The 57,671-nt window shown below is 27.7% G+C and carries 56 protein-coding genes and 1 tRNA gene (2 of these 57 only partly in view); 54 read left to right on the top strand and 3 right to left on the bottom strand.

Translation table 11 applies throughout. The features are described 5' to 3' along the window. From ligA to VJI77_RS01225, 27 genes are all read left to right on the top strand, one after another. Positions 1-913 carry the final stretch of an NAD-dependent DNA ligase LigA gene (gene ligA, locus VJI77_RS01355; RefSeq protein WP_323987953.1) on the top strand. The gene continues 1,070 nt to the left of window position 1, outside the view, so 913 of the gene's 1,983 nt are visible here — the last part of the coding sequence; its start codon lies beyond the left edge, outside the window; its stop codon occupies positions 911-913. Between the two features lie 17 nt (positions 914-930). Further along, positions 931-1,989 carry a hypothetical protein gene (locus VJI77_RS01350; RefSeq protein WP_323987952.1) on the top strand — a complete coding sequence of 353 codons (1,059 nt, stop codon included), beginning with the start codon at positions 931-933 and terminating at the stop codon, positions 1,987-1,989. Between the two features lie 84 nt (positions 1,990-2,073). Beyond that, positions 2,074-2,280: a 50S ribosomal protein L28 gene (rpmB, locus tag VJI77_RS01345; protein ID WP_009372827.1), complete on the top strand. Its 207-nt coding sequence runs from the start codon at positions 2,074-2,076 to the stop codon at positions 2,278-2,280. A gap of 227 nt (positions 2,281-2,507) precedes the next feature. Then, the gene (locus tag VJI77_RS01340; RefSeq protein ID WP_323988144.1) at positions 2,508-3,728 is read left to right on the top strand and encodes an NAD(P)/FAD-dependent oxidoreductase; all 1,221 of its coding nucleotides are present in this window, start codon (positions 2,508-2,510) and stop codon (positions 3,726-3,728) included. A 2-nt stretch (positions 3,729-3,730) separates the two neighbouring features. Beyond that, entirely contained in the window at positions 3,731-4,387 is a 657-nt protein-coding gene (cmk, locus tag VJI77_RS01335; protein ID WP_323987951.1) for a (d)CMP kinase, read from the top strand. Next, entirely contained in the window at positions 4,380-4,970 is a 591-nt protein-coding gene (locus tag VJI77_RS01330; RefSeq protein ID WP_009732777.1) for a lysophospholipid acyltransferase family protein, read from the top strand. The genes cmk and VJI77_RS01330 overlap by 8 nt, the downstream gene beginning before the upstream one ends. Beyond that, the gene (locus tag VJI77_RS01325) at positions 4,948-6,966 is read left to right on the top strand and encodes a bifunctional 4-hydroxy-3-methylbut-2-enyl diphosphate reductase/30S ribosomal protein S1 (RefSeq protein ID WP_323987950.1); all 2,019 of its coding nucleotides are present in this window, start codon (positions 4,948-4,950) and stop codon (positions 6,964-6,966) included. Before VJI77_RS01330 ends, VJI77_RS01325 begins: the two co-directional genes overlap by 23 nt. Positions 6,967-7,069: 103 nt before the next feature. Further along, on the top strand, positions 7,070-8,434 hold the full coding sequence (locus tag VJI77_RS01320; protein WP_323987949.1) for an MATE family efflux transporter: 1,365 nt from the start codon (positions 7,070-7,072) through the stop codon (positions 8,432-8,434). 71 nt (positions 8,435-8,505) lie between these two features. Continuing rightward, on the top strand, positions 8,506-8,859 hold the full coding sequence (locus VJI77_RS01315) for an Asp23/Gls24 family envelope stress response protein (protein WP_293438878.1): 354 nt from the start codon (positions 8,506-8,508) through the stop codon (positions 8,857-8,859). Between the two features lie 9 nt (positions 8,860-8,868). Then, positions 8,869-10,491, top strand: coding sequence for a DAK2 domain-containing protein (locus VJI77_RS01310; RefSeq protein ID WP_323987948.1), 1,623 nt, complete (start codon positions 8,869-8,871; stop codon positions 10,489-10,491). Between the two features lie 36 nt (positions 10,492-10,527). Beyond that, positions 10,528-12,555: an ATP-dependent DNA helicase RecG gene (gene recG / locus VJI77_RS01305; RefSeq protein ID WP_323987947.1), complete on the top strand. Its 2,028-nt coding sequence runs from the start codon at positions 10,528-10,530 to the stop codon at positions 12,553-12,555. 77 nt (positions 12,556-12,632) lie between these two features. Next, positions 12,633-14,264 carry an ABC transporter ATP-binding protein gene (locus tag VJI77_RS01300; protein ID WP_323987946.1) on the top strand — a complete coding sequence of 544 codons (1,632 nt, stop codon included), beginning with the start codon at positions 12,633-12,635 and terminating at the stop codon, positions 14,262-14,264. Beyond that, positions 14,257-15,846, top strand: coding sequence for an ABC transporter ATP-binding protein (locus tag VJI77_RS01295; RefSeq protein ID WP_323987945.1), 1,590 nt, complete (start codon positions 14,257-14,259; stop codon positions 15,844-15,846). Before VJI77_RS01300 ends, VJI77_RS01295 begins: the two co-directional genes overlap by 8 nt. Before the next feature lie 242 nt (positions 15,847-16,088). Continuing rightward, positions 16,089-16,802, top strand: a complete 714-nt coding sequence (gene pyrH, locus VJI77_RS01290; protein WP_009372324.1) for a UMP kinase — start codon at positions 16,089-16,091, stop codon at positions 16,800-16,802. Position 16,803: 1 nt separating this feature from the next. Continuing rightward, positions 16,804-17,361 carry a ribosome recycling factor gene (gene frr, locus VJI77_RS01285; protein ID WP_009354305.1) on the top strand — a complete coding sequence of 186 codons (558 nt, stop codon included), beginning with the start codon at positions 16,804-16,806 and terminating at the stop codon, positions 17,359-17,361. Next, on the top strand, positions 17,361-18,077 hold the full coding sequence (locus VJI77_RS01280) for an isoprenyl transferase (protein ID WP_323987944.1): 717 nt from the start codon (positions 17,361-17,363) through the stop codon (positions 18,075-18,077). Before frr ends, VJI77_RS01280 begins: the two co-directional genes overlap by 1 nt. Next, positions 18,077-18,859 carry a phosphatidate cytidylyltransferase gene (locus VJI77_RS01275; RefSeq protein WP_323987943.1) on the top strand — a complete coding sequence of 261 codons (783 nt, stop codon included), beginning with the start codon at positions 18,077-18,079 and terminating at the stop codon, positions 18,857-18,859. The genes VJI77_RS01280 and VJI77_RS01275 overlap by 1 nt, the downstream gene beginning before the upstream one ends. Beyond that, entirely contained in the window at positions 18,859-19,890 is a 1,032-nt protein-coding gene (gene rseP / locus VJI77_RS01270) for an RIP metalloprotease RseP (protein ID WP_323987942.1), read from the top strand. The genes VJI77_RS01275 and rseP overlap by 1 nt, the downstream gene beginning before the upstream one ends. Then, on the top strand, positions 19,890-20,945 hold the full coding sequence (ispG, locus tag VJI77_RS01265) for a flavodoxin-dependent (E)-4-hydroxy-3-methylbut-2-enyl-diphosphate synthase (protein ID WP_323987941.1): 1,056 nt from the start codon (positions 19,890-19,892) through the stop codon (positions 20,943-20,945). The genes rseP and ispG overlap by 1 nt, the downstream gene beginning before the upstream one ends. Position 20,946: 1 nt before the next feature. Further along, positions 20,947-25,242, top strand: coding sequence for a PolC-type DNA polymerase III (locus VJI77_RS01260; RefSeq protein WP_323987940.1), 4,296 nt, complete (start codon positions 20,947-20,949; stop codon positions 25,240-25,242). Between the two features lie 136 nt (positions 25,243-25,378). Beyond that, positions 25,379-25,651, top strand: coding sequence for a 30S ribosomal protein S20 (gene rpsT, locus VJI77_RS01255; RefSeq protein ID WP_009372634.1), 273 nt, complete (start codon positions 25,379-25,381; stop codon positions 25,649-25,651). A 148-nt stretch (positions 25,652-25,799) separates the two neighbouring features. After that, on the top strand, positions 25,800-27,011 hold the full coding sequence (locus VJI77_RS01250) for a glycosyltransferase family 4 protein (protein WP_313960841.1): 1,212 nt from the start codon (positions 25,800-25,802) through the stop codon (positions 27,009-27,011). A gap of 100 nt (positions 27,012-27,111) precedes the next feature. Further along, entirely contained in the window at positions 27,112-27,549 is a 438-nt protein-coding gene (locus VJI77_RS01245) for a rhodanese-like domain-containing protein (protein ID WP_313960840.1), read from the top strand. Between the two features lie 151 nt (positions 27,550-27,700). Next, positions 27,701-28,387, top strand: coding sequence for a 2-C-methyl-D-erythritol 4-phosphate cytidylyltransferase (gene ispD, locus VJI77_RS01240; protein ID WP_009372356.1), 687 nt, complete (start codon positions 27,701-27,703; stop codon positions 28,385-28,387). Position 28,388: 1 nt separating this feature from the next. Then, positions 28,389-28,862 carry a 2-C-methyl-D-erythritol 2,4-cyclodiphosphate synthase gene (gene ispF / locus VJI77_RS01235; protein WP_009732805.1) on the top strand — a complete coding sequence of 158 codons (474 nt, stop codon included), beginning with the start codon at positions 28,389-28,391 and terminating at the stop codon, positions 28,860-28,862. Positions 28,863-28,872: 10 nt separating this feature from the next. Further along, complete coding sequence (gene metK, locus VJI77_RS01230) at positions 28,873-30,051, top strand: methionine adenosyltransferase (protein WP_009372581.1); 1,179 nt, start codon at positions 28,873-28,875, stop codon at positions 30,049-30,051. Between the two features lie 28 nt (positions 30,052-30,079). Continuing rightward, a complete protein-coding gene (locus VJI77_RS01225) occupies positions 30,080-31,270 on the top strand; it encodes a MalY/PatB family protein (protein WP_323987939.1) in 1,191 nt (396 codons plus the stop codon). A 164-nt stretch (positions 31,271-31,434) separates the two neighbouring features. Here the strand turns inward: VJI77_RS01225 and VJI77_RS01220 are convergent, their stop codons facing one another. Beyond that, positions 31,435-32,187, bottom strand: a complete 753-nt coding sequence (locus tag VJI77_RS01220) for an exodeoxyribonuclease III (protein ID WP_009372509.1) — start codon at positions 32,185-32,187, stop codon at positions 31,435-31,437. A gap of 158 nt (positions 32,188-32,345) precedes the next feature. Between VJI77_RS01220 and VJI77_RS01215 the strand changes: the two genes are divergently transcribed. Next, positions 32,346-34,040, top strand: a complete 1,695-nt coding sequence (locus VJI77_RS01215; protein WP_323988143.1) for a phospho-sugar mutase — start codon at positions 32,346-32,348, stop codon at positions 34,038-34,040. Between the two features lie 134 nt (positions 34,041-34,174). Here VJI77_RS01215 and VJI77_RS01210 read toward each other — a convergent pair. Beyond that, positions 34,175-34,261 (bottom strand) — tRNA-Leu (locus VJI77_RS01210). Positions 34,262-34,457: 196 nt separating this feature from the next. On the opposite strand from VJI77_RS01210, the gene upp reads away from it, so the two are divergent. From upp to VJI77_RS01155, 11 genes are all read left to right on the top strand, one after another. Next, positions 34,458-35,087 carry a uracil phosphoribosyltransferase gene (gene upp, locus VJI77_RS01205; protein ID WP_009354226.1) on the top strand — a complete coding sequence of 210 codons (630 nt, stop codon included), beginning with the start codon at positions 34,458-34,460 and terminating at the stop codon, positions 35,085-35,087. 236 nt (positions 35,088-35,323) lie between these two features. Next, complete coding sequence (locus tag VJI77_RS01200) at positions 35,324-36,049, top strand: DUF6612 family protein (RefSeq protein ID WP_293438927.1); 726 nt, start codon at positions 35,324-35,326, stop codon at positions 36,047-36,049. Between the two features lie 96 nt (positions 36,050-36,145). Further along, positions 36,146-36,874 (top strand): hypothetical protein, encoded by a 729-nt coding sequence (locus VJI77_RS01195; RefSeq protein ID WP_323987938.1) that lies wholly within the window; start codon positions 36,146-36,148, stop codon positions 36,872-36,874. Positions 36,875-37,047: 173 nt separating this feature from the next. After that, complete coding sequence (locus VJI77_RS01190) at positions 37,048-37,806, top strand: dioxygenase family protein (RefSeq protein ID WP_323987937.1); 759 nt, start codon at positions 37,048-37,050, stop codon at positions 37,804-37,806. 136 nt (positions 37,807-37,942) lie between these two features. Beyond that, positions 37,943-39,268 carry a trigger factor gene (tig, locus tag VJI77_RS01185; RefSeq protein WP_269754954.1) on the top strand — a complete coding sequence of 442 codons (1,326 nt, stop codon included), beginning with the start codon at positions 37,943-37,945 and terminating at the stop codon, positions 39,266-39,268. Positions 39,269-39,324: 56 nt separating this feature from the next. Then, on the top strand, positions 39,325-39,903 hold the full coding sequence (gene clpP / locus VJI77_RS01180; RefSeq protein ID WP_323987936.1) for an ATP-dependent Clp endopeptidase proteolytic subunit ClpP: 579 nt from the start codon (positions 39,325-39,327) through the stop codon (positions 39,901-39,903). A gap of 10 nt (positions 39,904-39,913) precedes the next feature. Next, positions 39,914-41,137, top strand: coding sequence for an ATP-dependent Clp protease ATP-binding subunit ClpX (gene clpX, locus VJI77_RS01175; RefSeq protein ID WP_323987935.1), 1,224 nt, complete (start codon positions 39,914-39,916; stop codon positions 41,135-41,137). A 13-nt stretch (positions 41,138-41,150) separates the two neighbouring features. Next, the gene (lon, locus tag VJI77_RS01170) at positions 41,151-43,499 is read left to right on the top strand and encodes an endopeptidase La (RefSeq protein ID WP_323987934.1); all 2,349 of its coding nucleotides are present in this window, start codon (positions 41,151-41,153) and stop codon (positions 43,497-43,499) included. Between the two features lies 1 nt (position 43,500). After that, complete coding sequence (yihA, locus tag VJI77_RS01165; protein WP_009448310.1) at positions 43,501-44,091, top strand: ribosome biogenesis GTP-binding protein YihA/YsxC; 591 nt, start codon at positions 43,501-43,503, stop codon at positions 44,089-44,091. Positions 44,092-44,465: 374 nt separating this feature from the next. Then, complete coding sequence (locus VJI77_RS01160) at positions 44,466-45,797, top strand: aminopeptidase C (protein WP_323987933.1); 1,332 nt, start codon at positions 44,466-44,468, stop codon at positions 45,795-45,797. A 113-nt stretch (positions 45,798-45,910) separates the two neighbouring features. Then, the gene (locus VJI77_RS01155; protein WP_323987932.1) at positions 45,911-47,623 is read left to right on the top strand and encodes a M3 family oligoendopeptidase; all 1,713 of its coding nucleotides are present in this window, start codon (positions 45,911-45,913) and stop codon (positions 47,621-47,623) included. A 108-nt stretch (positions 47,624-47,731) separates the two neighbouring features. Here the strand turns inward: VJI77_RS01155 and purB are convergent, their stop codons facing one another. Next, a complete protein-coding gene (gene purB / locus VJI77_RS01150; protein ID WP_323987931.1) occupies positions 47,732-49,162 on the bottom strand; it encodes an adenylosuccinate lyase in 1,431 nt (476 codons plus the stop codon). Between the two features lie 344 nt (positions 49,163-49,506). Here purB and VJI77_RS01145 point away from each other — a divergent pair, with 344 nt between their 5' ends. The 15 genes from VJI77_RS01145 to rplX all read left to right on the top strand — a co-directional run. Further along, the gene (locus VJI77_RS01145) at positions 49,507-50,508 is read left to right on the top strand and encodes a polysaccharide deacetylase family protein (RefSeq protein ID WP_293440736.1); all 1,002 of its coding nucleotides are present in this window, start codon (positions 49,507-49,509) and stop codon (positions 50,506-50,508) included. 7 nt (positions 50,509-50,515) lie between these two features. Continuing rightward, positions 50,516-51,727 (top strand): DNA recombination protein RmuC, encoded by a 1,212-nt coding sequence (locus tag VJI77_RS01140; RefSeq protein WP_323987930.1) that lies wholly within the window; start codon positions 50,516-50,518, stop codon positions 51,725-51,727. 361 nt (positions 51,728-52,088) lie between these two features. Beyond that, positions 52,089-52,400, top strand: coding sequence for a 30S ribosomal protein S10 (gene rpsJ / locus VJI77_RS01135; RefSeq protein WP_009354283.1), 312 nt, complete (start codon positions 52,089-52,091; stop codon positions 52,398-52,400). A gap of 52 nt (positions 52,401-52,452) precedes the next feature. Then, positions 52,453-53,079: a 50S ribosomal protein L3 gene (rplC, locus tag VJI77_RS01130; protein ID WP_293440729.1), complete on the top strand. Its 627-nt coding sequence runs from the start codon at positions 52,453-52,455 to the stop codon at positions 53,077-53,079. Positions 53,080-53,096: 17 nt separating this feature from the next. Next, positions 53,097-53,720, top strand: a complete 624-nt coding sequence (rplD, locus tag VJI77_RS01125) for a 50S ribosomal protein L4 (protein ID WP_323987929.1) — start codon at positions 53,097-53,099, stop codon at positions 53,718-53,720. Beyond that, the gene (gene rplW, locus VJI77_RS01120) at positions 53,717-54,007 is read left to right on the top strand and encodes a 50S ribosomal protein L23 (RefSeq protein WP_172965474.1); all 291 of its coding nucleotides are present in this window, start codon (positions 53,717-53,719) and stop codon (positions 54,005-54,007) included. The genes rplD and rplW overlap by 4 nt, the downstream gene beginning before the upstream one ends. A 17-nt stretch (positions 54,008-54,024) precedes the next feature. Beyond that, on the top strand, positions 54,025-54,858 hold the full coding sequence (gene rplB / locus VJI77_RS01115; protein WP_029948886.1) for a 50S ribosomal protein L2: 834 nt from the start codon (positions 54,025-54,027) through the stop codon (positions 54,856-54,858). A 16-nt stretch (positions 54,859-54,874) separates the two neighbouring features. Further along, positions 54,875-55,159, top strand: a complete 285-nt coding sequence (gene rpsS, locus VJI77_RS01110; RefSeq protein WP_009372520.1) for a 30S ribosomal protein S19 — start codon at positions 54,875-54,877, stop codon at positions 55,157-55,159. Positions 55,160-55,178: 19 nt separating this feature from the next. Next, positions 55,179-55,511, top strand: a complete 333-nt coding sequence (rplV, locus tag VJI77_RS01105; protein ID WP_004833617.1) for a 50S ribosomal protein L22 — start codon at positions 55,179-55,181, stop codon at positions 55,509-55,511. A 17-nt stretch (positions 55,512-55,528) separates the two neighbouring features. After that, the gene (gene rpsC, locus VJI77_RS01100; protein ID WP_009372693.1) at positions 55,529-56,263 is read left to right on the top strand and encodes a 30S ribosomal protein S3; all 735 of its coding nucleotides are present in this window, start codon (positions 55,529-55,531) and stop codon (positions 56,261-56,263) included. A 23-nt stretch (positions 56,264-56,286) separates the two neighbouring features. Beyond that, complete coding sequence (rplP, locus tag VJI77_RS01095; protein ID WP_004833615.1) at positions 56,287-56,721, top strand: 50S ribosomal protein L16; 435 nt, start codon at positions 56,287-56,289, stop codon at positions 56,719-56,721. Continuing rightward, on the top strand, positions 56,711-56,917 hold the full coding sequence (gene rpmC / locus VJI77_RS01090; protein WP_004833614.1) for a 50S ribosomal protein L29: 207 nt from the start codon (positions 56,711-56,713) through the stop codon (positions 56,915-56,917). Before rplP ends, rpmC begins: the two co-directional genes overlap by 11 nt. A gap of 6 nt (positions 56,918-56,923) precedes the next feature. Continuing rightward, complete coding sequence (gene rpsQ / locus VJI77_RS01085) at positions 56,924-57,178, top strand: 30S ribosomal protein S17 (RefSeq protein ID WP_004833613.1); 255 nt, start codon at positions 56,924-56,926, stop codon at positions 57,176-57,178. A gap of 24 nt (positions 57,179-57,202) precedes the next feature. Next, positions 57,203-57,571 (top strand): 50S ribosomal protein L14, encoded by a 369-nt coding sequence (gene rplN, locus VJI77_RS01080; RefSeq protein ID WP_009372516.1) that lies wholly within the window; start codon positions 57,203-57,205, stop codon positions 57,569-57,571. Between the two features lie 14 nt (positions 57,572-57,585). Then, positions 57,586-57,671, top strand: partial view of a 50S ribosomal protein L24 gene (gene rplX / locus VJI77_RS01075; RefSeq protein ID WP_009372618.1) — the beginning only. 226 nt of this gene lie beyond the right edge of the window; 86 of the gene's 312 nt are visible here — the first part of the coding sequence; its start codon is at positions 57,586-57,588; the stop codon falls past the right edge of the window.

The following is a 57,671-nucleotide window of genomic DNA, read 5'->3' as shown; positions in this document are numbered from 1 at the left end:
TATTTTAAGAAAAAAAGTAAAAATAAATTCAAGAGTTTTGATAAGACGTTCAAATGACGTTATCCCGGAAATTCTTGGAACAATGGATGAAGATAATGGAAATGAGATAGAAATTAAAATGCCAACACATTGTCCTTATTGTAATAGCGAATTGATTCGAGATGGAGTACATTTCTTCTGTACAAACACTTTAGCCTGTACACCTCAATTAACTTCTTCACTTGTTCATTTTTCAAGTAAAAATGCAATGAATATAGAAGGTTTAAGTGAAAAAACTATTGAATTATTGTTTGATAAATTAGGAGTGGATAAAGTTTATAAAATTTATGATTTAAAATATGATGAACTTATCGCTCTAGAAAAATTTAAAGATAAAAAGGTTAATAATTTATTAAACTCAATAGAAGAGAGCAAAAATGTAAATTTAGAAAACTTTATCTATGCGCTTGGAATTAAAAATGTAGGGATTAAAACTGCAAAAGATTTAGCTAAAAAATATAAAAATTTAGTTAATTTAAGAAAAGCTACCGTTGAGGAACTTTTACAGATTAATGATGTTGGAGATATTGTAGCCAATTCTATTTTTGAATTTTTTAATGATGAATATAGCAAAGGTGCTTTGGATAAATTACTTGAAAAAGGAATAGAAGTAATTCCTTATGAAGAAATTTCAAAAAGTGAATTTACTGATAAGAAAATAGTAATAACAGGTACTTTTGAAAATTACAAAAGAAAAGATTTAGAAGATATTTTTTCTCAAAATGGTCTTATAGTTCAATCTGCTGTTGCAAAGTCTACTGACTTTTTAGTTGTTGGAGAAAAGGCGGGTTCAAAATTAAAGAAGGCACAAGAACTTGGAATAAATATAATATCAGAAGATGAACTTGAAATATTTTTGGAGAAGATAAGATAAAAATAGGGAGGGTTATTATGGATGAAAATAACAGAAACAAAATTACAAAAGTTTTGCTAGATATTAAAAAGTTTTCAGAAGAAGAAAATAAAAATTTTGATGTTGGGAAATACTCAAAGATTTCTATAAGTGATATATCAATAGCTGGTGTTATTGCTTCTTCAATAAGAGAAAAAGGGCTATTTAGAGTTACTATGAAATCTGGTGGAAAATTGATGAAAGCAAAAGAAGGGGGATTTTATACTGCTGTTTTAAAGAATAACAAAATTGTAGAACAGGCTAGATTAATTCCATCAAATATAAATTATACAATAATATTTGCTGCAATTATTTTAAAATGTATTGATAAAAAATTGGATACTATCCAAAGAACTCAAAAAGAAATATTAAATTTTTTAGAACAGGATAAAATATCACAACTTAAAGCAGATTCAGATATTCTATTAAAAAGTTTAAAAGATTTTTATTATAATTATGATAACGAAATATTTAGAAATTCTGAAGTTATAATGATTAATGAAATTTATAGAAATTCGATTAAAGATATTTCATTTTATAAATGGAAAATAAAAGATTTTTTTGCAAATAATAAAAAAATGAGTCTGAACGAAAAAATTTTTGAAATTAATAGAATTTTTGGAGCATATAGATTAGCACTATATAATTATTCTTTTTCTTTATTTTTAAAAATTTTATTTATTGAAAATGTTAATTTAGAATATTTTAATGAACATATAAAAAATATAGAATTTGAATCTAGAGAATATAAAAATATATATGGTGAGCATTATGATGATGTAAAGAATATTATTGATAAAGATAACTATATAGGTAAAAAAGTTTCAGAAATTTTCAATGGATTTAGTAAAAAAATTAATAGTTCGATAGATTTTTTTAATATATCAGATGATAAAAAAGTACAATATATGGTTGATAATTTTATAAATGTAAATAGGTATAGTGGAATAGAAGTTTTTTCTGATAGACTTAGAAAAATAGCAAAAATGTATAATGAGCCAATAGAACTAGTTTATAAAGATAATAATTTATATATTGAAAATAAATATTTTGACTAAATAATTTTTTAAAGACTTGCAAATGGGAGTCGTCTATGATATAATACTACTGTTAAATTTGAGTTTGTAAAAGGAGGTATGAAAATGTCAAAAAGATGTGCAATTTGTGATAAAACAAAATTATTTGGAAATAAAGTAACTTTTTCACATAGAAAGAGCAGTAGATCATGGGGAGCAAATATTAGAAAAGTAAGAGTTGTTGTTGACGGCTCTGTAAAGAGAATTAATGTTTGTACTACATGTTTGAAGAGTGGTTTTGTTGAAAGACCTTCATTTACTTCAGCTGAATAATTATAATGAAAATTTTTAGGAAGATTATTATCTTCCTATTTTTTTGTTCAAATATTAAAAATTTTGTTTGAGAAATTTTATATTACAATAAATAACATATTTCTACAATTTATTGATATTATATTAAATGTAAAAATTCAAAAATTAAATAATAAAAAATTTGACTAAATGCAAAAAATATTTTATACTTATATGAGTTAAATTATTAAGTTCAAGGTAGTGATTTTATAAAAATAGCAGTTATTGGTGCAGGTGCATCAGGTATTATGAGTGCGATATTTTCAAAAAACGAAAATACCGATGTATTTTTGTTTGAAGGAAATGAAAAAATTGGTAAGAAAATTTATATTTCAGGAAAAGGAAGATGTAATATTACCAATTCAAAAGAAATTTACGAATTTTTTGATGAAGTAAATAGAAATAAAAATTTTTTATATAGTAGTTTGTATTCTTTTACTAATGAGGATATTTTGAGATTTTTTAACGAGAATGGTCTAAGAACTAAAGTTGAACGTGGGGGAAGAGTTTTTCCGCTTTCTGATAAATCAAGTGATGTTATAAAGGTATTGGAAAAAGCATTAAATGTAAAAGGTGTTAAAATTATTTTAAATACTGAAATTGATGATGTAAAGATTATTGGGGATAAATTTAAATTAGTTTGTAACAAAGATTATGGCCTTTTTGATAAAGTTGTATTTGCTACAGGGGGTAAATCTTATCCTTTTACAGGTTCTAGAGGGAAAGGTCATGAAATTTTAAAGAGATTGGGTCATACAATAACTGATTTAAAAGCTGGACTTGTTGGAATTGATGTAAAAGAAAATATTAGGAAATATTCAGGAGTAAGTTTAAAATTTGTAGATTTTAATATATATGGTAAATATAAAAAGCTTTTACATTCTGAGTTTGGAGAAATGATTTTTACTCATACAGGTTTTAGTGGACCAATAGTTTTAAAATCAAGCAAGTATTTTGATAATTCAGAAGATTTTGTTATTTCAATTGATTTAAAACCTAAACTTGATCAGCATACATTAGATCTTAGATTACTAAGAGAATTTGATCAAAATAAGAATAAAAATTTAAAAAATGTTCTTTCGAATGTTTTAATAGGTTCTATGGTTGAACTTGTACTCGAAAAATCTGGAGTTAATGGAGAAATTCCAGTTAATCAGATTAATAAAGAAGATAGAAAAAAGCTTGTAGAAACTATAAAAAATTTAAAATTTAATTTTAAGAGCTTAAGACCATTAAGTGAGGCAATTATTACTATTGGGGGCGTTTCAGTTAAGGAGATTAATTCTTCTACTATGGAAAGTAAGCTTATAAAAAATTTATATATTGTAGGGGAACTATTAGATGTAGATGCAAATACAGGTGGATATAACTTAACTATTGCATTTTCTACTGGACATTTAGCTGGAGTTTCCTGTATAGAAGGAGAGTAATTATGGATTATATTATAGCAATAGATGGACCTTCAGGAGTTGGAAAAAGCACCATTGCAAAAAAACTTTCTAAAATTTTAAAGATTAATTATATAGATACAGGAGCGATGTACAGAGCGATTGCATTTAAACTAATTTCTAATAATATTCCTTTAGATAACCATAATAAAATAAAAGAAATTCTTGAAAATACTGATTTTACATATAAAGCTAATTGCCTTTATATGGATGGTGTAAAATTAGGAAAGGAAATTAGAACTGATGAGATTTCAAAAGGAGCATCACTAGTTTCAAGTTATGATTATGTTAGAAATCATTTGGTTTCACTTCAAAGAAAAATAGGATTGGAAGGAAGTTGTGTTCTTGATGGGAGAGATGTTGGAACTGTAATTTTTCCAAAGGCAGATTTTAAATTTTATTTAACTGCTTCTTCTAAAGAAAGGGCAAAAAGAAGATTTTTGCAAAGTGAACGAAAAAAAGGTCTTAATTTGGAGCAAGTTAGAGAAAGTATCGAAAAAAGAGATTATGATGATATGAATAGAGAAGCATCTCCTTTAAAAAAGGCAAAAGATGCAATTGAAATAGATTCTACCGATAAGACTCTTAAGGAAACTATATTAGAGTTTTTATCCTATATTAGAGGAGAAAGTAATGTATAAATTTTTACTTAGGATAGTTTCTGTTCTTATAAAAATAATTTACAGAGTAAGAGTTAATGGAATTGAAAATTTTAAAGATGATGAGCCTATAATAATAAGTGCTAATCATATTCATATATTTGATCCTGTTATTCTTGCAACTTTAACAAAAAAACAAATATTTTTTCTTGCAAAAAAAGAACTTTTTGATAAAAAATTTTCGGCAAAATTCTTTTCAAAACTAGGAGTCATCCCTATAGACAGAGAAAATACTGATTTAAAAGCAATAAAGTCTTGCTTTAGAGTTATAAGATCAGGAAATATGCTTGGAATTTTTCCAGAAGGTACAAGAGTTAAAACGATAGACATTAGTAATATGAAAAAAGGTGTAGCTTTAATTGCTTTGAAAAATAAAGTAAATATATTGCCTATTCATATTGAAGGAACCTATAAAATTTTTTCTAAAATAACTGTTGATATATATCCTATGATAGAAATTAGTGATTTTGAAAATATGGAAGATGCGGAGGCTATTGATAAATTAACAGAAGAACTATTTTATAAAATTTATCAAGGAAAAAATGGAGATTTATATAGCAAATAATGCAGGTTTTTGTTTTGGAGTAAAAAGGGCAGTAAAAATAGCCGACAAAACTTTGAATGAAAATCAAAAAAATGAAAATGTGTATTCATATGGAGAATTAATTCATAACCCTCAAGTTGTAGAAAAGTTTGATGAAAAAGGACTTAAGGTTATTGATAATTATGAGGACGAAAAAAAAGGAACAATAGTTTTACGTTCACACGGAATACATCCAAATATTAAGAAAAAAATGATAGAATATGGACATAAATGTATTGATTGTACTTGTCCAGTTTTATTAAATATATATAGAAAAATTGAAAAGAAGGTTGAAAATGGATATGAGATTATAATCATCGGAGATAAAAATCATCCAGAAATCAAAGCTATGGTTGGTTATTGTGGTAATAAATTTTGTGTAATAAATACAAAAGAAGAAGCAGAAATGATAAAAAACAAAAAAAATTTATATATTATTTCACAAACGACCAATTTAGTAGAGAAATTTTTTCAATTTTCTGATATAATAAAGGATAGGAATGAAAATGTTATAATTGAAAATACAATTTGTGATGCAACTTCAAAAAGACAAAATTCTTGCGAAGAAATTTCTAAGAAAGTTGATTGTATGATAGTTATTGGGGGATACAGTAGCTCTAATACAAATAAACTTTATGATGTAGCCAAAAAGCATTGTAAAAATGTATATAGAATTGAAACATTTTTAGATTTACCATTGAAAGATATGGTAAAATATAAGAAAATAGGATTAACCGCCGGCGCTTCAACTCCGGATTGGTTAATAGAGGAGGTAGTTGAAGGTATGGAAATTTTAAGCAAGGATGAATTTATGGAACAAATAGAAGGGAGTATTAAGAAAATTTATCCAAGAGACATAGTGAAAGGAACTATAATTTATGTCACTGAAACTGAAGTTATGGTTAACATTGGTTATAGAAGTGATGGGATTATAAAACTTGATGAGTTATCTTCTGATGTTACTAAAAAACCTAAAGATTTATTTCATGAAGGACAAGAAATTGACGTTTATGTAATTAAGCTTGATGATGGGGAAGGTAATGTTGTTTTATCAACTAGAAGAGTAGAATCATTAAAAGATTGGCAAAATCTTGTTGAAAAATTCAATAATAAAGAGTTGGTAGAAGCAGAAGTAGTAAAAGAAGTTAAAGGAGGCCTATTAGCTACTGTTGATGGAATTAATGCTTTTATTCCTGCAAGTCATATTACAACTAGCTTCGTAAAAGATTTTACACCATATATTGGTCAAAAATTAGAATGTGCTATAATTAATCTTGATGAAAGAAAGAAAAAAGTTGTTCTTTCAAGAAGAGAAGTAGAAGAAAAAGAATTAAATGAAAAATTAGATTTAGCTTGGAGTAAATTGGCTGTTGGAGATGTCTTAACAGGAACAATTAGAAAGCTAACTGACTTTGGTGCATTTGTAAATTTAGGAGATGTTGATGGTTTAATTCATGTTTCAGATATTTCTTGGAATAGAATTAAAAAACCTTCTGATATTTTAAATGTTGGAGATCAAGTAGAAGTTGTTATTTTAAAACTTAATAGAGAAAGAAATAGAATTTCATTAGGTTTAAAACAATTGACAAAGAAACCATTTGAATTATTCCTAGAAAATAATTCAGTTGGAGATGTTGTTACAGGAACTGTAATTAATTTAGTTGATTTTGGTGCATTTGTTAAATTAAAAGAAAATGTTGAAGGTTTAGTTCATATTTCTCAAATTTCTCATGATCACATTGAAAAGGCTTCAGATGTATTAAATATTGGTGATGAAGTACAAGTAAAAATTATAAATATTGATGAAGAAAACCAAAAAATATCTTTATCTATAAAAGAACTTCTTGAAAAACCAGTTGAAGAAACAGTTGAAGAAGAAAAAGAAGTAGTTGTGGAAGAAGAAAAAGAAGAAGAAGCAAAATTTGAAAATCAAGAATTGGACAATTCAATAGGTGCTTTACTTGATATTGAATTATAATTTTTAATTTTTTTTATAGCTGTCGAAAAAAATCGGCAGCTATTTTTTTAATACATTGAAATAAATTTCATTAAGGTATATAATCTAATTGGAGTGATTTGATATGAATATAAAATTTTTTAATAAAAGTTCAGAAGAACGACGCAATATGATTCTTAGTGAAAAAGTATTAAAGACTATAGTTATTTTAACTATACCTATTTTTATGATGGGTTTAGTGCAATCTTTAATTCCTATTACAGATGGATTATTTTTAAACAATAAAGCAGGTTATATTATAGCGGGAGCTATTGGTTTTTCTCAATCCGTAATAGGTATTTTAAATGCATTTTCTCAAGGGCTCAGTGTTGCAGCGTCGGCAATAATAGGACAATTATATGGGAAAGGCGATATTGAAAAAACCAAGCATAGTTCGGTTCAAATTTTGGTTTTATCTTTTGGTATAGGACTACTACTTTCGCCTCTCTGTTTAATATTATCTTATATAATATCAAGAGGAGTAAATGAAGAACTTTCAGTACATGTTTTTGAGTATCTTGGACTTTATTCTTTTGTTTTACCTTTTTTATTTATGGCAGCTATTTTTAATTCTATAAAAAATGGGACAGGACATCCTGAAGCACCATTTTTTCGTATGATAATTCTTTTGGTTTTTAAAATAGTTTTTAATACAATATTTTTATCAATTTTAAATTTAGGAGTTTTTGGTGCAGTATCTGCATCTTTTATGTCTTACTTTTTGATTGGTATTTGGATGTACTATGATTTATTTATAAAAAAATCAGATATGCAACTTTCTTTAAAAAATTTTAGATTCGATTTTGAATTTATAAAAAAAACAATGGCTTTGGCAATTCCCAGCATTTTATCATATATCTTAGTTTATATTGGATTCTTTTTAATTAATAAAGAAGTAGTAAAATATGGCTCTATTGCCCTTAATGCTTCTACCATTGCTTCTAATATAAATTCAATTTATTTTGTTTTGCCTACAAGTGTTGGAACAACGGTTACTACAATGATTAGTATGAATATAGGAAATGGGAATTCCAAAAATGCAAAAAAAGTATTTTATTATGGAATTTTGTTTTCTTTGATGATAGTATTTTCGATTATAATCATTTTTACACCTCTAAATCCTTATATTGTTGAGTTATTCCAAAAGAATCCGGAAATTACAACAATAACTAATAAGGCGTTGACTATTTATATGTATTCTGTGATAGGATTTGGAATATTTACAGTTGAACAAGGAGTATTTATTGGTTTGGGAAGAACAAAAATGCCTTTGCTTACAGGAATAATGAGAGTTTGGTTACTTAGATATATTTTTATAATTTTTACTGAAAAGTATTTGGGAGTATATTCAATTTTCTGGGGAAATTTATTTTCAAATTGTATGGCTGCATTTATATTTTTCTTTTTTGTTATGAAAGTGAAATGGGAATCAGCTATTAAAGATTTATAAAAATCTTGATTTTTTTCTTAAAATTTGATATAGTAGTCTATATACTTATGTATAAATTAGGAGGTTATTTTATGGAATTTAATAATGAATTAGGTAAAGTTTCTATTAATCCTACTGTGATTAAAACAATCGTAGCTAATGTGTTAAGAGAGAGTTATGGAGTTAGCGGATTGGCTAATGTTTCTCCTAAAGATGGAATCTATCACCTTTTAGGATGGGATAATTCAGGTAAAGGTGTTCATGTTGTACTTAAAGAAGATAATATTTTCATAGATTTACATATTGTTATTCAATATGGAATTAAAATTTCAACAGTTTGTGAGAATATAATAGAAAATATAAAATATAATGTTGAAAACTTGACAGGATTAACTGTGAAAAAAGTTAATATTAATGTTCATGGAATAAAATTAGAAGGTAATTAGGAGGAAATTATGATAAATAGTGAACAATTGCAAAAGGCATTTGTAAGAGCTCGTAATTATCTTGAAACAAATAAAGAGATAGTTAATAGCTTAAATGTATTTCCAGTTCCTGATGGAGATACAGGTACAAATATGTCTTTGACTATTAAATCAGCAATAAAGAATTTAGAAAATTCAAAAATTAATACTTGTGCAGATGTTACTAAAGCTATTAGCGATGGGGCATTGATGGGCGCAAGAGGAAACTCAGGAGTAATCTTATCTCAAATTTTAAGGGGTTTCTATTTAGGAAGTAAAGAAAGTGTAACGCTTGATGTTGAAACTATTAAGGAATGTTTTGTAAATGCCTATAGGGTCGCTTATAAATCAGTTATAAAACCTACTGAAGGAACAATTTTAACAGTTATAAGAGAAATGGGTGAATTTGCAGAAGCAAATTATACTCATTATAATGATGAAATTGAATTTTGTAAAGAAATTTTAAAGGAAGGTTTTAGAAGTTTGGAAAAAACTCCTGAAATTTTACCTATTTTAAAAGAAGCAGAAGTTGTAGATGCTGGCGGCCGTGGACTAATGTATTTACTTGAAGGTGCCTTAGGAGATGAAGTTGTTGAAATTAAAAACAATTACGAATTTAATAGACCTGCAAGAATTGAACACTTGGCTGCACAACAAGATGAAGATATTAAATTTGGATATTGTACTGAATTTATGGTTACAAGTGATTCAGAAGAATATGGAGTATTAAGAGATAAACTTGCAAGTATTGGAGATTCTTTAATTGTAGTTAAAGGTGATAATATTATAAAAGTTCATATTCATACTAATCATCCTGGACAAGCAATTGAATGGGCATTAGAATTTGGACCTTTACATGACTTAAAAATTGATAATATGAGAAGACAACATAATCATTTACATCATACTGACAAAGAAGTTGCAGATGCTAAGCATTCTGAAGAAGTGAAAGAACATAAAAAATATGGTTTTATTTCTATTTCAACAGGAGATGGTATCGATGAAATCTTTAAGAGTATGGGTGTAGATGAAATTATTACTGGGGGACAAACAATGAATCCTTCAACTGAAGATATTTTAAAGGCGGTTGAAAAGATTAATGCTGATGATATTTTTGTTTTCCCTAATAATAGTAATATTATACTTGTTTCAGAACAAGCAGCAAAAATTTCTAATAAAAGACTTCATGTTATAAAAACAAAACAAATACCACAAGCATTTAGCTCATTATTTAATTTTGACGAATCCTTATCAGTTGATGAAAATATTGAACTTATGACTGAGGCTATTTCCAATGTTAAAGTTGGCCAAATAACTTATGCTCTAAGAGATACTGAAATTGAAGGAGTAAAAATCAAAAAAGATGATTTTATGGGCTTAAATGAAGGTAAAATCACAGTGTCTAAAAAGAAAATAGAAGATACATTTAAAGCACTTATTGATCAACTTATTGATGAAGATTCATCTATAGTAAGTATTTACTATGGAGAAGATGTAAAAGAAAAAGATGCTGAAAAATTAGCAAAATTAATTGAGAAAAAATATGAAGATATTGAGGTTGAATTAGTATATGGTGGTCAACCATTATATTACTATTTGATTTCAGTTGAGTAGAAAAAGTCCGAAAGGACTTTTTTTGTAAGGATAATTATGGAATTAAAAGATATTAAGGGAATTGGAGAAAAGAAAATTGCTCTTTTAAATAAACTTGGAATTTTTACAGTTAATAATTTATTAGAGTATTTTCCATATTCTTATATTGATACTACAAAATTTAAAAAAATTTCTGAAATAACTGAAGAAGGAAGTTATTCGTATAGATTAAAAATCATTTCTTTAATGGAAAATAGAAAAAAAAGAAATATTAGAGTTACAAAATTTTTAGCAATGGATGAGGAAATGAATTATTGCACAATTGTATATTTTAATAATATCTTTATTTCAAAAAATTTAAAGATTAATAATGTATATGAAATGTATGGAAGAGCAAAATTACTTGGAAAAAATGTTGAAATTCAGTCTCCTACAATGCAAAATAAAGCTAATATTATTGGAAGTATAATTCCACAATATCATTTGTGTAAAGGAATTTCTAATCTAGACTTAGTTAAGATTATTCAAAATTTATTAAAAAAGAATTCATATTTTGAAGAAAAACTACCTAGTAATATTCTAAATGAATTAAACTTGGAAAATTATGATAAAGCAATTAGGAACATTCATTTTCCAAAAGATAATGAAAGTTTTATTAGAGCAAAAAGAAGACTTGCCTTTGACGAGATTTTTTATTTTCAACTCTCTATGAAAAAATTAAAGAGAAATAATGATGATGCTATTAGATTTGAGATAAAAGATGAAACGTATGATTTTATAAAATCTTTAAGTTTCAAATTGACAAATTCACAAAATAAAGTATTGGAAGATATTTTTAGAGATATGTCTAATGATAAACAAATGAATAGACTAATTCAAGGAGATGTGGGTTGTGGTAAAACAATAATCTCTTTTATTGCTATGTTTAATGTTATAAAAAATGGATTTCAATCAGTTTTAATGGCTCCTACTGAAATTTTAGCTAGACAGCATTATGAAAATGCTAAAAATCTTTTTTCAGATTATAATATAAAAGTTGAGTTATTAGTTGGAAGTTTAAAAGAATCCGAAAAGAAAGCTATTAGAGAAAAGCTAGAAAACGGAGAAATTGATATTGTAATTGGAACACATGCGGTTTTTCAGGAAAAAGTTGTTTACAAAAATTTGGGCTTTGTTATTACAGATGAACAGCATAGATTTGGAGTTAAACAAAGACTTTTACTTTCTAAAAAATCTAAAAATCCAGATATATTAGTAATGAGTGCAACTCCTATACCTAGGACTGTTGGTCTTGTTATGTTCTGTGATTTGGATATTTCTACTATTGATGAGTTGCCTAGTGGTAGAGGAAAGGTGAATACTTACTTTGTAGATGAAAATTATGAAGAAAGATATATGAATTTTATAAAAAAACATATATCAGAAGGACGTCAGGCATATATTGTTTGTCCACTTGTCGATGAGAGCGATACATTGGAATTACAGTCAGTTATAAATTTATATGAACGTTTAAAAGAAAGATATTTTCAAAACATTGAAATCGAATTTATACATGGGAAGATAAAACCCGTTGACAAAGACAAGATAATGAAAAATTTTGAAAGTGGAAAAATAAAAGTTCTAGTTGCAACTACTGTAATAGAAGTTGGTATTAATGTTCCTAATTCAAATATAATGGTAATTTATAATGCAGAAAGATTTGGTCTTAGTCAATTACATCAACTAAGAGGAAGAATAGGAAGAGGAAATTATGAAAGTTTTTGTATTTTAGTTAGTAATAACAAAAGTACAAATGTAAAAAAGAGAATGGATATAATGTGTTCATCAAATGATGGTTTTTATATTTCTGAACAAGATTTTTTACTTAGAGGATATGGTGATATTCTAGGATATCGACAATCAGGAGAAGCCAGATTTAAAATTTTAAATATCCAAAAAGATTATGAGCTTTTAAAATCTGCAATAAAATATGTTGATGAGATTTTGAAGCATGATTTTAATTTTGACAAAGAAGAAAATCAAGTTGTTAAAAGAAATGTTGATGAGTTTATCCAAAATCTTAGTAATAACATTATTATGAATTAGGTTTTAAAGATATCTTATTGTGTAATCAAATTTGCAATTAGTATTAAACAATCTTATTGCTAACAGAGGGGGATTTTTTGGTTAGAAAATTTTATAAAATTATTAATTTTAATTATTTTACTCATATAGTAATTTTTGCCGTTTGTATATTAACTTCTGTTTTTCAACTTCTTGTTTATACTTATACTAAAAAAATAGTTGATAAATTTATTGAGTTAAATGGTATTTATTATTATGGCGTTAAAATATTTATGTGCTTATTGTTTGCTTTTTTGGTAATGAGCACCTTAAAAAAATTTTTGTTTTCAGTTATTGGTATAAAGCTGGAATATAAAATTTTGAGTAAATATATTTTAAATATAAAAAATTTAAAAGAAGAAGAATTAAATAATTCCATTGTTGTCATGGATAGAATTTCAAAATTTACAGATTTTCTAGATAATAATTTAAACAGTCTTATTTATACACCTTTTTCATTTATATTTACTTTTTTGGGAATTTTTTTGATTGATAGAATGACTGCTATAATAATTATACCAGTTGTTATAACTACAGTGTTTATCGACTTTTTGCTAACAGATAAACTGATATATTCTTCACAAAAGTATTATAGAGAATATAGTGAATGTATAAATTTTCAAAAAGAGATGTTAGAAAAAATAGAAAATATAAAAATTAATGGTCTTGAAGATTATGTTGATAGTTTACATAGAAAAAAACAAGAAAAATTATTGAAATCTAAAAATTATCTCACATTTAGAGAACAAATATCCTATATTCCTGCACTATTAAATGAATATTTACCAACTATTATATTAATTTTTATAGCAATTTTAAGAGTAAAATATTCTCCTATGAGCTATGGACAGTTTTTTGCACTACTTAGTATGGTTGTTGGTATATCATTACCTTTTACAAAATTTTTAAGAACAATCACTAATTTGAAATCAGTAAGTGTTTTGTTGGATGATATTGTAAAAATAATAGATTTAAAAGATTGTCATATCGTTAATAATAATTTTAAAAGTTCAAGCTTTACTGATAATACAGTAATTAATGTTAAAAATTTGGATTTTAATTATGGAGATAAAATTATTTTTAGGGATGTAAATTTTAGTGTAAAGAATGGTGAAAAAATATCTATAATTGGTGAAACTGGCTCAGGAAAGTCTACTTTGATAAAAATTATTTTAGGATTATATGACTTAAATGAAAAAACAAAAATAAATATTTTTGGATTTGATGTTAATAATGAAAAAAGAGAAATTTGGGAAAATATTGGATATGTTGATAATAATACATATTTATTTGATGGGAGTATAAATTATAATATTACTTTAAAAAACGATTTAACTAATTCTGAATTAAAAAATTTAGAAAATATAGCTTTAATGCTTGATATAAATTATTTACTAGATAAAGAAATAGATGTAAAGCAATTTGGAACAAATTTATCTGGAGGAGAAAAATTGAAAATTTGTATAGCCAGAGCATTATTTAGAAATCCAAGTCTTTTGATTTTAGATGAACCTACATCTGCACTTGATGATTACAGTGAGGATTTATTTTGTGATTTGTTAAAAAACATTAATGTTACAACTATATTGGTTACACATAGAAAAAAACTTATGGATATGAGTGATAGAATACTTAAAATTTCAGATAATAAAATTTTCGAAATAAATAAGGAGAGTGAAATTCATGTTTAAAAAAATTAATTTAGTAAAAAATAGTTTTAATTTACTATCTGGAATTTCATTCCTATTCAATTCTTTTCAAAGTGTTTTTGCTGATTTTCTTTTTGGAATATTATATTTTTTAATTTTTGAAAAATTGTATTATAGTAAAATAGATTATCCATTTTTAGTGTTATTAACATTTCTAGTGTTTTTATATTTTGTGTTTTTAATTCCTTTTTGGGGCTATCATATGGAAAAAGGCGTTAATGTTTATCAGAAAAATTTAACTAATTTAGTTTTTAAAACAATTCTTAATAGGGATAATGTTGTACATTCATCTGAAAACATTACTTTAATTCAACATGATGTAATAAATGATTCAAAGATATTAGGCTGGGATCTTGTAGTGTTTTTTCAAGCGATTTTATCAGGTATTATATCAACTATTGTTATTTTTAATGCTTCATACAAAATGTTACTATTACTTTACATTCTAGGTTTAATTGCAATAATATCAAATTTATTTTTTATAAAAATTATAAAAAAATTATATTTATGTATAAGAAAAAATATTGAACTTAAAATAAAATATGTGTCTGAGTATGTAAATAATTTAATAATAGTAAATATTTACGGATTAAACGAGTCAATGGAAAGTGATATTTTAAAAGTATTGGAGGAAGTATATAAACAAAAATTAAGAATTAAAATTTATGAAACGATAACTTTTTTTATAGACAATATGGTATATAAAATTGGATTCAAATTAGTCATAATTATTTATGGAATGTATCTTGTTTCGATAGGAAGTATAAATTTTGGATATCTATTACTATGTTTTTCTATGGTTGAAGGAATAATTTTCTTTTTAAGTTATACAGGTGAATATATATCTGTTATACAAAAATTATTTATAAGTATTTCAAAAGTTAATACTTTTTTATATTCTAAAAGAAATTCTGAAAAATCAAAATTTGTTTTAAAGCCTATATCTAAGGTAGAATTTAGAGATGTATTTTTTAAATTTTTTGATAGTAAAGAGTATTTAATAGATGGATTAAACTTAGAATTTGATTTTTCAAATAACTATATAATTTGTGGTAAAAATGGTATTGGCAAAAGTACAATATTTAAATTGATATTTGGTATTTTAAAACCTGATAAAGGGAGCATTAACTTTAAATATTGCAAATTAGAGAATAGTGGAAATCCTGTTTATGTTTCTCAAGAACCTTTGATTTTTTCGGGTACTGTAAGAGAAAATATATTACTAGATAAAAAAGATGTTAGTGACGATAAAATATATGAGGCTTTACAAACGGTTTGTTTAGATAATTGGATAGATTCTTTGGATGATGGACTTGACTTTTATATTGATGAAAAGGTAAGTGTTTTATCTAAAGGAGAAAAAATGAGATTAACAATAGCTAGGGCATTAATAACTAACCCTCAAATACTTTTTTTAGATGAACCTGATGCAAATTTAGATGTTGAAACAATAAAATTAATTATAAACAATATAAAAAAATTATATAAATGTAAATTTATGATTATTTCACATCTAACAAAGTATAATATTTATGATGAAGAATTTAAAATAATTGAGTTGTAAAAAGAAATGTTGACAAGTTTATTAATAATATTATTATGAATTAAAGAAAAGAGATAGAGTTGATTTTTATCTCTTTTTTAGTTTAATTTAAAAATAATAGTATAAACTTTTATTATCTGATATTATTTATAAAAATCAAATTAAAATAATATCATTATATTAAATTTAGTTACAAAAAGATTGAAAAAATAGTAAAAAAATGGTACACTTATTGTATAAAATTAAAGGAGAAAGACTATCTTATGGATTTAGATTTTAAAAGAGTAGTTATTAAACTTAGTGGAGAAGCTTTATCAGGTGGAGTTGGACATGGACTCCATGATGAAACAATTGAAAAAATCTGTAAATCAGTAAAAGACGTATATGATTTAGGTATTCAAATTTGTATTGTAGTTGGTGGTGGAAATTTTTGGAGAGGTCGTTCAAGTGAAAAAATAGAACGTTCGACTTCTGACCATATGGGTATGCTTGCAACAATAATAAATTCTTTAAGATTACAAGCTACACTTGAAAATATGGGAGTTCCTACAAGAGTTCAGACAGCAATTAATGTTCATGAAGTTGCAGAACCTTTTATTAAAAGGAAAGCTGAAAGACATCTTGAAAAGGGCAGGATTGTTATTTTTGGTGCAGGAACTGGTATGCCATATTTTTCAACTGATACAACTGCAGCTTTAAGAGCAGCAGAAATGCAAGCAGATGTAATTTTACTTGGTAAGACAGGAACTGATGGTATTTATGATAAAGATCCAAATAAATTTAAAGATGCAAAGAAATTTGAAGAATTAACATATATAGAAATTTTAAATAGAGGTTTAGGTATAATGGATGCTACTGCTACTTCTCTTTGTATGGATAATGATATTCCTCTTGTTGTATTTGGAATTGATAATCCAGAAAATTTAGTTTCAGTAGTTAAGGGAGAAAAAGTAGGAACAATAGTAAGGGGGAAATAAGATGTATAAAGATATAATTAATGAATTAGAAAGAAAAATGTCAAAATCAATAGAATCATATGAAACAGAATTAACAACAGTAAGAGCTGGTAGAGCAAATCCTACAATATTAGATCAATTTACTGTAGATTATTATGGTACAGAAACGCCAATTAAACAAGTTGCATCTATTTCTGTTCCAGAAGCAAGATTATTAGTTATTCAACCTTGGGATGCTTCTTTGATAACTCCTATAGAAAAAGTTATTTTAGCATCAAATTTAGGTATAACTCCATCTAATGACGGAAAAGTAATAAGATTACCTTTCCCAGCATTAACTGAAGATAGAAGAAAAGAGTTAGTTAAGGTTGTAAAAGGTTATGGAGAAAATGCAAAAATTGCGATTAGAAATTTAAGACGTGATGGTCTTGATAAATTAAAAAAGATAGAAAAAGATAAAGAAATTAGTGAAGATGAGTTAAGACAAGCTGAAGAAGAAGTTCAAAAAGTTACTGATAAATTTATTAAAAAAGTTGAAGATATTACTAAATCAAAAGAAAAAGAATTAATGGAAATTTAATGAAAGATATAGATTTTACGAATATACCAAAACATATTGGTATTATTATGGATGGCAATGGTAGATGGGCAAATAGTAGATTTTTACCTAGAATTGCTGGACATAAAGAAGGAATGAATAGAGTAGTTGACATTGTCGAAGAGTGTTGTAAAATAGGGGTTAAAACCTTAACTTTATATGCTTTTTCAACTGAAAACTGGAAAAGACCTGAAGATGAGGTAAAAGGTCTTATGAATATTTTGGTTATTTATATAAATTCTCAACTGAAAAGAATATTAGAAAATAATATTGTTTTTAGAGTTATAGGAGATTACAGTAAATTACCAAGTTCTATAGTTAAGTTACTAGACAATAGTATAGATAAGTCAAAAAACAATACGGGTATGGTATTAAATATCGCATTAAACTATGGTGGTAGAGCAGAAATTATTTCTTCTATAAAAGATTTATTTGATGATATTTCAAAAGGAAATTTTTCAATAGATGATTTAAATGAGGAGAATTTTAAGAATTATTTATATACAAAAGAAAATTCGGAAGTAGATTTAATGATAAGAACAGGAAACGAAAAAAGAATAAGTAATTTTTTGATTTACCAGTTAGCTTATTCTGAGTTTTATTTTACAGATATTCTTTGGCCAGAATTTTTTGCTGAAAATTTATATGATGCGATATATGACTTTCAAAATAGAAATCGAAGGTTTGGGGGAATTTAATGACTAGTTTTATCAATAGAACCATAAGTGGAGTATTGATGTTAATAATATCCTTTTTATGTTTATGGCTTAAAGGATATGCACTTATGGGATACACTATGGCTATTACAGTTTTATGCTTAATTGAATTATTTAGGACATTTAAGTTAAATGATATATTAATTAGTTGTATTGGTATATTGTTTTCTTTAGCTATGGTGTACTCTATAGGTATTTCAAATAAAGACTTAATATTGACTTGGTTTTCATTATATTTTCTTATTGTTTCAATCTATTATTTATTTTTTAATAAAATTAATATTGAAAATTTTGGAAAATTGTTATTCTCTTTTATATATATATCAGTTCCAATGGGTGTTTTTTTGAAACTCGGAGAAACTAATCTTATTTGGGCTATATTTTTTATTTCGTGGGGAACTGATACATTTGCTTATCTTTTCGGAATAGTTTTTGGAAAACATAAGTTATATCCTAGTATAAGTCCAAAAAAGACAGTAGAAGGTTCTTTAGGTGGCATTTTTGGTTCACTTATACTTTTAATTTTATTTAATTACTTTGTATTAAATTATAATATTATTTTTGTAATTTGTTCAGGAATACTTCTTTCTATTGTTGCACAATTAGGAGATTTGTTTGCATCAAAAATAAAAAGAGAAATGGGAATAAAAGATTTTAGTGATATTATCAAAGGACATGGTGGATTTTTAGATAGATTTGATAGTATAATTTTTGTAACTCCTTTGGTTTATATTGTTTTTTATGTTTTTGGAGGTAGTATTTAATGATTATAAAAATAATAATAGCACTTTTGGTGTTTATGGTTGTAGTCGTTGTTCACGAGTTTGGCCATTTTATTTTTGCAAAAAGGGCGAAGATAAAAGTTAATGAATTTTCTGTTGGTATGGGTCCTAAGATTTTTGGAAAACAAAAGGGTGAAACATTGTATTCAGTTCGAGCTTTACCGCTAGGAGGATTTTGTGCTATGGAAGGCGAAGATGAAGAAGATGGAGAAGAAGAACTTGATTTTTCAAAAAGAGGACATTTCAACGGTGCAACAATTGGCGGGAGAATTTTAACTATTTTTGCAGGACCGTTTTTTAATTTTATTTTAGCGTTTGTTATTCTTTTTGCTTTATTTGGAATTAGGGGTCATCAAACTACAACTATAGCAAGTATACAAGATAATTCAATAGCTCAAAAATATGGAATTGAAGTAGGAGATAAAATTGTAAATATTGGAGATAATAAAATAAATTCTTGGAAGGATATTCAAACAAGCTTATCTAAATTAGATAAAGAAGAAACTACTATAAAAGTAATAAGAAACGGTCAAGAAAAAGAAATAAAAGTAAAATTTGAAAATTCGAATGAAAAAGTTTTGGGAGTCACATCAAAACTAGAAAGAAATTTATTTGTTTCTATTAGGGAAACTTTTAATACATTCTTTTATTTTATAGGTACAATGTTTGATATTCTAAGACAATTATTTACTGGAAAGGTAGGAGTAGGACAGTTATCTGGGCCTATAGGAGTGGTTGGAGCAATTAGTAGTGCAGCAAGTAATGGAATATATTCATTATTATATATTACTGCTTTTCTAAGCGTAAATTTAGGTTTTATTAACCTATTGCCAATACCTGCTTTGGATGGTGGAAGATTAGTTTTCTTATTTATAGAATTAATTTTAGGAAGGCCAGTCTCTAGATCAAAAGAAGGTTTAATTCATACAATAGGTTTTATATTTTTAATGGGTCTTATCTTATTTGTATCATTTAAGGATGTAATAAGACTAGGAATTTTTGGAGCAAATTAATGGAAAGAAAAATAACTAAGAAAATTTATGTGGGGAACGTACCTGTTGGAGGCGGTTCTCCTATTTCTATACAATCAATGACAAATACAATTACAAAGAATGTAGATTCTACTGTAAGACAGATTAATCAATTTGCAGAAGAAGGTTGCGATATTAGCCGTTCAGCAGTTAATGATTTAGACGATGCTTTAGCAATAAGAAAAATAAAGTCATTAACAACTATACCTTTTATTGCAGATATTCAATATGATTATAAACTTGCAATAATGGCAGCTGAAAATGGAGCAGATTGTTTAAGAATTAATCCTGGAAATATTGGTGGAAAAAAGAAAGTTAAAGAAGTTGTGGAATGTTGTAAGTACCATAATATTCCAATAAGAGTTGGAGTTAATTCTGGATCTGTAAATCAAAAGTTTATAGATAAATTTCATGGAGTTAATAAAGAATCTATAGTTTATAGTGCCTTAGATCAAGTTGAATTTTTGGAATCACTAAATTTTGACCAAATTAAAATATCAATAAAATCAAGTAATGTTCCAATTTGTGTTGAATCATATGAACTTTTAAGTAGTTTATGTGATTATCCTTTACATTTAGGGATTACTGAAGCTGGTCCTAGCTTTAGAGGAACTATAAAATCTTCTGTAGGACTTGGTATTATTTTAGCAAAAGGAATTGGTGATACCATAAGAGTTTCTTTAACTGGAGACCCAGTTGAAGAGGTCAAAGTTGGAAAGGAAATATTGCGTTCTTTAGGCCTTTTAAATGATGGAATTGATTTGATTTCTTGTCCTACCTGTTCAAGAACTAGAATAGATTTGATTAATATTGTTGAACAGGCAGAAAAAGAGTTAAAACATATTAGAAAGAATTTGAAAATTGCAATAATGGGTTGTCCTGTTAATGGTCCTGGAGAGGCAAAAGAGGCTGATTTAGGAATTGCTGGTGGAAATGGAAAAGGTCTTATTTTTAAAAAAGGACAAATCATTAAAAAAGTAGATGAAAAAGATCTACTTAAAGAATTAATTAATGAGATTAATAAATTGGAGGAATAATATGTATAGGAGTTTAAAAAGTTTTTATTTTTCACAACGAAAAAATTATAGCTTATCAGATGATTTTATTATTGATGAGTTTGTTTTTGGTGATGAAAAAATAGATTTTAGATTACTTACAAACTCCGATGAAGTTGGAATAGAAGAATTAGTAGTTTTAGATAAAGAATTACATGAGTTATTTAATGGTAGAGAAGTTAATATCTCAGTTCAGAGTTTTTCAAAATCAGATTGTCCTTATGATTATTACTATTATATAAACTATGATGAATTTGTAAATAAAGTACAAAAATTATTAGGAAATCATGGTTTTGCACTTACTAATAATGATAGGATAAATTTCTTGGAAGATTATATAGAAATATATATATCGGATTCTGTTTGTAGATTTAAACTAATTTCAAATTCATTTTTAAATGATTTAAAAGCATTTGTTTCTGAAAAATATAACGATGATATTGAAATAGTTATGCTAAATAGTTTGTTTACAAGAGAAGAAAAAAGTTCTGAAAAATTAGAAAGTAAATTAGATAATAAAAGAAAAGAAATTCAAAAAGAAAAAGAAAATAAAATCGAGAAAGTCAAATTAATTAAAGAAAAAAGTGAAACAGAAACAGAATTTAAAATTGGAAAAAAAATTTCCGATAAAGAACTGGTTTTAGAAATTTCAGATTTAGACCAAAATAGTGGTTTTTGTAAAATTCAAGGAAGAGTATATTCTTTAGACATTAGAGAATTAAAAAACGGAAAAAAACTTGCTTTGTTTGACATTGAAGACGAAACTTCAGCTATGAGTTGTAAATTTTTTTTAGATGATAAGAAGTTAGAAATTTTTAGTAAAAAAATTAATTCTAAATCAATACCTAACGGAATTTATGTAACAGCAGTAGGTAGAGTTGAATATGATCAATATGCAAAGGGAATTTCTATGATGATTGATGGAATGGAAGAAGCTCCAAGACATATATATGTAGATAATGCTCCTGAAAAAAGAGTTGAATTGCATTTGAATTCACAGATGAGTGGTCTTGATGGATGTGTGAATTTAGAAGTATTAAAGACAAGACTACAAGAATTAGGACATACTGCTGTCGGAGTTACTGATATCGGAGTCGTTCAAGCTTATCCACAGATGATGGATTTGTTTAGCAATGGAGATATAAAAGCTTTATATGGTCTAGAATTAAATTTGTTAGAAGACAATCCGAGGATTCTATATAATTATAAAAATGGAGTAAATTTTGATACTTTTGTAGTTTTTGATATTGAAACAACTGGTCTTTCTCATTTGAAAAATAATATTACAGAAATAGGAGCAGTTCGTGTTGAGAACGGAAAAGTAGTTGAACATTTTAATGAGTTAATAAATCCAGAGCAAGAAATAACTAAAGAAATAACAGAAATAACTGGTATTACTAATGAAATGGTAGCAGATAAGCCTTTAATAGGTGAAATTATGCCAAAATTTTTAGAATTTTCTAAAAATGCAGTTTTTGTTGCACATAATGCAGAATTCGATATTTCATTTATAAAAACAAATTGTAAGAGATTGAACCTTGAATTTGATCCTACTTTTATAGATACAATGGGATTTGCAAGAGCAGTATTACCAAATTTAAAAAATCATAAACTCAATACTTTATGTAAGGAGTTAGGAGTAAAATTATTAAATCATCACAGAGCAAGTTTCGATGCGGAAGCTTGTTCAGGAATTCTTTTAGAACTTATAAAGATAATTGAAAAAGATGGAAAAGTTTTTGATGAAAATATAAATAATATTGAAACAAAATGGCCTGTTGCAAAAAATATTTCATATAATTCAACTATATATGTAAAAAAAATGGAATCCTTAAGTGGATTTTATAAGATGGTTTCAGAAGGATTAATGAAGTATTTTAGAAGGGTTGCAGGTTTTCCTAAATCAAGATTAAAGGAATACAGAGAAGGTCTTTTAATAGGTTCAGGAAATTGGGATGGAGAACTTTTTAGAGCTTTTATTGAAGAAAAAAGTGAAGAAGAAATTTTAGAAATTGCAAAATTTTATGATTTTTTTGAAATTCAACCTATATCTAATTTAAAACATTTGTTTTTTAGAGGTAAAGTTTTAAGTATAGATGATTTGAAAGAAGTAAATAAAAAGATTTATGAGCTTGGAAAAAAATTAGATAAATTAGTCGTTGCAACTGGAAATGTTAAATATCTTGATAAGAATGACTATGTTTTCAGAAATATTATTCTATATGGGCAAGGAAAGAAAAATCTTGAAAAAGAAGGTTCTTTCTATTATAGAACTACAGCTGAGATGCTTGATGAATTTTCATATTTAGGAGAAAATGAAGCATATGAAGTTGTAGTAAAGAATACTAATATTTTTAAAGACATGCTTGATGAAATTTTACCTATTCCTAATGGAACGTTTCCACCTTTTATAGAGGGTGCTGACGAAGAATTAAGAAAAATATGTTATGACAAAGCTAAATCTATTTATGGTGAAAATTTACCAAAAATTGTTGAAGATAGGCTTAAAAGAGAATTAGGATCAATTATTAAAAATGGATATGCAGTACTATATATAATTGCTCAAAAACTTGTTTGGAGGTCAAATGATGATGGATACTTGGTAGGCTCGAGAGGGTCAGTAGGTTCTTCCTTTGCTGCAACAATGTCTGGGATAACTGAAGTTAATCCATTAATTCCGCATTATATTTGTCCTAAATGTAAACGTTCAGAATTTCATTCAGAGTATAGCGGACAATCTGGAGTGGATATGCCAGATAAAGAATGTCCAGATTGTAAAATAAATATGATCAAGGAAGGACATGACATTCCTTTTGAAGTATTTTTGGGATTTGATGGAGATAAAGAGCCTGATATTGACTTAAATTTTGCAGGAGAATATCAATCTACTTGTCATAAATATACTGAAGAACTATTTGGATCAGATAAAGTGTATAGAGCTGGAACTATTGGGACAGTTTCTGACAAAACTGCATTTGGGTATGTAAAAAAGTATATTGAAGAAAATGAGCTCACTCTTACAGCTGGTAATATTAGAAGATATGTTAGAAAGATAGTTGGTGTAAAAAGAACAAGTGGTCAACATCCGGGTGGAGTTATGATTGTTCCACATAATAAAGAAATTTATGATTTTACTCCAATTCAATATCCTGCAGATGATTCATCTTCTGAAACAAAAACTACACATTTTAGTTATAAGTCTATAAGCGGAAGAATTTTAAAATTAGATTTACTTGGACACGATGTTCCTACTATAATAAAACATCTTGGAGATTTAACTGGTGTTGATCCTTTAAATATTCCTATGGATGATAAGGAAACTTTAAATATATTTTATTCAACAGATAGTTTAAAATTTATGGATGATAAATATAAAGATGGTGTTGGTACTTTAGGTATACCTGAATATGGGACAAACTTTGTAAGACAGATGCTACTTGATACAAGGCCAAAAACTTTAACTGAACTTATTAGAATTTCAGGTCTATCTCACGGAACTGATGTATGGCTTGGAAATGCACAAGATCTTATTAAAAAAGGAATACCTTTAAATGAAACGATTTGTACTAGAGATGATATAATGACATTTTTGATTTTTAAAGGACTTGAAAATAAACGTTCATTTAAAATAATGGAAACTGTTAGAAAAGGTAGAGGACTTGATGAGGAAACTGAATCATATATGAGAGAAAATGGAATACCAGAATGGTATATTGACTCTTGTAAAAAGATTAAATATCTATTCCCGAAAGCTCATGCTGTTGCTTATGTAATGATGAGTTATAGAATTGCATATTTTAAGGTTCATTATCCTGAAGCTTTTTATGCCACATATTTTACCACTAAAATTGATAATTACCCAGGTAACTTGATTTTTAAAGGTCTTACAGCAATTCAGAGTAAAATGAAAGAAATAAAAGAATTAGGAAAGTCTGCATCTCAAAAGGAACAAGATGTATATGATATACTTGAAGTTGCTGAAGAAATGTATCTTAGAGGAATTGTTGCTAGTAAAGTGGATTTGGAAAAATCTGATTCTTCAAGGTTCTTAATTGATGGGAAAGGTAAAATTTTACCACCTTTTAGGGCTTTAGATTTTGTAAGTGATGTTAACTCAACATCTATATATGAAGAAGTTAGAAAATTACCATTTATATCAATTGAAGATTTTCAAGAAAGAACAAAAATAAATAAAAATGCTTTGGAATCATTAAAAGAACACGGCGTTTTAAATGATTTACAGCAAACAAATCAAGTAAGTTTATTTGACTTTATGTAAAAAACAACTGAGATTATTAATCTCAGTTGTTTTTAAATATACAATCCAAAGTTAACTCAATTATTTAAAAATAGGACTTGAAAAAATTATTGGCTTATAGTATAATATTAATGTTATTTTTGAGGAGGTGAATAAAATGGCAAATATAAAATCAGCAATTAAGAGAATTGATGTTACAAAAAAACAAACTCTTAAAAATAAAAGTAGAAAATCTGAAATAAAGACTTATATTAAAAAATTTGAATTAGCAATAGAAGAAAATAATTTTGAATTAGCTAATGAATTGTTAAGAACAATTGATAAAAGACTTAAACAAGCTACTGAACACAGTGTTTTTCATAAAAATGCTGCTTCTAGAAAAGTAAGTAAATTAAGTAAAAAATTACATGATGCTTCAACACAAGCGTAAATATAGCGTGTATGGATCCAACACACTATATTTGCTCCGTGTGGAGCTTTTTTTTTTACATTTATTTATTGATATGATATAATATCAAAAAGACGTTAAAATCCATTTTTTTGGATTATAAAGTTGTATTATAAGGAGAGTTATAAATTTGAAAATTTTACATTTAATTAGTCAATATCCCTCAAAAACAGGTAGTGGAATTTACTTATCAGAGGTATATAAAAACTTCAAAGCTATGAATTTTACTCAAAAAGTTTTGTGTGCTATGAATGAGGATGATATTGTAGAAGTTAACTTTGATGATTTTGAAATAGTAAAATTTAAAAGTGATGAATTACCATTTCCAGTAGTTGGAATGAGTGATGTAATGCCTTATGAATCTTTTTTATTTTCAAATTTAACTGGAGAGAACTTGGAAAGATATATAAATGTTTTTACTAGTAAAATATTGAATATTGTTGAAAACTTCAAACCAGATATTATTTTTACAAATCATCTATATATTATGACATCAATTGTTGGAAGTCTTGATTTAAAATGTAAAGTTTTTGCATTTTGTCATGGAACTGATTTAAGACAACTTTATAAAAATGATATACATAAAAAATTTATTTGTGACAATATTCCCAAACTTAATGGAATTTTTTGTTTGTCAGGAAAGCAAAAAGAAGAAATTATTAATGTATTTAATTATAATAAAGATAAAGTATATGTTATTGGTGGGGGATATGATTTAGATTTTTATTATAAAGATTATAATAAAACTTATTCTAAAGATGCTAAAATAAGACTAATATATGCAGGAAAATTTAGTAGAGCCAAAGGAATTATATATCTACTTAAAGCTTTTGAAATGGTAAAAGATAAATACAATGTTGAATTAATTTTAGCGGGAAGTGGTACTGGAGAAGAGTATGACGAAATCATTAATTACTCAAAAAAGCTGGCTGATAAAGTTAAACTGTATGGATATATGAATATGAATGAGATAGGTGATTTATTTAGATCCTGCGATATTTTTGTTATGCCATCTCTTTATGAAGGACTATCACTTGTTACAATAGAGGCAATGGCTTGTGGACTAAAAGTTGTGATGAATGAACTAGAAAATTTCATTAACTTTGTAGGAGAAGATATTACTAAGTCAAAAAATATTGAATTTGTAAAAATGCCTACTTTATATGATACTGATAAAGTAATTGAAAGTGAAGTTGATAATTATATTTTAAGACTTAGTATAGCATTGGAGAATCAAATAAAGAATTTGTATAATAATGACTACGAACAAGATTTTTCATCAAAAATGACTCAATTTAGTTGGAAAAATATCAGCAATAACATAAAAAGAATAGTTGTATAGAAATAATTAATTAATAATATATATTAATAAGAAAAAACTATTTTACTTTATTTAGGATATATGGTATGATTTTATTGATTAAAATTTTGGAGGTAAATTAATGAAAAAACTATCAAAAATGTTACTTTTATCATTAGTTACTGCTACAACTTTAGTTGGTTGTGGATCAAAAAGTGACAATAAAGCAAATGATAAAAAAACTGAAAATCAAACTGAAAAGAAAGATGATAAAAAATCATCAGATATGATGAAAGGTGAAACTCTTTTAGAAGAACAAAAGAATGGTGCGACAGTAATTGATGTAAGAGTAGCTGATCAATATAATGCAGGACATATTAAAGATGCTATAAATATTCCTTTGGAAACAATCGAAAAAGATATTGAATCAAAAGTTACTAAAAAGGATGCAAAAATTATTGTTTACTGTAATACTGGAAATAGGAGTGGACAAGCATTAGAAAAGTTAAAAAAATTAGGTTATACTAATGTTAGTAATGCACAAGGTGTTAAACAATATAAATATGAACTTGTAAAATAGTTTTTAAAGCGATGAGTACTCATCGCTTTTGTATTTATTAGTATAAATTTTTAAGATTTGATCATTTTAACTTTTAATTACTTCATAAATTTTAAAATAAAATATAGAAAATAAATTTTAAATATGATACAATATAGGATGAGGTGAAATTATGCATAAACAGATTTCTGTTGTAATTGTTGCTGCTGGTTCTTCTCACAGAATGGGAACTAAAGAAAATAAAATTTTTTTAGACTTATGCGGGAATTCTGTTATTGAAAGAACAATAAGTGCTTTTATTGATATACCTGAAATATTTGAGATTATTTTAGTAACAAAGAAAGAATTTTTTGACAGTATAAATAATATTATTAAAAGATTTCCTTTAAATATAAAAATTGTTGAAGGAGGCTCTTCAAGAGAAGAGTCTACTTTTAATGGTCTATTAAATGTTTGTGATAAGTCAAATTTTGTGATTTGTCATGATGGAGCGAGACCTTTAGTTAGTAAAGAAAATATTTTAAATGTTATTAGTGAACTTGATAATTATAAAGCTGTTATAACAGGCGTTAAAGCAAAAGATACAATGAAAATTGTTTCTTCTAATTTAGAAGTAGTATCTACTCCTGATAGAAGGTCATTATACAATATTCAGACACCTCAAGCTTTTGACAAAAAAGTCATTATAGACGGATATAAAAAATTTTTTGAGGAAGATAATTTTGTTACAGATGATTCTTCTGTGGTTGAAAAATTGAATGTTAGAGTTAAACTTGTTGAAGGAGATTATTCAAATATAAAAATTACAACAATAGAAGATATTTATCATGCAAGATTATTATTAGAAAGAGGCATTTAATATGAGAATAGGACTAGGTTTTGATGTTCATGAATTAGTTGTTGATAGAGATTTAATAATTGGTGGTGTTAAAATAGATCATGAAAAGGGTCTTTTAGGTCATAGTGATGCAGATGTTTTAGTTCATGCTATAAATGATGCAATTATTGGGGCATTATGTTTAGGAGATATTGGAAAGTTATTTCCTGATAATGATCCAAAATACAAGGATATTAGTTCTTTGATTATGACTAAGGAAGTAGTTAGGCTTATGAAAGAAAAAGGATACAAAATTGGAAATGTTGATAGTGTAATATCTGCACAACAGCCTAAACTAGCAGGATATATTTTGCAGATGAGGAAAAATATTGCTAATGTTTTAGAAACAGATATAGAAAATATAAGTATAAAAGCCACTACAACAGAACATTTGGGTTTTGAAGGTAGAGAAGAAGGTATTTCTTCTCAGGCGGTGGTACTACTTGAAAAAATATAAGGAGGAAAAGATGAAAAAAGTTTTATTTACATCTGAATCAGTAACTGAGGGCCATCCAGATAAAATTTGTGATCAGGTTTCTGATGCGATTTTAGATGAAATTTTAAAAGTTGATCCAATTGCAAGAGTAGCTTGTGAAACTTTAACAACAACTGGAATTGTAATGGTTGTTGGTGAAATTACAACTTCTCAATATGTTGATATACAGAGCATAGTTAGAAATGTTTTAAAAGAAATTGGATATACTAGAGCTAAGTTTGGATTTGATGCTTCAACATGTTCGGTTATAACAAGTATAAATGAACAATCAAGAGATATAGCATTAGGTGTTGACAGCGCATTAGAATATAAGAATGGTAATGAAGATAAGTATAATTCTGTCGGAGCTGGAGATCAAGGTATGATGTTTGGTTATGCATGTACAGAAACAGATGAATTTATGCCATTACCAATTACTTTAGCTCATAAATTGTCAAAAAGATTATCTTATGTTAGAAAAAATGATATATTAGGATATTTAAGACCTGATGGTAAAAGTCAGGTTACTGTTGAGTATATAGATGGAGTTCCTTCAAGAATAGAGGCAATAGTTGTTTCTACTCAACATAGTCCTTCAGTTAAATTAGAACAAATTCAAAAAGATATTAAAGAATTTGTCATTGATGAGGTTATTCCGGATTATTTAATTGATGAAAATACTAAGATTTATGTAAATCCTACAGGTAGATTTGAAATTGGGGGACCTATGGGAGATTCTGGATTGACAGGAAGAAAATTAATAGTGGATACTTATGGTGGATTTGGAAGACATGGTGGGGGAGCTTTTTCTGGTAAAGATCCAACTAAAGTAGATAGATCTGGAGCCTATATGGCAAGATATATTGCAAAAAATATTGTCGCTAGTGGAATCTGTGAAAAGTTAGAAATAGGAATTTCTTATGCTATTGGGGTAGCAAAGCCACTTTCTATTTATGTAGATACTTTTGGCACTGGAAAAATTTCAGATGACAAAATTATTGAAATAATTAATAAAGTATTTGACTTAAGACCTGCTGCAATTATTGATATTTTAGATTTAAGAAGACCAATATATCGTCAAATTGCCGCTTATGGTCATTTTGGAAGAGATGATTTAGATTTACCTTGGGAAAAATTGGACAGAGTTGAAGATATAAAAAAATTAATATAAATTGATTAAAAATATAGGAGATGTTATTATGGGAAGATGTTATGATTTTAATGAATATGTAGACAGAAAAAATTCACATGCTGAAAAATGGAATAATATGGTTGCTGCGGGGGCACCTAATAATGATCATTCAATTTTATCAATGTCTATAGCTGATATGGAATTTAAATGTTGTGATGAGATATTAGAAGCATTAAAAGAGCCAATATCAAATGGAGTAATAGGATATGACTGCCCTTGTGAAAAGTTTTTTTCATCATTTATAAAATGGCAAAAGGAAAAAAACAATTGGAATATTAAGAAAGAATGGATTGTTCCTGTTCCGGGAGTAGTACCTGGAATAGCAAATACTATTTTGCACAATACTAAAGAGGGAGATGCTGTAATTATAAATACACCAGTTTATCCACCTTTCTTTAATGCAGTAACTTTAAACAATAGAGTTGTTGTTGAAAGTCCATTAATTGAGTTAGAAGACAAATATGTTATGGATTTTGAAGATTTTGAAAAGAAAATCGTTGATAATAACGTTAAACTAAGTGTATTATGTAGTCCTCATAATCCTGTTGGAAGAGTATGGACAAAAGAAGAATTAGAAACATATGGAAGAATTTGTAGGAAACATAATGTATTAATGATTTCTGATGAGATTCATGGAGATTTAATACTTAAGGATTATAAACATATTCCAATTGCTTCTCTTAATGAAGACTTTTTATATAACACTGTTACTTTAACTGCTCCAAGTAAAACTTTTAATATTGCAGGTCTTGCTCAATCTGTTGCTGTAATTCCTAATGAAGAATTGAGAAATAGATTTATTAATGGACTTGTAGGATATGGAATTTTCCATATGGCAAGTTTTGCAGCAGTTGGTTTTGTTGCTGCTTATACTTATGGTAAAGAATGGTTTGAAGAATGTATGAGTTATATTGAAGATAACATTGACTTTGCAATAGAATTCATAAATAGAGAAATTCCAAAGGTAAAGGTAAAAAGACCAGAAGCAAGTTTCTTGTTATGGTTAAATCTTAGAGCTTTTGATATTGACCATGATGAGTTACACCAAAAGTTGATAAATGAAGGAAAATTATTGCTTAATTCAGGAATAAATTATGGGGAAAATGCAAGACTTTTCTTTAGAATGAATATAGCTTGTAACAGAGAAATGTTAATTGATGGATTAAATAGACTTAAAAAAGTTGTAGATAGTTTATAAACCTCAAAATATCTAGAGACTATAAATTTTATAGTCTCTTTTTTATATAAGAACCCCACCCTTCCAAGATGCTTTGCATCGGGTGGGTTCCCGGGAACCTTGTTGTTTTACAATAAAAAATGTACCTACATATTTAAGGTACATTTTTTGAAGAATAAAATATTTTATTTAATTTCTAAGTAAACAGGGCAGTGATCACTACCTAAAATTCTTTGATGTATTTGTGCATCTACAAGTCTGTCATCCATATCTTTTGAAGTTAAGAAATAGTCAATTCTCCAGCCTGTATTTCTTTCTCTTGATTTTCCAAAATAACTCCACCAACTGTATTCATTTTCTTTATCAGGGTAGAAATATCTGAAAGTATCTGTAAACCCACTATCTAAAAGTATAGACATCTTTTCTCTTTCTTGATCAGTAAATCCTGCATTTTTTCTATTGGTTTTTGGATTTTTTAGGTCGATTTCTTTATGAGCGACATTTAAATCTCCACAAACTATTACGGATTTAGTTTTATTTAATTCAAGTAAATAATTTCTAAAAGCATCTTCCCATACCATTCTGTAGTCAAGTCTTAAAAGTTCTTGTTTGGAGTTGGGTGTATAACATGTTACTAAAAAGAAATCTTCATACTCTAAAGTTATAAGTCTTCCTTCATTATCATGTTCTTCAATTCCCATTCCATATTTTACACTTAAAGGTGTATATTTTGTAAAAATAGCCGTTCCACTATATCCCTTTCTTTGTGCATAATTGTAATAAGTTTCATATCCTTCAAGTTCAAGATCAAGTTGACCTTCACTCATTTTAATTTCTTGTAAGCAGAAAAAGTCAGCATTAATTTCATTAAAATAATCTAAAAATCCTTTTTTTATGCAAGCTCTAAGTCCATTTACATTCCAAGAAACAAATCTCATTTAATCACCTCATATTATTTTTTAATCATACTAGTTAATTATACCATAATTTTTTATTTACAAACACCTATTTAAAATTTTGCTTTAGTTTGAACTGTTGAAATAAAATACCTTTTGATGTAAAATATAATAGAAAATAATTTAAGGAGGACTTTATGATAGATTATAAAAAAGTTTATGAAGAATGGTTAAATAATGAGTTTTTTGATGATAAAACTAGAAAAGATTTACTTTCAATAAAAGATAATGATGAAGAAATTAAAGATAGATTTTATAAAGTTTTAGAATTTGGTACTGCAGGTCTTCGTGGAAAACTTGGTGCTGGAACAAATAGAATGAACAAATATATGGTATCAAAGGCTGCACAGGCACTTGCAAATACAATAATTGATTATGGTCAAGAAGCCATTGAAAGAGGTGTTGCAATTAGTTATGATGTAAGATATGGGTCAAAAGAATTTGCAGAACTTACTTGTTCAATAATGGCAGGAAATGGAATTAAATCATATATTTATAAGGGAATTAGACCTACACCAATGTGTTCTTATGCGATTAGAAAATTAAACTGTATAGCTGGTGTAATGGTTACTGCTAGTCACAACCCACAAGCATATAATGGATATAAAGCATATTGGAAAGAAGGCTCTCAAATTCTTGATGATATTGCCAACCAAATTTCATCTCATATGGATAAAATTGAAAAGTTTGAAGATGTTAAACAAATTCCTTTTGAGGATGCTCTAAAGAGCGGAATTGCTAAATATATTGATGATTCAGTAGAGGAAGATTATAAAAAAGAAGTTTTAAATTTAACTATTAATGATGAAAATATAGATAAAGGCATTAAAGTAGTTTATACTCCTTTAAACGGCGTTGGTAATTTACCGGTTAGAGAAGTTTTAAAAAGAAGAGGTTTTAAAAATATTTTTGTTGTAAAAGAACAAGAATTGCCTGATCCTGAATTTACAACTGTTGGATATCCTAATCCGGAAGTTCCTAAAGCTTTTCTTTATTCTGAAAAATTAGGTAAAGAAGTTGGAGCTGATATTTTAATTGCAACTGATCCTGATTGTGATAGAGTTGCTCTTGAAGTTAGAGATAAAAATGGAGAATATGTTTTTTTAAATGGTAACAGAATAGGAGCATTATTGTCATATTACATTTTCTCACAAAGACATGCACTTAATAATTTACCTGAAAATCCTGTTTTAGTAAAATCTATTGTAACAGGAGATTTATCAAGAGCAATAGCTAAAAAATATGGAATAGAAACTGTAGAAACATTAACAGGTTTTAAAAATATTTGTGGGAAGACAAATGAATATGATATAACTAAAGAAAAAAATTATGTTTTTGGATATGAAGAAAGCATAGGCTTTTGCTACGGAACATTCGTAAGAGATAAAGATGCTGTTGGAGCTTCAATGATGGTAGTTGAAATGGCTGCATACTATAAAAAACAAGGAAAGAGTTTATTAGATGTTTTAAATGATATATATGAAGAATTCGGATATTATAATGAGAGACAAATTTCTCTTGAACTTGAAGGAATTGAAGGACAACAAAGAATTGGAAGAATGATGGAAGACTTTAGAGAAAATCCTATTAAAGAAATGGGAGATATTTCTTTAAAAGAAGTCATTGATTTTAAAGATGGATATTTAGATTTTCCAAAACAAAATTGTCTAAAGTATTATTTAAATGATGGATCTTGGTATGCCTTAAGACCATCTGGAACAGAACCTAAGATTAAATTATATATTTATACAATAGGAAAAACAGAACAAGAAAGTATAAATAAATTAGATTTAATTGAAAAAGTGTGTAGAGAAAAAATGAATAATGTAAAATAAAGGAAAAAGGTATGTTGATTCATACCTTTTTTGCAATAAGAACCCCACCCTTCCACGATGCTTCGCATCGGGTGGGTTCCCGGGAACCTTGTTGTTTCACAATAAAAAAAACTAACTAAACGTTAGTTTTAAAATGGTGCCGGCAGTGGGACTCGAACCCACACACCCTTGCGGATAACAGATTTTGAGTCTGTCTCGTCTGCCAGTTCCGACACGCCGGCAAATTCAATTACTCGAATAGTATAACATAAAAAAGGAAAGAATTCAATAATTTTATAATATTTTTTTGTAGTAAAACAGTATAAATAATTTATTAATATAATTAGTAGACTTTACTAATCTAAAAAAATTTTGTATAATATTAAAAATTAATTTAATAAAATGAAAAATTTTTGCATAATTATAGGAGGTAATAATATGTCAAAATTAACAGTATTCGATCATCCAGTTATTTCTCATAAGTTAGGATATTTAAGAGATAAAAAGACTGGTGGAAAAGATTTTAGAGCTTTAGTAAATGAAATTTCAATGCTTATGGCTTATGAGGTTACAAGAGATTTAAAAACAGATGAAGTAGAAATTGAAACACCTTTACAAAAGACTAAGGTAAAAAGATTGTCTGGTAAAAAGTTAGGGGTAGTTCCTATTTTAAGGGCTGGCCTTGGAATGGTTGAAGGAATGTTAAATATTCTTCCTGCTGCAAAAGTTGGTCATATTGGTTTATATCGTGATCCTGAAACTTTACAACCAGTTGAATATTATTGTAAATTACCGGTAGATGCTGAAGAAAGAGACTTTTTAGTTCTAGATCCAATGCTTGCTACTGGGGGTTCTGCATCTGATGCTATAAAACTTTTAAAACAAAAGGGTTGTAAAAATATTAAATTGGTTTGTATAATAGCTGCTCCTGAAGGAGTTGAAGCCGTTCAAAGAAATCATCCTGATGTAGATATTTTTGTAGCTGCGTTAGATGAGAGACTAAATGAACATAGCTATATTATTCCAGGACTTGGAGATGCAGGAGATAGACTATTTGGAACAAAATAGTTTTAAATTTAAAAAATTAGCTTATTATTGACAAATAAACAATTTTAAGGGAATGTGATTTACAATTGATATATTACATTCCTTTTTTATATATTAATTTATTATAAATATTTTTCTTTATTAGAATATTAACTATAAATATTTAAATTACTGATTTGAAATTTTATTTAATAAACTTTTTAAAATAATATATATATGATATAATTAAGAAAAATATAAAGTCGAGGTGATAGGAAATGTTTAAAACGAAAAGATTTTTTATTATAACCCTATTATTGTCTGTATTTGTTTTTACAGGTTGTTCTAACAAGATGCAAGTAAGAGATCTTTTTGAGAAATCAAAAGAGGCAAATGATAAACTTCAGTCATATATAATGGATAGTGAAAGTAAAAATGAGACTAAAGGCAACATTAAAACTCAACTTATTCATGCTGAATTACAATATAATGCTAATACTAGAAAAATTATTAAAGGAAAAGGAAGTATAAAATATACAGGAAAAAGAGAAGAAGGAGAAGTAGATAATGATGTAGTATTTGTTGGAGATGCAAAAAAGACAACAATAACTACTTTCAAAGAAAACGGACAAACTAAAGAAACAAAAAAAGAAAATACTAATTACATTGTTAGTCCTGACTATTATAAATTGTTGGATGCAATTTATACTCTTAAAGAAAAAGATTTGACACTAGAAGAAGAAAATGATGAATATCATTTAAAATTAAAAACCGAAAATAAAAATTTAAAGATTATAGATGTTTTAAAATCACAGTATGGATTGAAATTATCTGTTAATGATTTTGAGGTTGATGTGAAATTTGAAGTGGTTTTTGATAAGAAAACTTTTTATCTAAAAAGTGTAGTTTGGACTTTAGAATATGGTGGAGATAAAGGAGCTTTTAAAATAGAAGAATCTTTAAAATATTCTGAATGGAACAATGTAAAATTAGAAAATAAATAGATTTAATACAAAAATGTTACTATAGCAAAGTAACATTTTTTATATATTTAAAAATATGATATAATATACGTAGATTTATTTTTTGGAGGATTAATAATGTTTAAAAATAAAAAAATATTTATATTAGGAGTGTTGTTAGTAATTATAACTTTTTCAGGTTGTTCTAATAAGGTTGGTGTTAACGAATTGTTTGAAAAATCTAAAAATGCTAACAATAATATTGAATCTTTTTTATTACTTAATGAAATTATAACTGAACAAAATGGAAAAACAACAAAACAAATTCTAAAAGGAGAATTGATTAATGATAAGGATTCTAAGAAAATTACCAAAGGAAAAGTGATTGTTAGGTACTCAGGTACCTCAAATATTGAACAAAATAATTATGATGCAGAGTTTGTTGGTGATGAAAACAGAACAGCAATTATGACTAAAAAGGTAAATGGAGTAGATAAAAAATCTGAAACTAATAATAGCAATTATAATGTATTTCCAGATTATTTTAGATTATTAGATGGTATTTATTCCTTTACTGAAAATGATATAAAATTTGAAGAAGTTAATGATGAGTATCATTTAAAAATAAATAATGATGATAAGAATAAATCAAAAATTATTAACATATTGAAAGCTGAATATAAGTTGGATTTGAAAAAACTTTCTGAAAATGATGTTACTATAACATTTGAAGCAGTTTTTGACAAAGATACATTTTATTTAAAGAATGTTTTTTGGACTTTGGAATATATTGGGAATAATGAAGTGACAAAATTCTCTAATACTACTAGTTTTTCAAAATGGAATGATTTAAATTTAGATAAATAGAACTAAACAAGTTGCTCTATATAGTGCAACTTTTTTATTGTAAATAAAATATTTAATAAGCAAAATTTAATATCATTTTTATACAATAGAAAAAATCATAAATTAGGTGCTTTGATGAATATAATAGTTAGTTTTAAAAACTAAATAGGGTATAATTAATCGAGGTGATTTAGGTGTATAATGTGATTTTTGTTGGACATGGTTCTCCAATGAATGCTATTAGTAAAAATGTTTTTAGTGATAATTGGGTATCGTTAAGAAAAAAATTAAAAACTCCAAAAATGATTCTTGCAATTTCAGCTCATTGGTATACTAACGGACAATTTGTTAGAACATTAGAATATAATGAACAAATCTATGATATGTATGGGTTTCCTAAGGAGCTTTACGAAATTAAATATGAGCCAAAAAATAATGTGGAGTTTGCAAAAAAACTAATATTCGAACTTGCAATTAAAGAGGATAATTCATGGGGGATAGATCATGGAATATGGAGTATTTTATGTAAAACTTATCCCAATGCTGAAATTCCTGTAGTTATGTTAAGTGTTGATAAAAATAAAAGTCCTAAAGAGCAGTATGAGTTTGGAAAAAAGTTAAAAAGATTATTAAATGAGGATATTTTAGTTATTGCTAGTGGCAATATAGTTCATAATTTACAATTAATTGATTTTGATAAAAAAGGTGGATTTAATTGGGCTAATAAATTTGATAATTATATTAAGGATAGTATCATAAATAGGAATATTGAATCAGTAATAAATTATAATAATAGTATTTTTGATTACCATCATTCAGTACCAACACCTGAACATTTTTATCCTTTACTAATAGCTTTGGGATGTGCATATGACTATAAAAAAGTTGAAATATTTAATGAAGGCTGTGATTTGGGATCTGTTTCTATGACAAGTTATATTTTTGAAGGTTAAATTGTGTAATATACTATTAAAAATGTATCTTAAATTTGTTAATATGTATTGAATTATATGTTTTTTTGTGTTATAATTCTTAGGTATGTAAATAGAAAATAATATAATTTTTATAGAGTTGTTAGGAGGAAATTAAATGAATACTAAATTAGTATCAAGAGATGACAAGAAAATAGTTTTTACATCAGAAATTAGTCCAGAAGCATTCCAAGCTTCAATTAATAAAGTTTATAACAAAATGAAATCAAGATTTAACATTCCAGGTTTCAGAAAAGGTAAAGCTCCAAGAAAAATCATTGAATTAAATTATGGAGAAGGTATTTTCTTTGAAGATGCTGTAAATGAATTATTACCTGATTTATTTGAAGAAGCTGTTAAAGAATTAGAAATTGGTAAAGACATCTGTGGGATGCCAAAAATTGATATTGAAGAATTTGATAAAAATAAAGCTATAGTAATAAAATTTGAACAAGAATTAAAACCAGTTCCTGAGTTAGGAGACTATAAAAATTTAGTTGCTGATGATGTTAAGTTTGAAGTAACTGATGAAATGGTTGATGAAAGGGTAAATAAAGAACGTGAAAACAATGCAAGAATAGTTTCAATTGAAGATAGACCTGTAAAAGATATGGATACTGTTAATATTGACTTTGAAGGTAGTGTTGAAGGAGTTCCATTTGATGGAGGTAAATCTGAAAATTATGATTTAGTTGTTGGCTCACATACTTTTATTCCAGGTTTTGAAGAACAATTAATTGGGAAAAATATAGGAGATAATGTTGATGTTAATGTTATTTTCCCTGAAGAATATCATTCAGAAGAGTTAAAAGGAAAAGAAGCTCTTTTCAAAGTAAAAATAAATTCTATTAAAGAAAAACAACTTCCTGAATTAGATGATGAATTCGCGCAAGATGTTTCTGAGTTTGATACACTGGAAGAATATAGAGCAGATATTAAAAAGAATCTTGTTGAATCTGCGGAAAGAAATGCTTTGGTTCAAAAACAAAATAATGCAATTGATGCTCTTATTGAAAGTTCAAATGTAGAAGCTCCAGAATCAATGGTTGCTGAAGAAGTTGATAAAGCTTTTAGAGATTTTGCTGGTAGAATTAGACAATACAATATGGACTTGGATAATTATTTCAAAATGTTAAATACTACTGAAGAAGCTGTTAGAGAACAATTAAGACCAGAAGCTACTAAGAGAGCTAATGCTGAACTTGTTATCGATGCTTTTGCAAAATTAGAAAATATTGAAGTATCTGAAGAAGAAATTGATAAAGAAATCGATGAATTCGGAAAGAATATGAAAGTTAAAGATTTTGAAGAATTTAAGAAGGAATTGAAATCAGGAGAAGGTCTGGAAGGCATTACTGCAAGTTTAATTAGAAGAAAAGCGGTTGATCATTTGGTAAGTCTTGTTAAATTCCAAGAACCTAAAAAAGAAACTGTTGAGGAATAATTAGTTAAAATATAGCTTGCATTTTGCTAAGCTATATTTTTTATTAGGAGGTAATTATGGCACTTATACCTATGGTAGTTGAACAAACTAATAGAGGAGAAAGGTCTTATGATATTTATTCAAGACTTTTAAAGGAAAGAATTATATTTTTAAGTGGAGAAGTGAATGATCAAATGGCAGATTTGATTGTTGCTCAACTTCTATTTTTAGAATCAGAAGATCCTAAAAAAGATATTCAAATTTATATAAATAGTCCAGGCGGTTCAGTTAGCGCTGGACTTGCAATTTATGATACAATTCAATATATAAAACCTGATGTAAGTACTATTTGTATTGGACGTGCTGCAAGTATGGGGGCATTTTTATTGACATCAGGTGCAAAAGGAAAGAGATTTGCTTTGCCTAATGCAGATATTATGATTCACCAACCTTTAGGAGGAGCTCAAGGTCAAGCTGAAGACATTAAAATTCAAGCACAAAAGATTTTGCAAGTTAGGGAAACTCTTAATCAAATTTTAGCAAAGAGAACAGGTCAATCACTTAAAAAAATTGAAAAAGACACAGATAGAGATTTCTATATGAGTGCTTATGAAGCAAAAGAATATGGAATAATCGATGAAGTAATAGAAAATTAAGGAGTTAATTTTGGAAAAAAAGATAACAAGATGTTCTTTTTGTGGGAAAGAGGTAGAAGAAGTAGATCAAATAGTTAGTGGAATTAATGCAAATATCTGCAATGAATGTATTGAAATTTGTCATTCTATGATTGAATACCAAGAAAGAACTAAGAAAAAAGAAAGCTTAGAAAAATTACCAACTCCAGTAGAAATTAAGAATATTTTAGATGAGTATATTATTCAACAAGACAATGCAAAAAAAGCTCTAAGTGTTGCTGTTTATAATCACTATAAAAGAATTAATAGAGATGTTGAAAGTGAAGTTGAAATTCAAAAGTCTAATATTCTTCTTGTAGGACCTACGGGAAGTGGAAAGACACTTTTAGCTCAAACACTTGCTAAAGTTTTAGATGTTCCTTTCGCAATTGCAGATGCAACTACTTTAACTGAAGCAGGATATGTTGGAGAGGATGTTGAGAATATAATTTTGAAATTAGTTCAAGCAGCAGACTATGACATAGAAAGAGCAGAAAAAGGAATAATATATATAGATGAAATTGATAAAATTACGAGGAAAAGTGAAAATCCGTCAATAACTAGGGATGTTAGTGGAGAGGGTGTTCAACAATCACTTTTAAAAATTATAGAAGGAACTGTTGCAAATGTTCCTCCAAAAGGAGGAAGAAAACATCCTGATCAACAGTATATACAAGTTGATACTACAAATATTTTATTTATTGTAGGTGGAGCTTTTCAAGGTATAGAGTCAATTTTAAAAGCCAGACTAGAGAAAAAATCAATGGGGTTTGGCGCAGATGTTAAAACGGATAAACTTGATGATTTTTCTGAAATTATTAAGAATTTAAGACCTGAAGATTTACTTAAGTATGGTTTGATACCTGAATTTGTTGGTAGAATACCTATGATTGTAACTTTAGAAAGTTTAAATGAAAATTCTCTAATTAGAATTTTAGAAGAACCAAAGAATGCATTAATTAAACAATATAAAGAACTTTTATCTATGGATAATATAGAGCTTGAGTTTGAAAAAGATGCAATAAAAGAAATTGCAAAGATAGCTCTTGAAAGAAAAACAGGTGCAAGAGGTTTGCGTGCTGTTATAGAAAGTGCTCTTTTAGATACAATGTTCACATTGCCATCTGAGAAAAATGTTGAAAAATGTGTTGTCACTAAAGATGTAGTTTTAGGAAAGGCAAATCCCGTTTTAATATATAATGAAAATAAAAAATAGAGGAAAAATATTTATGAGCAATATAAATTTTAATATTGAAGAAAAATTAAATAGACCTGTAATAGCACTTAGAGGACTTTGGATTTATCCTTATTCTGTTGTTCATTTTGACGCAGGAAGAAAAAAGTCTATAGATGCAATAGAGTCTGCATTAAAAAAGGATTCAATTTTAGTTGCTTTTACTCAAAAAGATATTAGGACAGAAGATCCTAAGGCTGAAGATTTATATGAAATGGGAACTGTTGTTATCGTTAAACAAATTTTAAAGATGAATAATGGAATAACTAGAGTTTTAGCTGAAGGTATTTGTAGATGTAGAGCAAAGAAAATTTATGATGATGGAAAGTTTTTAACAGCCGATGTTGAAGAATTCTATTATGATGAAGTTGGAGAAGAAGTAGACTCTGAATTGGCAACTTTACGAAATATGGTTGAAGTTGCATTTGAAGAATATACAGCTAAGAAAAGGCATCTAGATGTTGATACTGAAATAAGTGTTCAAAATTCTTCAAATATGGATAAATTTACAAATAATGTAGCAAGTTATATAATTAGATTATCTGATGATGAACATTATGAAAACTTTAAAATATTTGATATGAGAGAAAGACTTGAAAAACTTTATGAAATTTTACAAAATTCTATAGAATTATCATTCTTAGAAGAAAGTATTTCTAGAAAGGTTTCTTCAAGACTAAATAAAAATCAAAGAGAATATTATCTTCGAGAACAACTTAATATAATAAAAGAAGAACTTGGAGATGGAGAAGATTTAAGCTCTGAATTGGATGAATATGCCAATACCATAATGAGTTTTGGATTTGATGAAAATATTGAAGAAATGTTATTTAAGGAAATTAGAAAACTTTCTGAAATACCATCAGGCTCACCTGAGGGAAATGTGATTAGAAGTTATCTTGATAAAATAGTTGCATTGCCTTGGAAAAAGTCAAAAAAAGAAAAATTAGATGTTGCTTACACTAGAAAAATTTTAGATAAAGACCATTTTGGACTTAAAGATGTTAAGGATAGAATTATAGAATCAATAGCTTTAAGAAAAATTTCAAATAATCAAAAAGGCTCAATAATTTGTTTAGTTGGTCCACCAGGAGTGGGTAAGACTTCTATCGCAAAATCTATAGCGAAATCTTTGAATAGAGAATTTGTTTCTATGAGATTGGGTGGACTTCATGATGAAAGTGAAATAAGAGGTCATAGAAGAACTTATGTTGGAGCAATGCCAGGTAAAATTTTAACTTTATTAGAACAATGTAAAGTTAATAATCCAGTAATGCTACTTGATGAGATTGATAAGGTTTCAAATGATTTTAGAGGAGATCCTTCTAGTGCTTTGTTAGAAGTTTTAGATCCTGAACAAAATAATAAGTTTACAGATAATTATATAAATATTCCTTTTGATCTTTCAAAAGTTATGTTTATAACTACTGCTAATACAACTGCTACAATTCCATCTCCATTACTTGATAGAATGGAAATTATTCCGGTCTCAAGCTATACTTATGATGAAAAAGAAAAAATTGCTATTAATCATTTGATTCCAAAGACATTTAAAACTTTTTCAATTACTAAGAAAATGCTTGATATAAAAGCTGAAGCAGTAAGAGATATCATTCGTTATTACACAAGAGAGTCTGGTGTAAGAAATTTAGAAAGAATGATTGAAAAAATAATTAGAAAAGCTGCTGTAATTTTGGTTTCAAAAGAAAGCAAAAAAGTTACAGTTAATTCGAAAAATCTTGTAGATTTCTTAGGAAAGAAAAAATTCCATGATGATATTTTGGAAAAAGAAGATAAGATTGGACTTGTAAACGGATTGGCTTGGACAGAAGTAGGAGGAGAACTTTTAACAATAGAAACTGATATTGTCAACGGAACAGGAAAAATTCAACTTACTGGACAACTTGGTGATGTTATGAAGGAATCTGCAATGACTGCAATTTCATTTGTTAGAAGCAAAGCTGATAAATTTAATATTAAAGAAGATTTTTATAAGGAAAAAGATATACACATTCACGTTCCTGAAGGAGCAGTACCAAAAGACGGTCCATCTGCTGGTATAACAATGACAACAGCAATTGTCAGTGCTCTTACAAATAGGAAAGTCAATAGACAATTTGCAATGACAGGGGAAGTAACTTTAAGAGGAAGAGTTTTAGCAATAGGAGGACTTAAAGAAAAAATCCTTGCAGCAAATAGGTATGGAATAAAAAATATAATTATTCCAAAAGAAAATGAAGTTGATATTGATGAAATTCCTGAAGAAATTAGAGAAACATTAAAAATTTATACAGTTTCCGATGTTTGTGAAGTATTAGATTTAGTTTTAGAAAAAGAGGTGTAATGTGAAAATAATCTCAAGTGAATTAGAACAAATAGCTGCGATTATTTCACAGTATCCTGATTCTAATTTAAAAGAAGTTGCATTTGCCGGCAGGAGTAATGTTGGAAAATCAAGTTTTATAAATGCTTTCATAAACAGGAAAAATTTAGCGAGAACTAGTTCCAAACCTGGAAAAACAAGAACAGTAAATTTTTATAAAATAAATAATTCATTTAGATTAGTGGATTTGCCAGGATATGGATATGCACAAGTTTCTAAAAGTGAAAAAGAAAAATGGGGAGTAATTATTGAAACCTATCTTTCAAACAGAGAAAATTTATGTGAAGTTATTCTTATCGTAGATATTAGACATGCTCCTAGTAAGGAAGATGTTATGATGTATAACTGGCTTTTAGAATATGGATTTAGTGGTTATGTTATAGCAACTAAAGCTGATAAAATTTCTAAAGGACAATGGAATAAACATTTAAAAGTTGTTAGAGAAACTTTAGGAATAAAGGATATGAATTTAGTTATTCCATTTAGTTCAGATTCAAAAGCGAATTTAGAGGCAGTCCATAATAAAATAGAAGAAATATTAAGCTGTGAGTAATCACAGCTTTTTAGTTGTTTATATTTTCGTCAACAGGAATACATAATAATACAATAAAAATTAAAATTGAAATTAAAATTGAAATTAAAATTAAAGTTATAACAAAAAGGACCTATTTCTATTCTAGGGATTGTCCTACCATTCCTCTGTGTTTAAATTTAACTCTTATTATATCAAATAGAACATACTCCTAAAGTAATAAGATTTAATAAAATACTTAAATTTTTTAAATGTTTAGATGTTTTTTGACTAAAAACTAACTTAGAAAAAATAAATTGATAAAAAATATCAATTATATTTAAAAGTCTATTGAAATAATTTTTTTGTTGTGATATTATGAGTATGTTAAAAATAAAAAAATGGAGGAATAGTTTATGGTAACAAATGAAATGATGAAAAAATTTAAAGAACGTTTTGAAAGCGATTTATCAAGTAGAGTAATTTCAAATGCAATTGCTAAAAATGGTATTCAAGATAGTTCAATTAATAATGATGCTTTAAGATTTCATAATTTTAAGTTTTCTGATAGTATAAAAAAAGCTGAAATTACAAATCAAAAGAAATCTGGACGTTGTTGGATGTTTTCAGGACTCAATGTTTTAAGACTAAAAGTTATGGAAAAACTTAATTTAAAAACTTTTGAGTTTTCACAAGTTTATCTTTTCTTTATGGATAAAATGGAAAAATCAAATAATTTCTTAGAACTTATGATTGAACATATAGATGAACCATTGGGCTCAAGACTTATGGATAGTTTGTTAGATTTAGGAGCTGATGATGGAAACTTTTTTGAATGCTTTGATGACTTGATTTCAAAACATGGTATTGTTCCTAAATCAGTTATGCCAGAAACTTTCAGTTCATCCGATTCTGGTGCTTTTGTTGAACAAATCAATGTAAGATTGAAGAGAACTGCAATGAATATGAGAAAAGCGCATTCAAATGGAGCTTCAGTTCAAGAATTAAAGAAATTAAAAGAAGAAACTCTTTATGAAGTTTATAATATTTGTACAAAAGTTCTAGGAAAATTACCAGAAACTTTTGATTTTGAATATACAGATAAAGACGATAAATTCCATAAGATTACAAATTTAACTCCAAAAAAATTCTATGAAGAATATGTTGGAAGTTACTTTGAAAATAAGGTTGATTTAATTGAAGATCCAAGAGGCAAGTATCCATTTGGTAAAAGAATAGAATTAAAATATTTTAAATCTGTTAGAGAAGGAAATCCTGTTGCTTCTTTAAATGTTCCTCAAGAAGAAATAAAAAAAGCTATAATCGCATCTATAAAAGCTGGAGAAGCTGTGTGGTTTGCTTGTGATGTTATGAAGAACTGTGATAGAAAATTAGGTATAATGGATAAAGATTTATTTAATTATGATGAAACTTTAACAGAACTTGGAGAATTTTCTAAAGCCGACAGAATTGACTATAGATATACAGATTTAACTCATGCTATGACATTTGTAGGGGTTGATTTGGATGAAAATGGAAATCCAATTAAATGGCAAGTTGAAAACTCTTGGGGAGATGAAGTTGGAGAAAAGGGAATATTCTCAATGAGCGACTCTTGGTTTACAAATGAAAATATTTCAGCAATAGTAGATAAAAAATTTGTTGATGAAAAATGGTTAAAAGGTTTAGAAGAAGAATCTATAAAGATTGAGCCTTGGGAACCATATGCAATGATGTTAAAAAGATAATTTTTAAAAGGAATTACTGCGGTAATTCCTTTTTTCTTGAAATGTTTTATAAGACTGTTTTTTATTGTTAAATTGTGATAAAATAGTTTTAAGATTTACAATAGGAGGTAGTTATGACTAAAGAAAATTTAGATTTAAAGTTTGAGGATTATAAATATGTTCGTCCTGACTTTGAAAAACTTAGAGCTGATATTAGAGCTTTAACTGAAAGACTTGCAAATGCTATGTCAAGTGAAGAGGCAATTGAAACTTATAATGAACTTATTAAAGTAAGTTCAGATGCTGATAGCATGGTTGCTTTAGCACATGTCAAAAATTCAATTGATACTAAAGATGAATTTTTTGACAAAGAAATGCAATTCATTCAAGAAAATGCTCCAAAAGTTCAAGAAGTTGAGGTTGAATATATTAGAGAATTTGTAAACAGTAAATTTAGAAAAGAACTTGAAGAAAAGTTCGGAGTTTATTTATTCCAAAAATATGAAAATTATTTATTGACTTTTAATCCTTCAATTATGGAAGATTTAGTTGAGGAAGCAAAAGTTGTTATGGAATATCAAAAACTTTTGTCTTCTTGTTCAAAAGAGTGGAATGGAGAACAATTAAATCTTACTCAACTTGCTAAATATACTCAAGATTCTGATGCAATTACTAGAAGAAAAGCTACAAATCTTGTTTCTGAAATTTATGAAGAACAAACAGAAAAACTAGATGAAATCTATGATAAAGTAGTTAAGATAAGAGATAGAATGGCTAAAAAATTAGGTTATAAGAACTTTATTGAGCTTGGCTACAAAAAAATGGGTAGAGTTGATTATAATGCAAAAGATGTTGAGGGTTATAGAAAACAAATTGTAGAAACTATTGTTCCTATTTGTAATAAGATTAGAGAAGAACAAAGAAAGAGAATAGGATTAGATAAACTAACTTTTTATGATGAACCAATGTTCTTTAAGTCAGGAAATCCAGCTCCTCACGGTAAAAAAGATTGGATGGTTGAAAGAGCAGAAAAAATGTATAGTGAGTTATCACCTGAAACCAAAGAATTCTTTAATTTTATGAAAACTAAAAATTTATTTGATTTAGATGCAAAAACAACAAAAGCTGGTGGAGGATATTGTACTTATTTAAGAAATTGGAGGAGTCCATTTATTTTCGCTAATTTCAATGGTACAACTCATGATGTTGAGGTTCTAACTCACGAAGCAGGGCATGCTTTTCAAGTTTTCTCTTCAAGAGATTATATTCCAGAATACACTTGGCCTGGAATGGAATCAGCGGAAATTCATTCAATGAGTATGGAATTTTTCACTTGGCCATGGATGGATTTATTCTTTGAAGAAGAAGCGGATAAATTTAGATATAATCACTTGGCTCATCGATTAACATTTTTACCTTATGGAGCTTTAGTTGATGAGTTTCAACATGTTGTGTATGAAAATCCAGAGCTAACTCCAAAACAAAGACGTGAAAAATTTAGAGAATTAGAAAAGAAATATTTGCCACATAGAGACTATGATGGAATAAAAGTTCTAGAAAATGGTGGATTTTGGTTTAGACAAAGGCATATTTTTCAAATGCCTTTCTATTATATAGATTATACATTGGCTCAAGTGTGCGCTTTCCAATTTTGGAATAAAGATCAAAAAGATCACAAATCAGCCTTTGATGACTATGTAAGACTTTGTAAAACAGGTGGAACTAAGCCTTTCTTAAAACTTCTTGAAGTTGCAAACTTAGAAAATCCATTTAAAGAAGGAACTATTAAAAAGGCTGTTAAACCATTAGAAGAATATTTAAATTCTGTTGATGCAAGTAAATTTTAAGAAATAAAGTAAATAAGAACCTCACCCTTTCACGATGCTTCACATCGGGTGGGTTCGCGGGAACCTTGTTGATTCGCAATAAAAGAAACGCTCCGTTTGGAGCGTTTTTTATATTTCAATTTCTTGTATATTTTCAATCAGATTTTTGTTTTCTTCTAAAATAGGATTAACTTCATTTTCTATAAATTCATCAACTTGTGAAGGACATCTTCCAACATATTTCATAGGATTAAGTACTTCTTTGAGTTCGTTTTTACTTATATCAAAGAAATCATCTTTTTCAATTAATTCCAATAGATTATTTTCAAGCCCTTTTTCTTTCACATTTTTACCTGCAATTTGTGAAAGTTCTCTGATTCTTTCATGAAGTTCCTGTCTATCTCCACCTTTTTTTACTTGATTCATCATTATGTTTTCACTTGCCATAAAAGGTAATTCAGCCATTAAATGTTTTTCGATTACTTTTTCATAAACTACCATTCCATCAACTACATTTGCATAGAGATTCAATATTCCATCTACTGCTAAAAATCCTTGAGAAATCGAAAGTCTTTTATTTGCACTGTCATCTAAAGTTCTTTCAAACCATTGTGTTGCAAAAGTTATAGATGGATTCATTACATTTGAAATAACAAAATTTGACAAAGCTCCAATTCTTTCTGATTTCATAGGATTTCTCTTATAAGGCATAGCAGACGATCCAATCTGACTTTTACCAAAAGGTTCTTCAATTTCTTTAAGATGTTGTAATAATCTTAAATCATTTGAAAATTTATGAGCAGATTGTGCTATATTTGATAATAAAAATAAAACTTTACTATCAATTTTTCTTGTATAAGTTTGACCTGAAACAGCATAAACTCCTTTGAAGTTCATTTCTGAAGCAATAAAATTATCAAGCTTTTTAACTTTTTCTTCATCATTATTAAATAACTCCATAAATGATGCTTGGCTTCCGGTTGTTCCTTTTGCACCACGAAGTTTTAAGTTTTCCAATATGAAATTTAATTCTTCAAGGTCAATAAGTAAGTCTTGCATATAGAGTGTTAATCTTTTTCCAACTGTTGTTGGTTGAGCTGCTTGAAAATGCGTATAAGCCAAAGTTGGAATGTTTTTATATTTTAGAGCATTTTTCTTTAATAAATTTAAGACATTTATAATTTTTTTCTTTATGATTAAAAGAGCTTCTTTCATAACTACAAGTTCAGTATTGTCACCAACATAGCAACTTGTAGCACCTAAATGAATAATACCTTTTGCATTCGGGCACTGTGCTCCATAAGCATAAACATGACTCATAACATCATGTTTAACAATTTTTTCTCTTTCTAAAGCTATATCAAAGTTAATATCATCTTTAAAGTTTTCAAGTTCTTTAATTTGTTCATCGGTTATGTTTAGCCCTAAACTTTTTTCTCCTTTGGCAAGAGTTATCCATAATTTTCTCCAAGTTTTAAATTTAAAATCGTCAGAAAAAATATAACTCATTTCTTTACTTGAATATCTTTTTGTTAGTGGATTTGAATAAATATTGTTCATAAAATCTCCTCAGTTAATTTTTTAATACATAATTTAATTTTATCCATATATCTAAAAAAAATAATGGGTAAATATTTATAGCTATATTATATCATATTATATTAATTTTTTTAAAACAAAAATATATATTAATTTAATTTTTGTATCATTATTTATTTTTTAAAAATATATATGTTTTTTCGAATAATAAATAAAAAAATAATTGAATTTCTAATAATTGAGTTTACAATATATTTATAAATATGTTATAATAAATGAAACTTTAGACTATGGGCTTAAACTATAGGGGATATACAATTATTAATTGGAAATAAATAATTGTACTAAATTAGGAGGTAAAATTAATGATAGATAATGAAGAAAAAATAAAAGTAACAAAGAAGAAAAAAAAGAAAAGAAGAAGAAAAGAAAATTTTGTTATAATAACTGCGGTTTTTTTAGCACTATTTGTCTTTTTAGGTGGTAAATATGTTTTAAGTGTGATGTATCAAAATAAAACACAAATACAAAATAAAAATAATGAAAATGAGCAAAAAAATACATCTGATAATAATTCTGAGGAAAAACAAAACACAACTGAAAAAGAACCAGAAAAACAAGATTCTAATGGTATAGATTTTTCAGAATCTGGAAGCCACATAAAGTCTGCAGATTCTTATGCTTATGATACCGCTGAAATTAGAGACTATATCATGAGTAAAAAAGAATATACTGGAAAGAAAATGGTGTTCTTAACTTTTGATGACGGTGTTACTCCTGGAATTACAGATAAAGTTTTAGATATTCTTAAGGAAAAACAAGTTCCAGCTACTTTCTTTATAGTTGGTAAAACATTAAATGATCAAGCAAAGCCATATTTGGAAAGAGAATTAAAAGAAGGACATGGAATAGCAATTCATAGTTTTTCTCATGATTATAATAAACTATATCCAAATAGAGTTCCTAATGCATCCGTTATAAAAGATGAAGCAGAAAAGACTTTATCAAGATTAAAGGAACTTCTTGGAGATAAATTTAATACTGGGGTTTGGAGATATCCAGGTGGACATATGTCCTGGAAAGGTCTTGAAAATGCTGGTAATGGTGATGAAGTTCTAAAAAGTTTGGGACTTGAATGGATAGATTGGAATAGTTTATCTGGTGATGCTGAACCACAAAAGGTTAGACCAACTAATAAAGAAGAAATGTTAAAATATGTTAAAACGTCTTTGAGCTATTGGAAACAACAAAATGTTGCTGTTGTTTTAATGCATGATTCTCAAGGAAAGAATTTAACTGTAGAAACTTTGCCTAGTATAATTGATTATTTTAAATCTAATGGATATGAATTTGGTATTTTAAAATAGGTGAAATATGATTTATTTTTTAATTGGGATTTTAATTTTATTAGTAGTTATTGTCATTGTTTTGATTTTTAAAATATTGAAAAAATCAAATGATGATATAATAAGAGATGAAGGTATTCTAAAGTTAAAACTTAGTTTTTCGGATGAATTTAATAAATTAAACGAAAAATTAAATGGAAATAATGAAAAAATCTCCAATCAATTGCTTGAATTTAAAAATTCCACTAATGATAATATTATAAAAGCAGGTAAAGAAAATATTGATTCAATTTTTAATTTTAATGATAAATTAAAATCTGAGTTGAAAAAGGACTTCTTAAATCTTACTGTTGTTGTAGAAGGTAGACTTGATAAGATAAATGAAAGTGTTGAAGTTAAGCTTGAAAAAAGTTTTGAAGATACTAAAAAGACATTTAGTAATGTTATGCAAAGTTTAGGAAGGCTTGATGAAGCACAAAAAAAGATGGAATTTTTATCTAATAATGTTCAAAATTTAAATAATGTTTTGACTGATAAAAAAACTCGTGGCATATTTGGTGAAGTACAATTATATCAAGTTTTGACTTCAGCTTTTGGAAATAATAATGAAATTTATCAAAAACAATATAAACTTTCTAACGGGACGATGGCAGATGCAGTGATATTTGCTCCAGAACCAGTTGGAACTATTTGCATTGACAGTAAATTTCCATTGGAAAATTATAGGAGAATTTTTGAAGATACATCTGAAAACAAGGTAGAAAACGAAAAGAGTTTTGAACAAAATTTAAAAAAACACATTGATGATATTTCTTCTAAATATATAATAAAAAACGAAACAACAGATCAAGCGATTTTGTTTTTGCCAGCAGAAGCTATATTTGCTTATCTTAATGCTTATATGCCTAAAATTGTTGAATATGCATATTCAAAGAGAGTTTGGATTACATCTCCAACTACAATGATGGCGATATTAACAACAATACAAGCTGTTTCTCAAAACTTAAAGCAATCTCAATATGCTTTAGAGATTCAAAAAGAATTAAATTCGCTCTCTGCAGAGTTTGAAAGATATGCAAAAAGATGGGAAACACTAGAAAAAGATATAAACAAGGTAAGTAAAGATGTAAAAGATATTTTTACTACTTCGACAAAGATAACAAGAAGATTTGATAATATCAAGAATGTTGAGGTATTTGAAAAAGAAGAAATGGAAGAAGTTTTAAAAATTGAGGAATAAATTTAGGTAAGATAGTGTATAAAAATTATACACTATCTTTTTTTTTATATGTGGCTAACTTAATTTTACAATATATGGTGAAAAAATTTTTAAAAAAATCTAAAAAAAGTATTGCAATAATAGAAATGATATAGTATAATATATGGGTGCTCATATGCACATAATAGGCGTTGACGAAATAGGTTGCTCAAATTATGGCTGTTTTATAGCCTTTTGAGGTAATTATTTCTGAGTATGTCGAACTAGATTTCGGCGACGGGTCGCCGTATTTTTTGGAAGTGAAAATGGAACACACGGATGAGTTGATACGGAGGACCTAGTTGCATGATGCCAAAACATGCGAAATAAGGAGGTAAAAAAATTGGCAAACAAGCAAAAAATCAGAATCAGATTAAGAGCTTACGATCATGAATTAATCGATAGCTCAGCGCAACAAATAGTGGAATCTGCAAAGAGAACTGGTGCAGAAGTATCAGGACCTATTCCACTACCAACAGAAAAGGAAATCATTACAATCTTAAGAGCTGTTCACAAATACAAAGATAGTAGAGAACAATTCGAACAAAGAACACATAAAAGACTTATTGATATCCTAAATCCAAACCAAAAAACTTTGGAAAGTTTAAAAAAATTGAATCTTCCAAGTGGTGTAGATATCGAAATTAAGTTATAAATCTTAGAATGATTGTAAATCAATCCGCTGTAAGTAATAGGAGGTGTACTCAATGAAGAGTATTTTAGGTAAAAAAATTGGAATGACTCAAATTTTTACTGAAGATGGAGCAGTTGTTCCTGTAACAGTTGTTGAAGCGGGCCCTATGTTCGTTACTCAAGTTAAAACTGTTGAAACTGATGGTTATAATGCAATCCAATGTGGATATGTAGACAAAAAAGAAAAAAAGGTTACAAAACCTCTTAAAGGACATTTTGATAAAGTAAGTGTTGGATATAAGAGATTTGTAAGAGAATTTAGATTAAACGAAGGCGAAACTTTTGAAACTGGTCAAGAAATTAAAGTTGACTTATTTGCTGAAGGAGATAAAGTTGATGTTATCGGAACTTCAAAGGGTAAAGGTACTCAAGGCGCTATAAAGAGATGGAATTACGGAAGAGGTCCAGAAGGACATGGTTCTAAATCCCATAGAGTAGCTGGAGCTAGAAGTGCAGGTACTTACCCAGGTAGAGTACTTAAAGGTAGAAAAGCAAGTGGAAAAATGGGAAATGAAAAGAGTACTGTTCAAAATCTTGTTGTTGTAAAAGTTGACGTTGAAAAGAACCTAATTCTTGTAAAAGGTGCTATTCCAGGACCTAAAGGTGGTTTAGTAACAATTAGAGAAGCGGTTAAAAGATAGTTTAAGGAGGATAAATAATGCCTAAGGTTAATGTTTATAACCAACTAGGAGAAGTTGTTGGTGATATAGAATTAAACGAAGCTATTTTTGGTGTTGAAGTTAATGAACATGTTGTTTATGAAGTAGTAAAAAACCATTTAGCTAATAGAAGACAAGGCACACAATCTGCTAAAACTCGTGCGGAAGTACGTGGGGGTGGAAGAAAGCCTTGGAGACAAAAGGGTACTGGTCGTGCTAGACAAGGTAGTATAAGAGCTCCTCAATGGAAAGGTGGCGGAGTAGTGTTCGCACCAAAACCAAGAAGCTATAGATACTCAGTTCCTAAGAAAGTAAGAAGACTTGCTATGAGATCAGTTCTTTCTTCAAAAGTTCTTGAAGGAGAGTTAAGAATTTTAGATGCTTTAACAGTTGATGCATTCAGCACAAGGAAAGCAAAAGAAATTTTGAAAAATTTAAGCTTAGAAACAAAAACTATGATAGTTTTACCAGAAGGAAATGAAATGATTGTAAAATCATTTGCGAACCTTCCAAAAGTTGAAACTGTTGTTGTAGATTATATGAATGTTTATGATTTAATGAGATTTGATAATCTTGTAATCGTAAAAGATGCCTTATCAAAAATTGAGGAGGTGTATGCATAATGACAGCATATGATATTATTATTAAACCAGTTGTAACTGAACGTTCAATGGAAAATATGGAATCAAAAAGATACACTTTCAAAGTTGATACTAGGGCTAATAAATCAGAAATCAAAAAAGCCGTAGAAACAATTTTTGGTGTAAAAGTTAAACAAGTAAATACAATGAATATTACTGGTAAGAAAAAAAGAATGGGAGCTAATGTTGGCAAAAGACCTGATTGGAAAAAAGCCATTGTTACTCTTACAGAAGATTCTAAAGAAATTGAATTTTTTGAAAGTATTTAATATAGGAGGTAATATTAATGGCTATTAGAAAGTATAAACCAACTTCTGCTGGTGTACGTGGAATGAGCGTTTTAACTTTTGATGAAATAACTAAGACAAAACCTGAAAAGTCTTTATTAGTTTCTTTATCAAAATCAGGCGGAAGAAATTCACTAGGTAGAGTTACCGTTAGACACAGAGGTGGCGGTGCTAAAAGAAAGTATAGAATAATAGATTTTAAAAGAAATAAAGATGGAGTACCAGGAAAAGTTGCTTCTATAGAATATGATCCAAATAGAACTGCTAATATAGCATTAATTCATTATCTAGATGGAGAAAAGAGATATATCTTAGCTCCAGAAGGATTAAAGGTTGGAGATAAAATAGAATCAGGTGAAAATGCAGATATCGTGATTGGTAATGCATTAAAATTAAAAGATATTCCAGTTGGTACAAATGTTCATAATATTGAGTTAAAACCAGGAAAAGGTGGACAACTTGTAAGAAGTGCAGGTTCTGAAGCTCAGTTAATGGGTAAAGAAGGAAGATTTGCACAATTGAGATTACCTTCAGGTGAATTTAGATTAATTCATTTAGAATGTAGAGCTACAGTTGGTCAAGTTGGAAATTTAAGTCATGAACTTATAACTATCGGTAAAGCAGGAAGATCAAGACATATGGGTAAGAGACCACATGTTAGAGGATCAGCGATGAACCCAGTAGATCACCCTCATGGTGGTGGTGAAGGTAGAACTCCTGTTGGACGTCCAGCACCTTCAACTCCTTGGGGTAAACCAGCTTTAGGACTTAAGACTAGAAAGAAAAATAAAAAGTCTAATAAGTTCATAGTAAGAAGAAGAACTAAAAACTAATTAAGGAGGAAAACAAATGGGTAGATCTCTTAAAAAAGGACCATTTTGTGATGATCATCTTTTAAAGAAAATAGATGCATTAAATAGTGCAGATGAAAAAAAAGTTGTAAAAACTTGGTCAAGAAGAAGTACAATTTTTCCACAATTTGTTGGACATACTATAGCTGTTCATGACGGAAGAAAGCACTTACCAATATACATTACTGACGATATGGTAGGACATAAACTTGGAGAGTTCGTTTTAACTAGAACTTACAAGGGTCATGTTGGAAAAAATGAAAAAAATAGTAAAGTAAGATAATAGATAAGGAGGAGATAACATGCAAGCTAAAGCAATTGCAAAATATCAAAGAATTTCACCTCTTAAAGTAAACTTTATTTGTAGAGAAATAAGAGGAAAGCATGTAGATGAAGCTTTATCTATTCTAAGATTCACTCCTAAAGCGGGTGCTAGATTATTAGAAAAGGTATTAAAATCAGCTGTTGCTAATGCAGAAAATAATCATAATTTAGATAGAAAAGACCTTTATGTATTAGAAGCTTATGCAAATGATGCTCCAGTTATGAAAAGATGGAGACCAAAGGCTAAAGGTTCAGCTTACCCAATTTTGAAAAGATCAAGTCATATTGGTGTAACGGTAGCAGAAAGATAGTATAAGGAGGATAAAAAATGGGTCAAAAAGTTAATCCTCATGGGTTAAGAGTTGGAATAATAAAAGATTGGGACTCAAGATGGTTTGCCAATAAAAAAGAATTTGGTGATTTATTAGTAGAAGACCACAATATTCGTAAACTTGTTAAAAAAGAGGTAGCTCTTTCAGGAGTACCTAAAGTTGAAATAGAAAGATCAGCAAATAGAGTAAAGGTAACAGTTTTTACTGCTAAACCTGGAATGGTAATTGGAAAATCAGGTGCTGGTGTTGAAGAATTAAGAGTTAAAATTGAAAAATTAACTGGTAAAAAAGTAATTGTTAATGTTGAAGAAGTTAAGAGACCTGATTTAAGTGCTCAATTAGTTGCTGAAAACATTGCTGGACAATTAGAAAGACGTGTATCTTTTAGACGTGCTATGAAACAAGCTATGCAAAGATCATTAAAAGCAGGGGCAAAAGGTATTAAAACTGCTGTTTCTGGTAGACTTGGTGGAGCTGATATGGCTAGAACTGAAGGATATTCTGAAGGAACAATTCCTCTACAAACTTTAAGAGCAGACATAGAATATGGATTTGCTGAAGCTGATACAACTTATGGAAAATTAGGTGTAAAAGTTTGGTTATATAAAGGAGAAGTTCTTCCAGGAATGAAAGCTGCAGTTATTGAAGAAAAACCTGCAAAAAAAGATAGAAGAAACAAGAAAGACAATAAGAAAAGATTTAATAAAACTGGTGCTAAGAAAGAAGCTTAGTTACTGGAAGGAGGAAAGAGTCTATGTTAATGCCTAAGAGAGTAAAATATCGTAGAGTTCATAGAGGCAGAATGACTGGTAAAGCTCTAAGGGGAAATACAATTTCTTATGGAGATTATGCAATTCAAGCATTAGAACCTTGCTGGATGACTGCAAACCAAATTGAATCTGCAAGACGTGCGATGACAAGATATATAAAAAGAGGCGGTAAGATCTGGATTAAAGTATTCCCTGATAAGCCTGTTACTAAAAAGCCTGCTGAAGTAAGAATGGGTTCTGGTAAAGGAGCTCCTGAATACTGGGTAGCAGTTGTTAAACCAGGTAGAGTATTATTTGAAATGAGTGGTGTGCCTGTTGATGTAGCTAGAGAAGCTATGAGACTTGCTGCTCACAAACTACCTGTAAAGACTAAATTTATAACTCGTGAGATGAAGGAAGGTGAAGCTAATGAAAATTAAAGAAATTCGCCAAATGAATGATAGTGATTTACAAGCAAAATTAAAAGATTTAAAAGTTGAATTATTTAATTTACGTTTTCAATTAGCCACTGGACAATTAGAGAATCCTATGAGAATTGGTGGCATTAAAAAAGATATAGCTCGTGTTAAGACTATTATCAGAGAACGTGAGCTTAATGCTGGAAAGGAGGCTTAATACTATATGGAAAGAAATAGTAGAAAAGTCATAATAGGAAATGTAGTTTCTAATAAAATGGATAAGACTATTGTTGTAGAAGTTGCAACTTTTGTTTCTCACCCACTTTATAAAAAACAAATGAAAAAAACTACAAAATTTAAAGCACATGATGAAAATAATGAATGTTTAATTGGTGATAGAGTTAAAATTATGGAAACAAGACCTCTTTCAAGAGAAAAGAGATGGAGACTTGTTGAGATACTTGAAAGAGTAAAATAATTTTCATCTGGAAAGGAGTATCGTATGATTCAAACAGAAAGTCGTTTAAAAGTTGCTGACAACTCTGGCGCTAAAGAACTTCTTGTTATCAGAGTACTTGGTGGTACTAATAAGAAATATGCAAAAGTTGGCGATATAGTAGTTTGTACTGTTAAAAGTGCTACACCAGGTGGAGTTGTTAAGAAAAGTGACGTTGTAAAAGCGGTAATTGTTAGAACAACAAATAGTATAAAGAGAAATGATGGCAGCTACATTAGATTTGATGATAATGCAGCAGTAATTATAAAAGATGATAAGAACCCAGTTGGTACAAGAATTTTCGGATCAGTTACAAGAGAGCTAAGAGCTGGTAACTTTATGAAAATTATATCTCTTGCACCTGAAGTATTATAATAGGAGGTGTTAGAATGAAAATAAAATCTGGAGATACTGTTATTGTAATTGCAGGAAAAGATAAAGGAAAAACTGGAAAAGTACTTAAAACTTTAGTAAA

Origin of the sequence: Parvimonas sp. D2, assembly GCF_035282635.1 — a bacterium.
Taxonomy (GTDB): Bacteria; Bacillota; Clostridia; order Tissierellales; family Peptoniphilaceae; genus Parvimonas.
Note: the sequence above shows the minus strand (reverse complement) of the source record. Positions and strands in the feature narration are given on the sequence as shown.

What these genes read in the sequence shown, in the direction of transcription:
- VJI77_RS01350 (WP_323987952.1), top strand. Translation starts at nt 931, where the DNA reads ATGGATGAAAATAACAGAAACAAAATTACAAAAGTTTTGCTAGATATT.
- rpmB (WP_009372827.1), top strand. Translation starts at nt 2,074, where the DNA reads ATGTCAAAAAGATGTGCAATTTGTGATAAAACAAAATTATTTGGAAAT.
- cmk (WP_323987951.1), top strand. Translation starts at nt 3,731, where the DNA reads ATGGATTATATTATAGCAATAGATGGACCTTCAGGAGTTGGAAAAAGC.
- VJI77_RS01330 (WP_009732777.1), top strand. Translation starts at nt 4,380, where the DNA reads ATGTATAAATTTTTACTTAGGATAGTTTCTGTTCTTATAAAAATAATT.
- VJI77_RS01325 (WP_323987950.1), top strand. Translation starts at nt 4,948, where the DNA reads ATGGAGATTTATATAGCAAATAATGCAGGTTTTTGTTTTGGAGTAAAA.
- VJI77_RS01320 (WP_323987949.1), top strand. Translation starts at nt 7,070, where the DNA reads ATGAATATAAAATTTTTTAATAAAAGTTCAGAAGAACGACGCAATATG.
- VJI77_RS01315 (WP_293438878.1), top strand. Translation starts at nt 8,506, where the DNA reads ATGGAATTTAATAATGAATTAGGTAAAGTTTCTATTAATCCTACTGTG.
- VJI77_RS01310 (WP_323987948.1), top strand. Translation starts at nt 8,869, where the DNA reads ATGATAAATAGTGAACAATTGCAAAAGGCATTTGTAAGAGCTCGTAAT.
- recG (WP_323987947.1), top strand. Translation starts at nt 10,528, where the DNA reads ATGGAATTAAAAGATATTAAGGGAATTGGAGAAAAGAAAATTGCTCTT.
- VJI77_RS01295 (WP_323987945.1), top strand. Translation starts at nt 14,257, where the DNA reads ATGTTTAAAAAAATTAATTTAGTAAAAAATAGTTTTAATTTACTATCT.
- pyrH (WP_009372324.1), top strand. Translation starts at nt 16,089, where the DNA reads ATGGATTTAGATTTTAAAAGAGTAGTTATTAAACTTAGTGGAGAAGCT.
- frr (WP_009354305.1), top strand. Translation starts at nt 16,804, where the DNA reads ATGTATAAAGATATAATTAATGAATTAGAAAGAAAAATGTCAAAATCA.
- VJI77_RS01280 (WP_323987944.1), top strand. Translation starts at nt 17,361, where the DNA reads ATGAAAGATATAGATTTTACGAATATACCAAAACATATTGGTATTATT.
- VJI77_RS01275 (WP_323987943.1), top strand. Translation starts at nt 18,077, where the DNA reads ATGACTAGTTTTATCAATAGAACCATAAGTGGAGTATTGATGTTAATA.
- rseP (WP_323987942.1), top strand. Translation starts at nt 18,859, where the DNA reads ATGATTATAAAAATAATAATAGCACTTTTGGTGTTTATGGTTGTAGTC.
- ispG (WP_323987941.1), top strand. Translation starts at nt 19,890, where the DNA reads ATGGAAAGAAAAATAACTAAGAAAATTTATGTGGGGAACGTACCTGTT.
- VJI77_RS01260 (WP_323987940.1), top strand. Translation starts at nt 20,947, where the DNA reads ATGTATAGGAGTTTAAAAAGTTTTTATTTTTCACAACGAAAAAATTAT.
- rpsT (WP_009372634.1), top strand. Translation starts at nt 25,379, where the DNA reads ATGGCAAATATAAAATCAGCAATTAAGAGAATTGATGTTACAAAAAAA.
- VJI77_RS01245 (WP_313960840.1), top strand. Translation starts at nt 27,112, where the DNA reads ATGAAAAAACTATCAAAAATGTTACTTTTATCATTAGTTACTGCTACA.
- ispD (WP_009372356.1), top strand. Translation starts at nt 27,701, where the DNA reads ATGCATAAACAGATTTCTGTTGTAATTGTTGCTGCTGGTTCTTCTCAC.
- ispF (WP_009732805.1), top strand. Translation starts at nt 28,389, where the DNA reads ATGAGAATAGGACTAGGTTTTGATGTTCATGAATTAGTTGTTGATAGA.
- metK (WP_009372581.1), top strand. Translation starts at nt 28,873, where the DNA reads ATGAAAAAAGTTTTATTTACATCTGAATCAGTAACTGAGGGCCATCCA.
- VJI77_RS01225 (WP_323987939.1), top strand. Translation starts at nt 30,080, where the DNA reads ATGGGAAGATGTTATGATTTTAATGAATATGTAGACAGAAAAAATTCA.
- VJI77_RS01220 (WP_009372509.1), bottom strand. Translation starts at nt 32,187, where the DNA reads ATGAGATTTGTTTCTTGGAATGTAAATGGACTTAGAGCTTGCATAAAA.
- upp (WP_009354226.1), top strand. Translation starts at nt 34,458, where the DNA reads ATGTCAAAATTAACAGTATTCGATCATCCAGTTATTTCTCATAAGTTA.
- VJI77_RS01200 (WP_293438927.1), top strand. Translation starts at nt 35,324, where the DNA reads ATGTTTAAAACGAAAAGATTTTTTATTATAACCCTATTATTGTCTGTA.
- VJI77_RS01195 (WP_323987938.1), top strand. Translation starts at nt 36,146, where the DNA reads ATGTTTAAAAATAAAAAAATATTTATATTAGGAGTGTTGTTAGTAATT.
- tig (WP_269754954.1), top strand. Translation starts at nt 37,943, where the DNA reads ATGAATACTAAATTAGTATCAAGAGATGACAAGAAAATAGTTTTTACA.
- clpP (WP_323987936.1), top strand. Translation starts at nt 39,325, where the DNA reads ATGGCACTTATACCTATGGTAGTTGAACAAACTAATAGAGGAGAAAGG.
- lon (WP_323987934.1), top strand. Translation starts at nt 41,151, where the DNA reads ATGAGCAATATAAATTTTAATATTGAAGAAAAATTAAATAGACCTGTA.
- VJI77_RS01160 (WP_323987933.1), top strand. Translation starts at nt 44,466, where the DNA reads ATGGTAACAAATGAAATGATGAAAAAATTTAAAGAACGTTTTGAAAGC.
- VJI77_RS01155 (WP_323987932.1), top strand. Translation starts at nt 45,911, where the DNA reads ATGACTAAAGAAAATTTAGATTTAAAGTTTGAGGATTATAAATATGTT.
- purB (WP_323987931.1), bottom strand. Translation starts at nt 49,162, where the DNA reads ATGAACAATATTTATTCAAATCCACTAACAAAAAGATATTCAAGTAAA.
- VJI77_RS01145 (WP_293440736.1), top strand. Translation starts at nt 49,507, where the DNA reads ATGATAGATAATGAAGAAAAAATAAAAGTAACAAAGAAGAAAAAAAAG.
- VJI77_RS01140 (WP_323987930.1), top strand. Translation starts at nt 50,516, where the DNA reads ATGATTTATTTTTTAATTGGGATTTTAATTTTATTAGTAGTTATTGTC.
- rplC (WP_293440729.1), top strand. Translation starts at nt 52,453, where the DNA reads ATGAAGAGTATTTTAGGTAAAAAAATTGGAATGACTCAAATTTTTACT.
- rplD (WP_323987929.1), top strand. Translation starts at nt 53,097, where the DNA reads ATGCCTAAGGTTAATGTTTATAACCAACTAGGAGAAGTTGTTGGTGAT.
- rplB (WP_029948886.1), top strand. Translation starts at nt 54,025, where the DNA reads ATGGCTATTAGAAAGTATAAACCAACTTCTGCTGGTGTACGTGGAATG.
- rpsS (WP_009372520.1), top strand. Translation starts at nt 54,875, where the DNA reads ATGGGTAGATCTCTTAAAAAAGGACCATTTTGTGATGATCATCTTTTA.
- rplV (WP_004833617.1), top strand. Translation starts at nt 55,179, where the DNA reads ATGCAAGCTAAAGCAATTGCAAAATATCAAAGAATTTCACCTCTTAAA.
- rpsC (WP_009372693.1), top strand. Translation starts at nt 55,529, where the DNA reads ATGGGTCAAAAAGTTAATCCTCATGGGTTAAGAGTTGGAATAATAAAA.
- rplP (WP_004833615.1), top strand. Translation starts at nt 56,287, where the DNA reads ATGTTAATGCCTAAGAGAGTAAAATATCGTAGAGTTCATAGAGGCAGA.
- rpmC (WP_004833614.1), top strand. Translation starts at nt 56,711, where the DNA reads ATGAAAATTAAAGAAATTCGCCAAATGAATGATAGTGATTTACAAGCA.
- rpsQ (WP_004833613.1), top strand. Translation starts at nt 56,924, where the DNA reads ATGGAAAGAAATAGTAGAAAAGTCATAATAGGAAATGTAGTTTCTAAT.
- rplN (WP_009372516.1), top strand. Translation starts at nt 57,203, where the DNA reads ATGATTCAAACAGAAAGTCGTTTAAAAGTTGCTGACAACTCTGGCGCT.